General features: G+C 60.4%; 53 protein-coding genes (1 of these 53 running past the window's edge). 28 read left to right on the forward strand and 25 right to left on the reverse strand.

Features of this window, described 5'->3' with window-relative positions; translation table 11 throughout:
• Positions 1-199: 199 nt before the first annotated feature.
• The 5 genes from GH975_RS00005 to GH975_RS00025 form a co-directional block, all read right to left on the reverse strand.
• Positions 200-1,510, reverse strand: a complete 1,311-nt coding sequence (locus tag GH975_RS00005) for a branched-chain amino acid ABC transporter permease (protein ID WP_153712525.1) — start codon at positions 1,508-1,510, stop codon at positions 200-202.
• Entirely contained in the window at positions 1,507-2,520 is a 1,014-nt protein-coding gene (locus tag GH975_RS00010) for a branched-chain amino acid ABC transporter permease (RefSeq protein WP_153712526.1), read from the reverse strand. The genes GH975_RS00005 and GH975_RS00010 overlap by 4 nt, the downstream gene beginning before the upstream one ends.
• 1 nt (position 2,521) lies before the next feature.
• Positions 2,522-3,226 (reverse strand): ABC transporter ATP-binding protein, encoded by a 705-nt coding sequence (locus GH975_RS00015; RefSeq protein ID WP_153712527.1) that lies wholly within the window; start codon positions 3,224-3,226, stop codon positions 2,522-2,524.
• Positions 3,223-4,002: an ABC transporter ATP-binding protein gene (locus GH975_RS00020; RefSeq protein WP_153712528.1), complete on the reverse strand. Its 780-nt coding sequence runs from the start codon at positions 4,000-4,002 to the stop codon at positions 3,223-3,225. The genes GH975_RS00015 and GH975_RS00020 overlap by 4 nt, the downstream gene beginning before the upstream one ends.
• Before the next feature lie 68 nt (positions 4,003-4,070).
• Positions 4,071-5,246, reverse strand: coding sequence for an ABC transporter substrate-binding protein (locus GH975_RS00025; protein ID WP_153712529.1), 1,176 nt, complete (start codon positions 5,244-5,246; stop codon positions 4,071-4,073).
• Between the two features lie 150 nt (positions 5,247-5,396).
• Between GH975_RS00025 and GH975_RS00030 the strand changes: the two genes are divergently transcribed.
• The 3 genes from GH975_RS00030 to GH975_RS00040 all read left to right on the forward strand — a co-directional run bounded on the left by GH975_RS00030 (position 5,397) and on the right by GH975_RS00040 (position 8,922).
• Entirely contained in the window at positions 5,397-6,422 is a 1,026-nt protein-coding gene (locus GH975_RS00030) for an NAD-dependent epimerase/dehydratase family protein (protein WP_153712530.1), read from the forward strand.
• A gap of 92 nt (positions 6,423-6,514) precedes the next feature.
• Positions 6,515-7,450: a GlxA family transcriptional regulator gene (locus tag GH975_RS00035; RefSeq protein WP_153712531.1), complete on the forward strand. Its 936-nt coding sequence runs from the start codon at positions 6,515-6,517 to the stop codon at positions 7,448-7,450.
• Positions 7,451-7,467: 17 nt separating this feature from the next.
• Positions 7,468-8,922 carry an NAD-dependent succinate-semialdehyde dehydrogenase gene (locus GH975_RS00040; protein ID WP_153712532.1) on the forward strand — a complete coding sequence of 485 codons (1,455 nt, stop codon included), beginning with the start codon at positions 7,468-7,470 and terminating at the stop codon, positions 8,920-8,922.
• Here the strand turns inward: GH975_RS00040 and GH975_RS00045 are convergent.
• Positions 8,919-9,338, reverse strand: a complete 420-nt coding sequence (locus GH975_RS00045) for an MAPEG family protein (protein WP_153712533.1) — start codon at positions 9,336-9,338, stop codon at positions 8,919-8,921. The two genes, GH975_RS00040 and GH975_RS00045, sit on opposite strands and share 4 nt — an antisense overlap.
• 104 nt (positions 9,339-9,442) lie before the next feature.
• On the opposite strand from GH975_RS00045, the gene GH975_RS00050 reads away from it, so the two are divergent.
• Positions 9,443-11,926: a UDP-N-acetylglucosamine--peptide N-acetylglucosaminyltransferase SPINDLY family protein gene (locus GH975_RS00050; protein ID WP_153712534.1), complete on the forward strand. Its 2,484-nt coding sequence runs from the start codon at positions 9,443-9,445 to the stop codon at positions 11,924-11,926.
• Here GH975_RS00050 and GH975_RS00055 read toward each other — a convergent pair.
• Positions 11,915-13,204 (reverse strand): sensor histidine kinase, encoded by a 1,290-nt coding sequence (locus GH975_RS00055; RefSeq protein WP_153712535.1) that lies wholly within the window; start codon positions 13,202-13,204, stop codon positions 11,915-11,917. The genes GH975_RS00050 and GH975_RS00055 overlap by 12 nt on opposite strands.
• The gene (locus GH975_RS00060; protein ID WP_153712536.1) at positions 13,201-13,869 is read right to left on the reverse strand and encodes a response regulator transcription factor; all 669 of its coding nucleotides are present in this window, start codon (positions 13,867-13,869) and stop codon (positions 13,201-13,203) included. Before GH975_RS00060 ends, GH975_RS00055 begins: the two co-directional genes overlap by 4 nt.
• Positions 13,870-13,992: 123 nt before the next feature.
• Between GH975_RS00060 and GH975_RS00065 the strand changes: the two genes are divergently transcribed.
• Positions 13,993-14,307: a Spy/CpxP family protein refolding chaperone gene (locus GH975_RS00065; protein ID WP_153712537.1), complete on the forward strand. Its 315-nt coding sequence runs from the start codon at positions 13,993-13,995 to the stop codon at positions 14,305-14,307.
• 70 nt (positions 14,308-14,377) lie between these two features.
• Positions 14,378-16,411 (forward strand): prolyl oligopeptidase family serine peptidase, encoded by a 2,034-nt coding sequence (locus GH975_RS00070; protein ID WP_153712538.1) that lies wholly within the window; start codon positions 14,378-14,380, stop codon positions 16,409-16,411.
• On the opposite strand, the gene GH975_RS00075 is transcribed toward GH975_RS00070, so the two are convergent.
• Genes GH975_RS00075 through zwf form a run of 3 tightly spaced genes read right to left on the reverse strand, consistent with a single transcriptional unit; the run spans position 16,408 to position 19,030 of the window.
• Complete coding sequence (locus tag GH975_RS00075) at positions 16,408-16,815, reverse strand: hypothetical protein (protein ID WP_153712539.1); 408 nt, start codon at positions 16,813-16,815, stop codon at positions 16,408-16,410. The two genes, GH975_RS00070 and GH975_RS00075, sit on opposite strands and share 4 nt — an antisense overlap.
• A gap of 54 nt (positions 16,816-16,869) precedes the next feature.
• Positions 16,870-17,562 carry a 6-phosphogluconolactonase gene (gene pgl, locus GH975_RS00080; RefSeq protein ID WP_170272489.1) on the reverse strand — a complete coding sequence of 231 codons (693 nt, stop codon included), beginning with the start codon at positions 17,560-17,562 and terminating at the stop codon, positions 16,870-16,872.
• Positions 17,555-19,030, reverse strand: a complete 1,476-nt coding sequence (gene zwf, locus GH975_RS00085; protein ID WP_153712541.1) for a glucose-6-phosphate dehydrogenase — start codon at positions 19,028-19,030, stop codon at positions 17,555-17,557. Before zwf ends, pgl begins: the two co-directional genes overlap by 8 nt.
• A 123-nt stretch (positions 19,031-19,153) precedes the next feature.
• Here zwf and GH975_RS00090 point away from each other — a divergent pair, with 123 nt between their 5' ends.
• From GH975_RS00090 to gshA, 4 genes are all read left to right on the forward strand, one after another.
• Entirely contained in the window at positions 19,154-19,828 is a 675-nt protein-coding gene (locus GH975_RS00090) for an HAD-IA family hydrolase (RefSeq protein ID WP_153712542.1), read from the forward strand.
• Positions 19,818-20,207, forward strand: coding sequence for an RNA-binding S4 domain-containing protein (locus tag GH975_RS00095; protein WP_153712543.1), 390 nt, complete (start codon positions 19,818-19,820; stop codon positions 20,205-20,207). The genes GH975_RS00090 and GH975_RS00095 overlap by 11 nt, the downstream gene beginning before the upstream one ends.
• Complete coding sequence (gene hslO, locus GH975_RS00100; RefSeq protein ID WP_153712544.1) at positions 20,204-21,085, forward strand: Hsp33 family molecular chaperone HslO; 882 nt, start codon at positions 20,204-20,206, stop codon at positions 21,083-21,085. The genes GH975_RS00095 and hslO overlap by 4 nt, the downstream gene beginning before the upstream one ends.
• Before the next feature lie 116 nt (positions 21,086-21,201).
• Positions 21,202-22,752, forward strand: coding sequence for a glutamate--cysteine ligase (gene gshA / locus GH975_RS00105; RefSeq protein ID WP_153712545.1), 1,551 nt, complete (start codon positions 21,202-21,204; stop codon positions 22,750-22,752).
• On the opposite strand, the gene GH975_RS00110 is transcribed toward gshA, so the two are convergent.
• Positions 22,749-23,144 carry a flagellar basal body-associated FliL family protein gene (locus GH975_RS00110; RefSeq protein WP_246164730.1) on the reverse strand — a complete coding sequence of 132 codons (396 nt, stop codon included), beginning with the start codon at positions 23,142-23,144 and terminating at the stop codon, positions 22,749-22,751. The genes gshA and GH975_RS00110 overlap by 4 nt on opposite strands.
• 13 nt (positions 23,145-23,157) lie before the next feature.
• Between GH975_RS00110 and GH975_RS00115 the strand changes: the two genes are divergently transcribed.
• Entirely contained in the window at positions 23,158-23,661 is a 504-nt protein-coding gene (locus GH975_RS00115; protein WP_246164731.1) for a disulfide bond formation protein B, read from the forward strand.
• A complete protein-coding gene (locus GH975_RS00120; RefSeq protein WP_153712548.1) occupies positions 23,562-24,566 on the forward strand; it encodes a WD40 repeat domain-containing protein in 1,005 nt (334 codons plus the stop codon). Before GH975_RS00115 ends, GH975_RS00120 begins: the two co-directional genes overlap by 100 nt.
• Here the strand turns inward: GH975_RS00120 and GH975_RS00125 are convergent, their stop codons facing one another.
• Positions 24,567-25,250 carry an FKBP-type peptidyl-prolyl cis-trans isomerase gene (locus GH975_RS00125; protein ID WP_153712549.1) on the reverse strand — a complete coding sequence of 228 codons (684 nt, stop codon included), beginning with the start codon at positions 25,248-25,250 and terminating at the stop codon, positions 24,567-24,569.
• Between the two features lie 44 nt (positions 25,251-25,294).
• Positions 25,295-25,762, reverse strand: coding sequence for a TIGR02444 family protein (locus GH975_RS00130; RefSeq protein ID WP_153712550.1), 468 nt, complete (start codon positions 25,760-25,762; stop codon positions 25,295-25,297).
• Positions 25,763-25,795: 33 nt separating this feature from the next.
• Between GH975_RS00130 and GH975_RS00135 the strand changes: the two genes are divergently transcribed.
• Complete coding sequence (locus GH975_RS00135) at positions 25,796-27,643, forward strand: ABC-F family ATP-binding cassette domain-containing protein (RefSeq protein WP_153712551.1); 1,848 nt, start codon at positions 25,796-25,798, stop codon at positions 27,641-27,643.
• Here GH975_RS00135 and GH975_RS00140 read toward each other — a convergent pair.
• The 5 genes from GH975_RS00140 to GH975_RS00160 are packed head-to-tail and all read right to left on the reverse strand — an operon-like array spanning position 27,640 to position 33,810.
• Positions 27,640-28,245 carry a CDP-alcohol phosphatidyltransferase family protein gene (locus GH975_RS00140; protein WP_153712552.1) on the reverse strand — a complete coding sequence of 202 codons (606 nt, stop codon included), beginning with the start codon at positions 28,243-28,245 and terminating at the stop codon, positions 27,640-27,642. The two genes, GH975_RS00135 and GH975_RS00140, sit on opposite strands and share 4 nt — an antisense overlap.
• Positions 28,239-28,859 (reverse strand): ATP-binding cassette domain-containing protein, encoded by a 621-nt coding sequence (locus GH975_RS00145; protein ID WP_153712553.1) that lies wholly within the window; start codon positions 28,857-28,859, stop codon positions 28,239-28,241. The genes GH975_RS00140 and GH975_RS00145 overlap by 7 nt, the downstream gene beginning before the upstream one ends.
• Positions 28,852-30,489: an ABC transporter permease gene (locus GH975_RS00150; protein ID WP_153712554.1), complete on the reverse strand. Its 1,638-nt coding sequence runs from the start codon at positions 30,487-30,489 to the stop codon at positions 28,852-28,854. The genes GH975_RS00145 and GH975_RS00150 overlap by 8 nt, the downstream gene beginning before the upstream one ends.
• Positions 30,465-31,652: an ABC transporter substrate-binding protein gene (locus GH975_RS00155; RefSeq protein ID WP_153712555.1), complete on the reverse strand. Its 1,188-nt coding sequence runs from the start codon at positions 31,650-31,652 to the stop codon at positions 30,465-30,467. Before GH975_RS00155 ends, GH975_RS00150 begins: the two co-directional genes overlap by 25 nt.
• 22 nt (positions 31,653-31,674) lie before the next feature.
• Complete coding sequence (locus GH975_RS00160) at positions 31,675-33,810, reverse strand: FAD-dependent oxidoreductase (protein WP_153712556.1); 2,136 nt, start codon at positions 33,808-33,810, stop codon at positions 31,675-31,677.
• 93 nt (positions 33,811-33,903) lie between these two features.
• On the opposite strand from GH975_RS00160, the gene hemB reads away from it, so the two are divergent.
• The 12 genes from hemB to GH975_RS00220 all read left to right on the forward strand — a co-directional run bounded on the left by hemB (position 33,904) and on the right by GH975_RS00220 (position 47,768).
• Positions 33,904-34,911, forward strand: a complete 1,008-nt coding sequence (hemB, locus tag GH975_RS00165) for a porphobilinogen synthase (protein WP_153712557.1) — start codon at positions 33,904-33,906, stop codon at positions 34,909-34,911.
• 65 nt (positions 34,912-34,976) lie between these two features.
• Positions 34,977-35,303, forward strand: a complete 327-nt coding sequence (gene trxA / locus GH975_RS00170; protein ID WP_153712558.1) for a thioredoxin TrxA — start codon at positions 34,977-34,979, stop codon at positions 35,301-35,303.
• Between the two features lie 186 nt (positions 35,304-35,489).
• On the forward strand, positions 35,490-35,954 hold the full coding sequence (locus GH975_RS00175; protein WP_153712559.1) for a helix-turn-helix domain-containing protein: 465 nt from the start codon (positions 35,490-35,492) through the stop codon (positions 35,952-35,954).
• A 15-nt stretch (positions 35,955-35,969) separates the two neighbouring features.
• Positions 35,970-36,419, forward strand: coding sequence for a PIN domain-containing protein (locus GH975_RS00180; protein ID WP_153712560.1), 450 nt, complete (start codon positions 35,970-35,972; stop codon positions 36,417-36,419).
• A gap of 53 nt (positions 36,420-36,472) precedes the next feature.
• The gene (locus GH975_RS00185; protein WP_153712561.1) at positions 36,473-38,953 is read left to right on the forward strand and encodes a DUF1800 domain-containing protein; all 2,481 of its coding nucleotides are present in this window, start codon (positions 36,473-36,475) and stop codon (positions 38,951-38,953) included.
• A 2-nt stretch (positions 38,954-38,955) separates the two neighbouring features.
• Positions 38,956-40,116, forward strand: a complete 1,161-nt coding sequence (locus GH975_RS00190; RefSeq protein WP_153712562.1) for a DUF1501 domain-containing protein — start codon at positions 38,956-38,958, stop codon at positions 40,114-40,116.
• 89 nt (positions 40,117-40,205) lie between these two features.
• The gene (locus GH975_RS00195) at positions 40,206-41,276 is read left to right on the forward strand and encodes a YeeE/YedE family protein (protein ID WP_211365818.1); all 1,071 of its coding nucleotides are present in this window, start codon (positions 40,206-40,208) and stop codon (positions 41,274-41,276) included.
• A 17-nt stretch (positions 41,277-41,293) separates the two neighbouring features.
• Positions 41,294-42,373 carry a PQQ-dependent sugar dehydrogenase gene (locus GH975_RS00200; RefSeq protein WP_153712564.1) on the forward strand — a complete coding sequence of 360 codons (1,080 nt, stop codon included), beginning with the start codon at positions 41,294-41,296 and terminating at the stop codon, positions 42,371-42,373.
• Between the two features lie 77 nt (positions 42,374-42,450).
• Entirely contained in the window at positions 42,451-42,777 is a 327-nt protein-coding gene (locus GH975_RS00205; RefSeq protein WP_153712565.1) for a response regulator, read from the forward strand.
• A gap of 119 nt (positions 42,778-42,896) precedes the next feature.
• Entirely contained in the window at positions 42,897-44,159 is a 1,263-nt protein-coding gene (rho, locus tag GH975_RS00210) for a transcription termination factor Rho (RefSeq protein ID WP_153712566.1), read from the forward strand.
• 1 nt (position 44,160) lies between these two features.
• Positions 44,161-45,624, forward strand: coding sequence for a 4-hydroxy-3-polyprenylbenzoate decarboxylase (ubiD, locus tag GH975_RS00215; RefSeq protein ID WP_153712567.1), 1,464 nt, complete (start codon positions 44,161-44,163; stop codon positions 45,622-45,624).
• Between the two features lie 104 nt (positions 45,625-45,728).
• Complete coding sequence (locus GH975_RS00220; protein WP_153712568.1) at positions 45,729-47,768, forward strand: calcium-binding protein; 2,040 nt, start codon at positions 45,729-45,731, stop codon at positions 47,766-47,768.
• A 118-nt stretch (positions 47,769-47,886) separates the two neighbouring features.
• Here the strand turns inward: GH975_RS00220 and GH975_RS00225 are convergent, their stop codons facing one another.
• Genes GH975_RS00225 through hemC form a run of 4 tightly spaced genes read right to left on the reverse strand, consistent with a single transcriptional unit; the run spans position 47,887 to position 51,981 of the window.
• On the reverse strand, positions 47,887-49,188 hold the full coding sequence (locus tag GH975_RS00225; RefSeq protein WP_153712569.1) for a heme biosynthesis HemY N-terminal domain-containing protein: 1,302 nt from the start codon (positions 49,186-49,188) through the stop codon (positions 47,887-47,889).
• On the reverse strand, positions 49,188-50,372 hold the full coding sequence (locus GH975_RS00230; RefSeq protein WP_153712570.1) for a uroporphyrinogen-III C-methyltransferase: 1,185 nt from the start codon (positions 50,370-50,372) through the stop codon (positions 49,188-49,190). Before GH975_RS00230 ends, GH975_RS00225 begins: the two co-directional genes overlap by 1 nt.
• Positions 50,369-51,079 carry a uroporphyrinogen-III synthase gene (locus tag GH975_RS00235; RefSeq protein WP_153712571.1) on the reverse strand — a complete coding sequence of 237 codons (711 nt, stop codon included), beginning with the start codon at positions 51,077-51,079 and terminating at the stop codon, positions 50,369-50,371. Before GH975_RS00235 ends, GH975_RS00230 begins: the two co-directional genes overlap by 4 nt.
• Positions 51,076-51,981 carry a hydroxymethylbilane synthase gene (gene hemC, locus GH975_RS00240; RefSeq protein WP_153712572.1) on the reverse strand — a complete coding sequence of 302 codons (906 nt, stop codon included), beginning with the start codon at positions 51,979-51,981 and terminating at the stop codon, positions 51,076-51,078. The genes GH975_RS00235 and hemC overlap by 4 nt, the downstream gene beginning before the upstream one ends.
• Positions 51,982-52,106: 125 nt before the next feature.
• On the opposite strand from hemC, the gene argH reads away from it, so the two are divergent.
• The 3 genes from argH (at position 52,107) to GH975_RS00255 (ending at position 56,298) form a co-directional block, all read left to right on the forward strand.
• Positions 52,107-53,501, forward strand: coding sequence for an argininosuccinate lyase (gene argH, locus GH975_RS00245; protein WP_153712573.1), 1,395 nt, complete (start codon positions 52,107-52,109; stop codon positions 53,499-53,501).
• Positions 53,502-53,539: 38 nt separating this feature from the next.
• Positions 53,540-53,731 (forward strand): acetyltransferase, encoded by a 192-nt coding sequence (locus GH975_RS00250; RefSeq protein WP_153712574.1) that lies wholly within the window; start codon positions 53,540-53,542, stop codon positions 53,729-53,731.
• A 659-nt stretch (positions 53,732-54,390) separates the two neighbouring features.
• Entirely contained in the window at positions 54,391-56,298 is a 1,908-nt protein-coding gene (locus GH975_RS00255; protein ID WP_246164732.1) for a polysaccharide biosynthesis protein, read from the forward strand.
• Between the two features lie 29 nt (positions 56,299-56,327).
• Here GH975_RS00255 and GH975_RS00260 read toward each other — a convergent pair whose 3' ends face one another.
• Together GH975_RS00260 and GH975_RS00265 are read right to left on the reverse strand one after the other, a co-directional pair.
• Complete coding sequence (locus GH975_RS00260) at positions 56,328-56,879, reverse strand: sugar transferase (protein ID WP_153712575.1); 552 nt, start codon at positions 56,877-56,879, stop codon at positions 56,328-56,330.
• A gap of 229 nt (positions 56,880-57,108) precedes the next feature.
• On the reverse strand, positions 57,109-57,671 hold the 3' portion of the coding sequence (locus GH975_RS00265; RefSeq protein WP_153712576.1) for an IS3 family transposase. The gene runs 259 nt beyond the window's last position; the window shows 563 of its 822 coding nt (coding positions 260-822); its start codon lies beyond the right edge, outside the window; it ends in the stop codon at positions 57,109-57,111.

Raw genomic sequence — 57,671 nt, forward strand, 5'->3', positions numbered from 1 at the left:
CGGGTCATTTACAAGTCTTAATTTCAGTAAATTTCCCTGCCGTTTCCGGCACCCTTTCAAGACTTTCGTCTTGTTGGGGAGGCGCATAATACAGGGGAACATCGACAATGCAACGACCCATTTCAAGTATTTTCAATCGGCCATAAAAAAGGCCCATCGAGCACGCTCGACAGGCCTACTAGCGCACCTTTAAACGGCGCTAAGTCCGCTTGGCCTCGGGGATCAATCCCTTGGGTGCAAAACGTAGCGTCAACAGCAACACGATACCGACCGTCATCAAACGCATATGCGCGGCACTGTCGAGTAGGTGGGCGCGCACGGCACTGGACGGATCCAAGCCGGATGTCAGCGTATCGATCAACCACAGCCCGATCGGCTCGGCCTGAATCCAGAAGAACCAGATAAAGAAACCGCCCAGGACGGCCCCCCAGTTGTTGCCCGAGCCACCGATAATCACCATCACCCAAATCAAGAAGGTGTACCGCAGCGGGTTGTATGTGGTCGGCGTGAACTGACCATCAAGGGTCACCAGCATGGCGCCGGCCAAGCCAATCACCGCGCTGCCCAGTACGAACACGCGCAAGTGCTGCCAGGTGACGTCTTTGCCCATGGCGCCGGCCGCCGTTTCGTTATCACGAATCGCCCGCATCATTCGGCCCCAGGGTGAGCGCAGGGCTTTTTCCGACAGATACATGATCAGCGCCAACACCGCCACGAACAACAGCGTATAGAGGATCTTGACGAACAAGCCGGACGCGTCATCCACCGGCAAGCCCAGCGACAACGCCCACTCTTGGAACCAGCTGGCCTTTTGCAGGTCAACCTCGAAGGGCACCGGACGCGGCAAGCCGTTAACGTTCTTAACACCCCGGGTCAGCCAGTCTTCGTTCTTTAAGAAGAAGATCACGATCTCGGAAATGCCCAGCGTCGCAATCGCCAGGTAGTCCGAGCGCAAGCCCAAGGCCACCTTGCCAATGACCCAGGCTGCAGCCGCGGCGAACAGCGCACCCACCGGCCAGGCCAAGATAATCGGCAGACCCAAACCGCCCAGGTAGCCGCTGACACTGGGATCAACCGCTTCAATTGCGGCCACCGCAGGGTCCAAGACCGCCCGCGCCAGCAAATAGCCAATCGCCGCTGCCAAGGCCACCAAGCTGTAGCGCTTAGTACGGCGAAAGACCACCACACAGGCCACGACCGTGGCCACGCCGACTGCGACACCCGCCAAAATACCCCAACCGCCCGCGGCATAGGCCGCCGGCACCGGCGGCATCGAAACCAACACCGCCGCCAATCCACCGAGCGCGGCGAAGCCCATCACACCGACGTTAAACAGCCCGGCATAGCCCCACTGGATATTCACACCCAAGGCCATAATCGCGCTGATCAAACACAGGTTCAAAAGGGTAAAGGTCACCGACCAGCTTTGCAGCACGCCGACCGCGACCAGCATCAAGAACATCAGGCCGAACATCATCGGCGCGCGATAACGAGTAAATAGTGACTTCATAGTGTCTTCCCGCTGAACAGGCCGGTGGGTTTAATCAACAACACGATCACCAAAATGATGAACGACACCGCAATTTTGTAGTCGGTTGATAACAGCTGTAACAGCCCCTCCGGCTCCATGCTTTCGGGCACCAGATAACCGACCACTCGCTTGTAGGCGAAGGTGATCGCAATTTCCGACAGGGCGACCACGTAGCCACCGAAAATCGCTCCGAGCGGATTACCGACACCGCCGACAATGGCCGCGGCAAAAATCGGCAACAGCAACTGCATAAAGGTGAAGGGCTTAAAGGACTTGTCCAATCCGTATAGCGTGCCGGCAATGGTCGCCAGGGTCGCGGTCAGCAACCAGGCAATCAGGACCACGCGCTCGGGGCTGATACCGGACAGCAACGCCAGGTTTTCGTTGTCCGAAAACGCGCGCATGGATTTGCCCGTGCGTGTTTTGTTCAAGAACCAGAACACCGCACCGACCACCACGATCGCCGTGACGATGGTAATACCCTGGGTCATCTTGATCGCCAGGCCCTCATTCAAACCGGTCATCTGCTTGAACTCACGTGCCTTCATAATAAAGCGCGTACCATCAAAAAAGATCCGGTCAGCCGGGCCAATCGCAAAGCGCACGATACCGCCGATCACGAACATGGTGCCGATCGAGACAATCAAGAAGATCACGCTGGATGACTTTTGCTTGCGGTGATAGCGGTACACATAGCGGTCCATCAACAGCGCCAGCAGCATGCTCGACACAATACCAAACGGCAAAGCTAACAGCGCCGTCGGCAGGGGTTTAATGCTGACACCCCAACTTTGCAGAACCCAGGTGCCAAAAATAGTCATCATGGTGCCAAAGGCCATCATCTCGCCGTGGCCGAAGTTCGAGAACCGCAGCACGCTGTAGATCATGGTCACGCCAAGCGCACCCAGCGCCAGCTGGCTGCCATAGGTCAGCCCGGGCACGATCAAGAAGTTGGCCAAAATGACCAACGCGTTCAATAGTTCGGTCATGTCAGCCTCCCAGGAATGCTTTGCGGACTTCGGGGTTGGCCATCAATGCCTCCCCGGTATCGGTGAAACGGTTCGCTCCCTGAACCAGAACGTAACCTTTGTCGGCGATGTTGAGGGCCTGCTTGGCATTTTGCTCGACCATCAGGATGGCGATGCCTTGACGGGCAATCTCGATGATCCGATCAAACAGTTCGTCCATCACGATCGGCGACACACCGGCGGTGGGCTCGTCCAACAGCAACACTTTAGGGCGCGTCATTAAGGCACGGCCGACCGCGACCTGTTGGCGTTGACCACCGGACAGTTCGCCCGCGGGCTGGTGGCGCTTTTCTTTCAGGATCGGGAACAGGTCGAAGACCTGGGCCATGGTGCCGCTGATATCGTCTTCGCGGATAAAGGCGCCCATTTCGAGGTTTTCTTCGACCGTCATCGAGGTGAACACGTTGTGGGTCTGGGGCACAAAGCCCATGCCTTTGACGACGCGCTCTTCGGGCTTGAGGTGGGTGATGTCCTCGCCGTCGAACATGACGCTGCCTTGGCGCAAATTGAGCATGCCAAAGGTGGCTTTCATGGCAGTTGATTTACCGGCGCCGTTGGGCCCGACAATCACGGCGATTTCGCCCTTCTCAACCCCGATGGTGCAGTCGTGGAGAATATCGGCGCCGCCATAGCCGCCAGTCATGTTGTGACCTACTAGGAAGCTCATGCCTTGCTCTCTTTGTTCTTTAAGCCGGTGCCCAAATAGGACTCGATCACCGCCTCGTTATTTTTAACTTCGTCCGCCGTGCCCTGGGCCAATACCGCGCCCTCGGCCATACAGATGACCGGGTCACACAAGCGCGAAACAAAGTCCATGTCGTGCTCGATTAAACAAAAGGTGTAATTACGCTCTTGGTTGAGGCGCAAAATGGCGTCGCCAATTTTGCCCAGCAAGGTGCGGTTAACGCCCGCCCCGACTTCGTCCAAAAACACAATTTTAGCGTCGACCATCATGGTCCGGCCCAGCTCGATCAGCTTCTTCTGACCGCCGGACAGATTGCCTGCCAATTCGTCGGCGACGTGTTCAATTTCCAAGAAGCGAATCACTTCATCCGCTTTGGCACGCACGATCTCTTCGTGCTCACGCACCTTCGCAGGGCGCAGCCAGGTGTCCATTAAGCTTTCGCCAGGCTGGTTCGGGGGCACCATCATCAAATTTTCGCGCACCGTCAGGGTCGAGAACTCGTGGGCCAGCTGGAATGTACGCAACAGTCCTTTGCCGAATAGCTGGTGGGGCTGTAAGCCGGTGATGTCTTCACCGTCCAAATGGACCGTGCCCGAGGTCGGTGTATACAACCCGGCAATCACGTTAAACAGCGTTGTTTTGCCGGCGCCGTTAGGTCCAATCAAGCCGGTAATCGAGCCGGTCTTAATCTCCAAAGTCGCGCCGTTAACAGCTTGAATGCCGCCAAAGGATTTGTGCAGGTCGTGAACTTTAATCATGGGTTTCCGCCACTAATAAAAAAGCGGCCCGAACGCAAACGCATTCAGGCCGCCTTATACATCAAGGATTAACGGTAGCGAACGGTCGTGTTCTGCTGATCCTTAACCAAGACTTCACGGTAGCTACCGGCTGATTCGCCGCCGCCGATCATCTCTAGAGCCGTTGCACCGACATAGTCAATGTCACCGCCCGCTGCCAAGATTTCCAAACCACGCGCCAATTCGCCCGGCAGGATTTGCTCGCCTGGCGCGTTAGCGACTTCGAACATCTTAGCGCTGACCGCTTGGCTGTCGGTGGTGCCGGCTGCCTGCATGGCCAACAGCACCATCGCCGCCGCGTCGTATGACTCGGGCGAGTACGGGCCGTTTTTGAAGCCGTCCATTGCGGTCAGTTCATTGTAGATCGTAGCGCCGTTTGAATCGGTGCCCGGCACCGTACCAATCGAGCCATTCAAGTCGTCGCCAATGGCGGAGGTCAGGCTGTCGCCGATCATCGCGTCAGGCAAGAAGAACTGGTCGTACGCGCCGGCATCCAATGCACTTTGGATGATGCCCTTGCCGCCCTGGTCCAGGTAACCGACCACGACCAAGATGTCGCCGCCCGCTTGAGCCAATGCCGCGACTTCAGCGCCGTAGTCGCCTTTGCCGTCTTCGTGGGCTGCAACGATGGTGACCTTGCCGCCTTTGCCTTCAAAGTTTGACTGGATCGCGTCGGCCAAGCCTTTGCCGTAGTCGTTGTTAGTGTAGGTCATGGCGATTTCGTTGAAGCCTTGCTCCATCAATACTTCGCTGATGACTTGACCTTGACGGGCGTCAGACGGTGACGCGCGGTAGAACAAGTTATTGTCTTCCAACGTTGACAGCGCAGGTGACGTCGCTGACGGCGAGAAGATCAATGTGCCCGTGGGCATGGCAACGTTTTGCAGCATTGAGATGGTTGCGCCAGAGCACAAGCCGCCAATGATTGCGTCAACCTTGTCAGCGTTGACCAAACGGTCAGCCGCTGCAGCCGCCGCAGACGCGTCTACACAGGTTGAGTCGGCGCGAGTCGAGGTGACCTTGCCGCTAAAAAATTTGCCAGATTCGTTAACTTCTTTAATCGCAAGTTCCGCACCTGATGCCATGGCTGACGCCAAAGATTCCGCGGGACCGGTGAAGCCAAGGGCAACGCCCAATTTTACGTCTGCCATTGCAGGGGCAGCTAGAGTTGCCGCGGTGGCCAGTGCCAGTAGGGTTTTTTTCATTGTTTTCTCCGAAACATCAGATGTTCGACAATCAGTATTTGTCGACTATGAAAGGTACGCAGTTTTCCAAACAAAATGAAGTGGTGGCAATTGCTTTAGCGATGAATGCCCCGATCACGTATAGGTTAAGCGAATTTTCTGGGGAGTCGCATGCAAATTTCCGACGATCGTCCGGTATTGGTCACCGGCGCCACCGGCTACCTCGCAGGGTGGGTGATCCATGACCTGTTAAATGCTGGCGCGCGAGTGCATGCCACCGTGCGCGACCTGTCGCGTTCCAAACGGTTGCGGCCGCTGGAGGATATTGCCCGCGACAGCCCCGGCAGCCTGGAGTTTTTTCAAGCAGACCTGACCCGGCCCAATAGTTTTAAACGGCCGCTGCAGGGGTGCGCTCGGGTGATCCACATGGCCTCGCCCTTTACGCTGCATGCGGGCAACGCTCAACGTGACTTGCTGACGCCGGCGGTCGAGGGCACCCGCAACTTGCTGGACGCGGTCAACCAGAGCGCATCGGTTGAGCGTGTGGTGGTGACCAGCTCGGTCGCGGCCATGGCCGGTGACAATGCCGACATTCAGGGCCAACTGACGGCTAAGGATTGGAACCACAGCTCGTCGCTGACCCACCAACCTTACAGTTTTAGCAAAGCCGAAGCCGAGCGCTTGGCCTGGCGCATGGCCGACGCCCAGTCACGCTGGACCCTGGCCACAGTGCACCCGTCCTTGGTGGTCGGTCCCGCACTGGGGCAACCCTCGGCATCCGGTAGCTTTGAGCTGGTCGAACGCATGTGCTCGGGGCGACTGGCCCAAGGTATGCCGCCGCTGACGATTGGCACGGTAGATGTGCGCGATGTGGCGACCGCGCATGTTCAACTGGCGTTTAATGATTGGAGCGAACGGGTGATTGTGCACGGCCAAAGCCTGAGCATGGCCGACATGGCAGCGGAGCTGTTGGCGCTGGACCCAACGCTGGACCTGTCACCGCGGCAACTGCCCAAGTGGTTATTGTGGTTAGTCGGCCCAGCCTTCGAGCCGGAACTGACGCGACGTTTCATCAGCCGCAATTGCGGCCATGCGTTTGAGGCCGACAACCGCCGAGCGCGCAACGACCTGGGCATCGACTTTGCTGACACCCGAGCAGCGCTGCGTGCCATGGCGGGTCAAATGCTCGGGCAATAGCCTACAAATGCGACGCATAATGTCGCATTTGTGACGCCCTGCCGACAGCCGCCCACGCACACTACGGGCATGACACATAATCGGATCACCGGATGAAGCGCTTCGGCTTTTTATTGCTGCCACAATTTTCTCACCTGTCGTTCGCCTCGATGACCGAACCGATGCGCATCGCCAATCGGTTATCCGAGCACAAGCAGTTCGAATGGGTCCATTACTGCCTCAACGATGCCCCCACCGAAGCCAGCGACGGCCTGATGTTTCACCCGCACCGACCGATGTCCGAGACCGCCGATTTGGATGCGCTGTTTGTGGTCTCGGGTTTGGTCGCCGGCACCGACTTGGCCGACGCCGACTACCGCTGGCTGCGTGGGCTGGCGCGTGCGGGCAAGGTCATCGGGTCGACCTCGTCCGGCAGCTACGTACTGGCGAATGCTGGGGTGCTGCGCGGGCGCACCTGCACCGTGCATTGGTCGTTGCGAACGGGTTTCGCCGAGCGCTTCCCAAGCATCTTTTTAACCAACAACCTGTACGAATTTTCCGACAACCGCTGGACCTGTTCGGGAGGCGCGGCGGGACTGGACTTTGTGCTTGAAATCATTCGCCGCGAAGTGGGTCCGGAACTGGCAAAAAGCGTTGCCGAACAGTGTGTCCATCCGCAAATTCGTAGCGCCCAAGACCAGCAGCAAATGTCACCGGTAGCACGCTATAACATTCATAACGCACGCTTAGCCCAGGCCGTCAGTTTGATGGAAAGCAACATCGAGTCGCCGATGACCATCGACCAGATCGCGTCCAGGTCCAATGTCTCCAAGCGCCATCTGGAGCGCTTGTTTGACCAACACCTGGGACACCGTCCGGCGCGCTTTTACACGGCGCTCCGGCTAGGGCATGCACAAACACTATTGCGTCAAACGACCTTGCCGGTGACCGAAGTTGCGATACTCTCGGGTTTCAGCACCACCTCGTATTTCACTCGCCGCTACAAAGCCTTCTTTAGCAAATCGCCAAAGGATGACCGCGTCGAGTAACGACCCTAGGAGTTAGCATGCAGTTAAATGCCCCCGATCTGTTTCAACAACGTGCCTTTATTGGCGGCCAGTGGGTCGATGCCCCGCAGCGCATCGACGTTACTAACCCCGCGACCGGTGCCGTGCTTGGATCCGTGCCAGCCTTGGGCGCCGAGCACACGCGTCAGGCCATCGACGCAGCCCAGGCCGCCCTCGGCCCATGGAAAGCCACCACCGCCAAACACCGCGCCAACATTTTAAAACGCTGGTTTGAGCTGATTCACCAGCACCAAGACGATTTAGCACAGCTCATGACCTTGGAGCAGGGCAAGCCGCTTGCAGAGGCACGCGGCGAAGTCGCCTACGCCGCCAGCTTTGTCGAATGGTTTGCCGAGGAAGGCAAACGTGCCGGCGGCACCCTGGTGCCGGCGCACAAAACCGACGCGCGCATTGTCGTCCAGAAAACAGCGGTCGGCGTGGTCGCGGCGATCGCCCCCTGGAACTTCCCGTTGGCGATGATCACGCGCAAAGCCGCACCGGCCTTGGCAGCGGGTTGCACCTTTGTGGTCAAGCCATCGGAGCTGACGCCATTTTCAGCCCTGGCGCTGATGAAGCTGGCCCAGCAGGCCGGCGTCCCGGACGGAGTCCTTAGCTGCGTAACCGGGTATGCCGAGGCTATCGGCGCCGAGATGACCGCGAATAAAACCGTCCGCAAGCTGTCGTTCACCGGATCCACCCGGGTTGGCAAGCTACTGATGGCGCAGTCCAGCGAAACGGTTAAGCGGTTGTCGCTGGAATTGGGCGGCAACGCTCCCTTTATTGTTTTTGACGATGCCGACTTGGATGACGCTGTGGCCGGCGCCATGGCGTCGAAATACCGTAACGCCGGCCAGACCTGTGTCTGTGCCAACCGCTTTTACATACAGGCCGGTGTCTACGATGCCTTTGTCGATAAGCTGACCGCCGAGGTCGCTAAACTGACCGTCGGCAATGGGCTAGATGAGGGCATCACGCAGGGGCCGCTGATCAATCAGGCGGCGCTTGAAAAGGTTGAGCGCCATGTCGCCGATGCCGTCCAGCGTGGCGGCACCGTCGTTATCGGCGGCCAACGCGCACAAACCGGGCTTAGCGGACACTTTTACCAACCGACCCTGATCACCGGCGTCAGTGCCGATGCCTTGCTGTGCCGCGAGGAAACCTTTGGTCCGGTCGCCGGCCTGGTCAAATTCGACAGCGAGGCCGACGTCATCGCCAAGGCCAACGACAGCGACTTCGGCTTGGCGGCGTACTTTTACAGCCGCGACCTGGCCCGTGTGTGGCGCGTGGCCGAGGCCCTGGAAAGCGGCATCATTGGCATCAACGAGGGCTTAATCTCGACCGAGGCGGCGCCCTTTGGTGGCGTCAAACAGTCCGGCCTAGGCCGCGAAGGGTCCAGCGCCGGCATTGAAGAGTATTTCGAGCTGAAGTACCTGTTGATCGGTGGCCTCGGCTAAAAGCCACGGTGAACCAGCGCCACCACCAGCGCCAACATACCGGCGATGGTGGCGGCAAAGGTCAGGCGCATGCCACGCGCGCGGTTGCGAAAATCAGTCTCGCTTTCGCGCGGATTTTGAATGCCGTTGGCGTGAAACAACCGGCCAACCAGTAAAATCAGCACCGCAATCGATGCCAGCAGCGCATAGCCCAGGGCAAAGGTGATGGCCGGCGCGATCAAATTAATCGGCGTGTTTTCAATAAAATTGCGATGCGCCGAGACCGCCCGCTCCATGTCATCGCCTTTGATCCCGATGGCAATTTCGTTACGCCTGCGTTGGCCGATCACTTTCAGCAGCAACCGCCAATTCAGCATCACCAGCGCGCCCAGTCCGGCGACAAACAGCAGCGTCCCGACAACGTTCAAAACATCCATCCTAGCCTCCTTGGTCGGCGCACTATAACGCGCTTGCCTCAGGGTTTTGACGCACCACCGCTACGCTCCGATTCCTTGACTACACTGAAGGTGTGAAAACTGACTTGCAACTTCGACTCACGGACCAGGAACTGACCCTGTCCGACGGCACCGCCCTGCGACTGGCGCTGCCTGGCCCAACGCCGCGCCGTTCACGGGCGCCGTGGTTGTTTATCGGCCTGACATTGGCGCTCGCAGCCTACCTAGGCTGGTGGTCCCAGCAGCCCTGGCTGTTCATCCAAGGCCCGACTCTAATCAGTCAGCAAACGCCAGCCGGGTTGGCGCCGCTGCTGTGTCAACGCCTGACCGACGATTTGGGACCGCACCAAGGCGCGTCCGATCCTTGGCTGCCCGCACCGGCCGGTGGCGATTTCAAAGGCCGCTGTCTGGACGGTGCGTTGACACTGGAAACGCTGATGGCCAAGGGCCTGATATTCATGGGCGCGCCGGTGCCGGTGCTGGCGATGGATGCGATTGCCACCGAACACGAATGGACGCTGCGAGCGCGTCTGAATGGCCAGCAGCTCACCGCGAATGCTCCGTTGGCCCACGAACTGACCTTGCTGCCGAGTTTTCAACGCTTGGCGTTGGGGTCCGTCAACCCAGTATTCGCAGCCCAGTCACAAATTGCCGAAGGGGCGTATGACGCCGCGCTCGCCAGTCTGGCCGTGAGCCACGGCCCCGAAGCCGACCTGACGCGGGCACGCGCTTTGTATTTAGCCCAGCGCCGGGCCGAGGCGTGGCAGATGTACGAAGGCTACGATGCCGGCGAATACCAGGGCTTGGTGCGCATTGCGCTGGCCCGCATTGCGGCCGACGATGGCAACACCGAGTCGGCGTTAACCATGCTCGAATCCGCCCACAGCAGCGATCCGCAACTGCGGGTCGACGTCGCCCTGGGTCTGGGTCAAGTGGCGCTCGCCCAACAGTGGATTGACGCTGTGGAGGGACCGGCGCAATGGCCGCTGCGTGCGCAAATTGCCGCCGCCCTGGGCCAGCACGACGGCGTCATCGCCGCCCTTAGCCAGCTCCCCAGTCAGCAGCTCAGCAGCGCTCAGCGCACCACCTTAGCCGGCGCGTTGCGCATGCGTGCCCGCTACGAGCAGGCACGGGCACTGATCGCCGATGTCGATAGCCCCGGCGCCGACCTGGTTCGCGCCCAACTGCAGTTTGACCGCGGCGACGTCGATGCTGCATTGCGCGCAGCCGCCGCCATTGAATTACCCGCCGCACGCAACTGGGCCGCTCAGCAGTGGGCCTGGGACAACCAGCCGGCGAACGCGCTCGGGCTAATTCGTGGGGGCGATGACGCCAGCCATGCGCTGCGATTCGAGGCGCTGTTGGGGCTGGACAATGAAGCCGCCGAACAGGCCGCCGACGCCATGGGCGACGACGTCAGTCGCGCCTGGTCACACGGCCGCTTAGCGCTGGCGCGTGGCGACACCACCCAGGCGACCGCGATCCAGCAACGACTCGCGAGTCTGAGCCCGGACCACGCCAATCATCTGGGCGCACTGATCAACACCGCCCTGGGCTTTGATGAGGACGCCGCCATCAGTCTGCGCAATCTGCCCAAGACGGCACACTGGTCGCGCCACCGCTTTATCGCCGCGGCCCAGCTGGGCCAAGCCACCCGATCGCAATTGAGTGCCGGCGAACAACGCCTGGCGCGCGTCGTCACCGTCCAGGTTGAGTACGCCATGGCCCACGATGACGCGGCCGTCGCCGCGCAGCTCGCGCGCGCTCAGCTGCAAGCCCGCGACGACGCCCCAGGCATGGCACTGTGGCTGGCGCGCGCCTACCGCAGTCAAGGCCTCAACGAAGCGGCGCTGGACAGTTACAACCAGCTCGACTTGGCTCGCGGCGACGCCGAGCAGGCCGCACAACTGGCTCACGAATTGGGCGCATTTGACCGCGTCAGCAGCTGGCTGGCCCCGCATGCGACGCAGCTATCGAAGCCCGCGCAAGGGCAATTGTTGAATGCCTGGATTGAAACCCAACAAACCGATGCCGCCGAGGCCTGGATCCGCAGCGCCGTGGTGCGCGCACCTGATGACGCTCAGCTCTATGTTTACTGGGGCCAAGTGGCCGAGGGCTCGGGGGATTTAATCGGCGCCATCAGCAAGTACCGCCAAGCCGCGCGTCTGGCGCCGGATTTTGGCCCGGCGCATTTGGCCTGGGCGCTGGCGCTGGAGCAGCGCGGCGAGCGCAACGCGGCGTTCAAGCGCATGGCCCAAGCGAGCGGTGAATTGAGTGACGATCAATGGATCGCCAAAGCCGATTTTTATACCCGCGCCGAGTACCCGGACCTGGCGGCACAGGCCCTGGATCAGGCTGACATCGGCGTGCCGGCACTGCGCTTAAAGGTAGCTGCATTGCAGGCCGCCCAAGGCCTAAACCATGCCGCTCACGAAAGCTTCAGCGCGGCCATGAGCGACGCCGTCGAGGACCCTGCGCTGTGGCGGACCTGGGGTGATTCGCTGGCGGCCCTGGGCCAAACCACCGAGGCGTTGGACAAATATAAGGTCGCCGTGCGCCTAAGCCGTTAGCCGCAAGTTGGCGCTGAGGCCATCGCCGACGTTGGTCAGGGTCAGCTGGCCGCCGTGAACGCGCGCAATTCGGTGCACAATCGCCAGCCCCAAACCGCTGCTGCCGCTGGGGGTCACGCCCTGATAAAAGGGTTCCGCGGCCTGTCCAAGCAAGGTCGGGTCCATGCCGCCGGCTTGATCACGGACATCAAAGCCGTGGGCCGATTGAAGGATCTGGATGGACTGCCCCGGCTGACTTAACTGAATCGCATTACGGACCAAGTTATCCAGCCCAATACGCACCAGCGCAGGGTCCGCCGGACCGTTAAACGTCGGGCCCTGCACGCTCAACTCGATACCCTCGGCCTGGGCTTGCTCACGCCACTCGTCGATCCACTGGCCGATGCGCAGCGCCCAACCCTGGGACGTCGGTGCTAACACCCAAGCATCCGCGTCCAACCGCGACAACGTCAGCATCTGTTCTAACAGCGCATCCAGCGCGCTGATTTGTTGGTGCGCACGCGGCAGTATGTCGCCGGCTTTGTCCGGCGCCCGCTCGATCAAATCCAACACCAACTTTAATCGCGTCAGCGGGCTGCGGACTTCGTGGGAGATCATCCGCGTCAGTGCGCGCTGCGCTTCAAGCTGGTCGCGAATACGCCCGGCCATAGCGGTCAATTCACGCGCCAAGTTGCCGGCCTCATCAGCGCGTTCAGTGGTGCCACGCGGGGCCGGGGTGTCCAAATCACGCCCCAGCGCACCGGCCCAGCGGGTCAGGGCCACAATCGGCCGGCTTAAGTGGCGCGACAACCCGTAGGCCAGCACCGCCGCCACCAAGGCGCCGATCATGACGAACCAAAACAGGCGTTGTTCGGGCGGTTCCTGGGCGATTCGCGGCTGGCGCGTGACCAAAAACATTTTCAGCGGCTGATCGTCTAAGAACACCAAGGCCGGCCCTAAAAAAACGCGCCCGCCATCAATCCACATGCGCGGGGCCGAGGGTTCCGAGTCCTCGGCAATGTCGTCCAAGAACGGCCGACGCGGGCCAATCGGCTGGTTGTCCATCGAATAAAGATACGGCCGCAGGCGACGCGATTCGAGACTGTCCAGACCGGCCAAACCGTCGCGCGCCAACTGCGCGTTGACGACCTGAGCGACCCGCCCCAGCACCGCAGCACCGGCGGGATCAACGTCGCTGGATGGAATTTCACGCAGCACATGCGTCAGCATGCCAACGGTGGCGGCGACCACCACCAGCGCCAGCCAAAAGCCGGTAAAGATGCGCCAAAATAGGCTCATTCAGGCTCGACCCATTGGTAGCCACGGTTGCGCAGGGCAACGATTTTCGGCGCGCCCTGACCCTCGCCAAGTTTTTTACGCAGCCGCGATATGTGCACATCGATGGCACGATCATAGGGCCCCAACGGTTTGCCCAAGGCGCTCTCGCTGAGCTCGTCCTTGGACACCGGCTCGGGTGATTTGGCCAACAATAAATCCAGCAAATCGAACTCGGCCGCGGTGACATCGATTAAGTCACCGGACAACTTGGCCTCGCGCCGGGCATGGTTCAACACCATGGCCGAATCATGCACCGCAACCTGGGCATGGGCACGGCGCAGCACCGCACGGATGCGCGCGGTCAACTCACGCGTCTCGAACGGTTTTGGCAGGTAATCGTCCGCCCCCAACTCCAATCCCAGCACCCGGTCCATCGCCTCGCCACGGGCGGTCAGCATGATGACCGGTAAGTCCGGGTGGGCCTCGCGGATTTCACGCAACAAGTCAAAGCCGTTGCCGTCGGGCAGGCCGACGTCCAACAAGACCAGACTTTGCGGCTTTTTCAAACACTCACGCGCGGCTGCCAAACTGGGCGCCTGCTCAATTTCAAACCCTTCAAAAGCCAGAACCTGTGCCAACAAGTCAGCCAGATCCGGGTCGTCTTCAACCATCAGTAATCGATTCATAGTGTGCAGTCTGTCGCTAATTGGAGGCGCTGACATTGTTCTTTACAAAGCTTTACGGCGCGATACCCAAGTTCATGGTGGTACCGCGCATAGTGCACTCATCAACTACGAGGAGCACCACCCATGAAGAAAATTGCAATGATCTCTGCGTTAGTCGTCGCCACTGCCACCGCCGGTTTCGCCGTCGCTGATGGCCGCGGGGATCGCATGATGAAAGGCCTGGATTTAACCGATGCCCAGCAAACTCAAATGATGGAATTACGCGATCAACAGCGCGCCACCATGCAGGCGATGCACGCCGCATTTAGCGCCAACGTTCGGGCCATTTTGACACCCGAACAGCAAGTGACCTTTGATGAGCGGATGCAAAAGCGTCAGGCCAAAATGGAAAAGCGCGACGGCAAGGACGGCTACGGCATGAAGGGCGATCGTAGCTAATTCAACCACCACATGGGCGGAGCGTCACCCGGCGCTCCCGCCATTTTGCATACAGTGCTAGGCTTCGCCCATGCACATACCCCAGCACCCCAGTCGCCCCACCCACCGCACCTTTCACGGCCAACCACTGACCGATCCTTACCCGGACCTGCGGCCGCACAATTGGCGTGAAGCCCTCGACGACCCGGCCCTACTACCCGAGCCCATTACCCAGCTATTGGATGATGAAGCGCGCTACGCCGCGCAATTTACCCAGCTCGAGGCGGAAGCGGCCTTGGTCGACGAATTCAAATCGCGCATGGCGCCGGCCCCAATCGGGTTGGAGACGCCCCACGACCATTGGCATTATGGCTGGCACTACCAAGACGGCGCCGACTACCCCTGCTATACCCGCCGCCGCGACGGCAGCGACACCCGCGAAACCTATTTCGACGGCCCGGCCAAGGCCCGCGGCTTCGAATTTTGGGATCTGGGCTGTGTCGAGCACGCCTGGGACCATGAATGGATTGCCTACAGCGTCGACACCGATGGCAACGAGCGCTATCAGCTGCACGTCGCCCGTCCCGGCGGTGATGCCGAGTTTTCGATCGGCGATGCCCAGGCGCAAATGGTCTGGACCCACGATGGCGACCTGATTTATGTCTGGCTGGACGCCGAAAGCCGCCCACGCGAAGTGCGGCGTTGGAATTTTATCCGCGATGAAATCACGCTGATCTATGCCGAGCCCGACACCGGCTGGTTTTTGAGCCTGGCGGAAACCCAAGACGGACGCTTTGGTATTGTCAGCGCCCACCAGCACCAGGTCAGCGAAGTGCGCTTGCTGGACCTGGCGGGTGGCGAGTTATCCGGACCGATTTGTGACCGCGACCAGGGCCGTGAATACGAGGTCGAAACCCACCGCGACCGGCTGATTATCAAGTCCAACCACGAACGCGCTGATTTCGCCCTTTACCAGGCCGACGCGGCGCAGCCGCACGACTGGCAACCGCTGTACGCACCCGAGCATGGGCTGCTCGACGACTGGGCGGTGCTGGATGACTTTTTGATCGTGCTCGAAAGCCGTGATTTTGTGCCCGCGCTGCGCTGGCGCCGCCACCAGGACCGGACCTGGCAGAGCCTGTCACCGCCCGAGCCGATCTGTGATTTGGGATTAATCGGCGTACTCGAAAGCCATCAACAGTGGCAGCGACTGGGCTTTTCATCGCCACGCCACCCGGCCGAAACCTGGCAATTGGATTTGGACAGTGGCGCCGTTCGCACGCTCAAAACCGAAACCCTACCGTGCGGCCACAACCCCGACGATTACCGGGTTCGTCGGGAATGGGCCGTCAGTCCAGACGGCACACGGGTGCCGCTGACGGTGCTGGAAATGGCCAACCCACCCAGCCCGGCGCCAACGCTGCTGTATGGCTACGGGGCCTATGGCGTCAGCTTGGAACCGGCGTTTTCGCGCCACCGTTTAAGCCTAGTCGAGCGCGGCGTGTGTCATGTCACCGCCCACGTCCGCGGCGGCATGGAACTGGGTTATCACTGGTACGAGCAAGGCCGGGACGCCTACAAGACCAACACCTTTGATGATTTTGAGGCGGCGCTGGACTGGGTCTTGGAAAACCGCGGCCCGCGCGTGGTCATCCACGGCGGCAGTGCCGGCGGCATGTTAGTGGGCTGTGTGCTCAACCGGCGCGCCGAAGATTTAGCCGGGGTGGTCGCGGATGTACCCTTCGTCGATGTGTTGAACACCATGCTGGATCCCGACCTGCCTCTGACACCGCCGGAGTGGCCGGAATGGGGCAACCCAATCGAAGACGCCGAGGCGTTCAAACGGATCCAGTCATATTCGCCGTACGACAACGTGCGCCCGCGCGCTTATCCGCCGCTGTGGATTACCGCTGGGCTGACCGACCCGCGCGTGACATTTTGGGAGCCCCTTAAATGGTGCACGCGGCTGCGTGCCGCCCAAACCGGCAACGCGCCGATTGTGCTGGCCATGGAAGACGCCGGGCACGGCGGCGCCAGTGGACGTTTTGGCCATTTGGCCGACGTCGCCCAGTGCTACCGCTTTATTTTGGATCAGTTGACGCCCGGCTGGGCGCCACCGGATTAAGCACCGCTCAAATGGGCGCGCATGATGTGATCGGCGAGTTGGCGGGCGCGGTGGCGAGTGAAATCGTCCAGCGTCGGGTTGCGCGCCATGACTTTTAACGACTCCCAGTCGGCGCAGTCAAACAGCACCCGGATTTGGCTCAGCGGCAGATCTGGACGCGCGGCGGCATCGGCCAACACCGAGCGTTCGATCAGCGTGGTCAGATCGTCCTCGAGCCCGAGGCTGTGGATATCCCTGAGTATGCGTACCAGCTGAGTGCACAACGGCAAGGCGTGCACCGCCGCGTGAAAGCGCTGAATGACGGGTTGGTAATGCTCCGGCGCCAACCCCGTACACGCATAGTCGAGGGCTAAATCAGCAATCGCCCGAAGTTGTTCGCACAGCGGTTCAGTTTTAACCGGCATAGATGTCCCATAAAGCGGGTCATCCTGACCGATTATTCCCTGGTGCTTGGATTATCAGGGTGCGTAGTAAATCGCACAAGGCGCGGTCGCCCGCAGCGCGCCACGAATCGGCATGTCCGCGACCGGACCGTCTTTCAACGCCGCCTCCAATACCGCGCGTTTGCTGGCGCCACAGGTCAGCACCACGATGTAGCGCGAGTTAATCACACTCGCCAGCGATAGGCTCATGCGTGCGTAGGGTGCCGTGGTCGGATTGACCGCCACCACCACATCGTCCGTGGTCAAGGCCCGGCCAAGTTCTTCGGAGCACGGGAACAGACTGGCGGTGTGCGCGTCCTCACCCATACCCAGCAGCATCACATCGCACGGCCAAGGCAACGCAGCGTAATCTTGGTTGCGCTGAGCGACGCCGGCCTCGGGCGATGCGTGCGGCGTTTTCATCGGCACGAACTGGGCGTCGACGGCTTTATTTTGCAACAGCAATTCACGCACCAAGCGTTCATTCGAATCGGCGCTGAACTCGTCAACCCAGCGGTCGTCGACCAAACCGATGCGCACGTGGGCCCAGTCGATCGGCGTGTTGGCCAACAGCGGGAACAGAGTTTTCACCGTGCTGCCGCCGCTAACCGCCAAAAAGGCGATGCCACGCTGTTGGATGGCGCCGTGCAAGCGCGCGCAAATATCCGCGGCCAGGTCACGCATCAAGGTATCGCGTTGGTCGCGTACGACCCAGTTCACTTCACTCATGCCAGCTGTGTCCATTTCGTTCGGCCAAGGCAATCGCTGAGGTCGGGCCCCAGGTGCCGGCGCTGTAGTGTTTCGGGGCGCTTGTTTCGCTCTGCCAGGCCTGCATGATGTCATCGACCCAACGCCAAGCGACCTCGACTTCGTCACGGCGCACGAACAGCGTTTGGTTACCGCGGACCACGTCAAATAACAAACGCTCGTAGGCGTTGCGCGGCGGCTTGAAGTCTTCGGTCGACAGGTTCAGCTCGGCTTTTTGCAGCTTCATGCCGCCACCCAATCCGCGCACCTTGTACATCATCTGTAGCTGGATGCCTTCCTGGGGCTGCAGACGAATCACCAACTTGTTGGCCTGAACGTCGGCGTTTTCGGGGGCAAACAGGTCGTGCGGTACGTCGCGGAATTGGACCACGATTTCCGAGTACCGGTGCGGCATGCGCTTGCCCGTGCGCAGGTAAAACGGCACCCCGGCCCAGCGCCAGTTGTCGATCTCAGCGCGCAACGCGACAAAGGTTTCGGTTCGCGAACCGGGTTTGCAACCGGGCTCTTCGAGGTAACCGGGAACCGCCTTGCCATCGATCGCCCCGGCGCGGTATTGACCCCGCACGGTGCTGGATTCGATGTCACGGTCGCGAATCGGGCGCAGTGCGCGTAACACTTTGACCTTTTCATCACGCACCGCGTCCGGGTCCAAGCTGGCCGGTGGCTCCATCGCCACCAGGCTGACCAGTTGCAAAATGTGGTTTTGGACCATGTCGCGCATGGCGCCGGAATCGTCGTAGTAACCCCAGCGGCCCTCGACGCCGACGGTCTCGGACACCGTCACCTGGACGTGATCGACGCCGGCTGAATTCCAACGCGGCTCAAAAATACCGTTGGCAAAGCGCAGCGCCAGCAAGTTCTGAACCGTCTCCTTGCCCAAGTAGTGGTCAATACGGTAGATCGAGGCTTCTGGGAAGACCGCATCAACCGCGTCGTTAATCACGCGAGAGCTGGCCAAGTCGGTGCCGATCGGCTTTTCGATCACGACCCGGGCTTGGGCGCCGGCCAAGCCTGCGTGATCCAGGCCCGCACAGATCGCGCCGTACAAGCTCGGTGAGGTCGACAAATAGTGGATCAGCGGGCGTCCACTGCGATCACCCAGGCGCTCAGCCACGGCGACAAAGGCCTCGGGGTCATGCACGTCCAAAGGGGTATAATCCAGGGCCGCTGAAAAGCGCTCCCACACGGCGGCTTCGTACTCGCCTTCCGGGGCAAACTCTTGCAGCTTGGCGTGGATGATGGCGGTAAACTCGGCCGCACTTTGATCCGTGCGCGCCAACCCCAAAATTCGACAGCCGCCGGGCAGGTGACCGTCGCGGAACAAGCAATACAGCGCCGGGTACAGTTTGCGGCCGGCCAAATCGCCGGTGGCACCGAACAAAAGAATGTCTGAAGGCTGAGCAATCCACTCAGCAACACCTGATGGCATAGGGGTTTCCTCGTAATGTAGTAAACATCCTACATTTGTTTTAATGATCTCGCGAGTCCTTGGGTTTTAATCCATCCGCCCTGCCCTCACAATAGACCCACTTTTGGCGCACGGACCGACGGATTGATTGACTGGAACCGGATCGACACCCTGCTGTTGGACATGGACGGCACGCTGTTGGATCTGCACTTTGACGACCACTTTTGGTTGCAGTTCATGCCGACCTTTTTGCCCGAAGCGCACGCCTATTCGCCCGAGCGACTGGACATCGAATTTCACACCCCCATGCGCACTACTCGCGGCACGCTGGACTGGTATTGCGTCGACCACTGGACCGAGCACCTGTCGATGCCGGTGATGGACGCCATGGCCCGCCATCGCCACCTGATTCGCTGGCGCCCGGGGTCGACCGACTTTTTACGGCTGGCGCGCAAGGCCGGGCTGAAACTACTGATTGCGACCAATGCCCACCGCGCGGTCTGGCAACTGAAAGCCGATACCTTGGATTTGATTCACTTTGTCGACGGCGTGGTCAGCAGCCATGATTATGGCCAACCCAAAGAAGCCGAGCACTTTTGGCAGTCATTGGCGCGTGAGCAGAGCCTGGATTTAAGCCGCTGTGCATTTTTTGACGACTCCGAAGCGGTCTTGGACTCGGCCCACCGTCATGGCGTCGGCACCGTGGTCGGCATTGATCACCCCAATTCGTACCGCGACCCGCGCCAGTTCAATGCGCATGTACAGATTCGCGATTTTTCCGACCTCGCGCCCTCGCTGCGCCTCGCCCATGGCGGATAGCGTACGCCTGGACAAGTGGCTGTGGGCGGCGCGTTTTTTCAAAACCCGCGGCCTGGCTCGAGCCGCCATTGACGGCGGTCACGTCCACATCAACGGTCACCGCGCCAAACCTAGCAAAGCCGTTGAAGCCGGCATGACGTTAAGCGTTAGCAAGGGCCAGAGCGTGTTCGACCTGGTCGTTAATGCGGTCAGTGCCCAGCGCCGCGGCGCCCCGGAGGCCCAGCTGCTGTACACCGAAACCGAAGACAGCCAAGCCAAACGCAAAGAACAAGCCCTACGCCGAGCCGCTCAAAGTGCCGGCATCATGGCGCCATCATCGCGCCCCAGCAAAAAAGACCGCCGCGAAATCCATCGATTTCAGCGCCAGGAGGAACCATGAGTCCAGACCACGGACAACGTTTTATGTTTGACGGGCACCCCGTGCGCGGCCAGTTCGCGTGCCTTGACGAGACGCTGGCACAGGTCTTTGCGCGCCATCAATACCCCGCCCGGGTCGCCGAACAGTTAGGCCAGGCCTTGGTCGCCGCGTCTTTGCTGGCGGACACCTTAAAGCTGGACGGTTCGCTGGTGCTGCAGGCCAAGGGCACCGGCCCACTGCGCTTATTGATGGTGGAATGCGACGCCCAAGGCCGCCTGCGCGGTATTGCCAAGCACAACGACGATCCCGCACTGACCCAAGGCAGCGGCCTGCAGTCCCTATACGGCCAGGGTCACCTGAGCATTTCGCTGTTGCCCAATAGCGGCGAGCGCTACCAAGGCATCGTGCCGCTTGAAGGGGCTAACCTGTCGGAAGTGCTGGATGGGTATTTTGCCCAGTCCGAGCAGCTGCCAACGCGGCTGTGGCTGACGGCGGATGGCAAGCGCGCAGCCGGCATGTTGCTGCAACAGCTGCCGGTTAACGCCGGCGAGCAAGTCGACGCCGGTTACTGGGAGCACCTGACGGCGCTGGCGCACACGCTTAAACCGATCGAATTGAAAGAGCTGCCGGCCGAAATGATCCTGCACCGGCTGTACCACGAAGAAACCATTCAGCTGTTTGACGGCCATGACATCGAGTTTCACTGCCCCTGTTCGCGCGAGCGCAGTGCGCGCGCCCTGATTAGTCTGGGGATCGAGGACTTGACCGCATTGATGCAAGAACAGCCGACGGTGTCGGTGGATTGCGAGTTTTGTGGCGAAAAACACCAATATGACCAAACCGACCTGACCTGGCTGACCGCCGACAACAGCGCACCCGGCTCCGATCAGCTGCAATAACCGCTCAATGTCGCGATTACGAGCGCAATTCACCGAACATCGGTGCAAACTGCGTTGATTAACTGGACCCTGCGGGGTCGGCAATTGACTGTCGGCCCGGCCCAAGCGAAGACACGATGAAGATAACCGCCGAGCAATTTCAAAAATTAGCCCCCCGCGACAACCACTGGGTTGCCGGTATGCGCCGCGGCATTGAGCGCGAAGCCTTGCGGGTCACGCCGACTGGGGAGCTGGCGCAAACGCCGCACCCGGCGGCACTGGGCCAGGCGGTCACGCACGGGGCGATCACGACGGACTATTCGGAGTCGTTGCTCGAATTCATTACTCCGCTGTGTGAAACGCCCGAAGACGCCGAGCGCTTTTTGCAGGACGTTCAGCGCGAGACCCTGAAAGCCATGGGTGACGAGCTGTTGTGGGCCAATTCCATGCCCTGCCTGTTGCCGGAAAACGAAGCCGACATTCCGCTGGCCCAGTACGGCAATTCGGACATTGGCCGGCTGAAAACGATTTACCGCGAGGGCCTGGCCTGGCGTTACGGCCGGCGCATGCAGACCATCGCCGGGGTCCACTACAACTGGTCGTTGCCCGAAGCGGCATGGCAGGACATCACCGGCATCGCCGACGGCCAGGAAGCGCGCAACCGCGGTTACTTCTTAACCCTGCGCGGATTCCGGCGTCACTATTGGCTGCTGATGTGGTTATTCGGCGCCAGCCCGGCATTGGATCGCAGTTTTTTCGGCGACACTGATCGCAATGGCGCAACCCGCTTAACCAGTGGCGCCGCCAGTTTGCGCATGAGCGATCTGGGCTATCACAACAAGGCCCAACAGACCCTGGGCATTTGCTTCAACGCCCTGGACAGCTACGCCGACAGCCTCAGCCGCGCGGTCATGCAGCCGTGGGACGACTATCAAACATTGGGCGTGCGCGACGGCGATCATTGGCGACAGCTGAGCAACAAGCTGCTGCAAATTGAGAACGAATACTACTCGGTAGTCCGCCCCAAGCAGTTGCAAGAGCCGGGCGAACGCCCCGTCAAAGCCCTGCGTGATCGCGGTGTTAACTGGCTAGAAGTTCGCTGTATGGACGTCGATCCCTGGGCCGGCGCCGGCATTAGCACCAGCACCATGCGCTTCTTGGATTGCTTCTTGACCGCCTGTGCGCTGGGCCAAAACCCGCGCATCAGCGAAACCGAGTGCGAACAGCTGGAAGAAAACCAACAGCGCATCGCCAGCGCCGGGCGCACCCACGGCCAACGTATCTGGGTCGATGGCGCCGAGGTTAAGTTGACCGATGCGGCCGACTCGGTCTTAAAGCGCTGCCGCGCGGTGGCCGAGCAACTGGACCTACATGAAGGCGGCAGTGCCCACGTCGCCGCGGTCGAAGAGGCCATGGAGCACCTGAGCATGCCCAAGGGCCTGCCGTCGGCACGGGCCGAACGCAAGATTCAAAAAATGGGCTACCTCGAGTGGGTCCTGTCGCGTTCTGAAAAGCTGAAAAAGGATTTGCTGGCCGGCGAGACCAGCCCCGAACGGTTGGCCGAGTTGGCGCAACTGCGCGATGGCAGCATTCAAGCCGAAGCTGCGCTGCCACGTTCCGCCAGCGCCGCCGAATTCGATGCCTTTGTCCGCGACTACGTCAACCAGCCAACCGGGTTAAACGACTAACCTTCGGGGACGATGCCGGCGGGGAACAACACCGCACGCACGCACTCCGCGCAGCCCTCGTCGGCCAGCGCGGCATTGAACGACGCCAGCGCTTGCTGGGCCAATATTTGCCAACCTTCGGCGGTGACAAAGGTTTTACGGGTTTGCAAACTCAAGACGCGCTGAAAACGGTCGCGCAGCAGCGGCCGATGGATCATGGCCTGGGTGCGCGCGTCATCATTGGCGACTTCTAGCGACACCTCGGCGACCATGGCGACACCGATGGTGGTGCGGGTTTTTTCATAGCTGGCGTAAAATGGCGTACCCAGTCCAACATAGCTTTCGGTGGCGTCGAACACATCCTCGGCAAACGCGGGCATTATGAGCGACACTAGTAACAACAACACTGGCATATCGAGGTCTCCTGTGGCGCACAGCACCACCCATTTCATTCGGCAACCACGCGCACTGGGCGTGCTGGCTGCACTGGTCTGTTTCGGCTTATTGGCGAGCGCATTCTATATGGAATACGTGCTATACCTCGAGCCGTGCCCGCTGTGCATGGCCCAGCGCCTGGTCTTTGGCTTGTTCGGTCTGGTCGGCTTGGTCATGGCGTTCAACCCAACTCGAGTGCGCACCTTTGCCGTCCTGGGTGCGCTGATCGGGTTGTCAGGATTGGCCCTGGCGACGCGCCAGCTGTATTTGCAGTCGCTGCCGCCTGAATTGGTCCCGGCCTGCGCCCCCGGTCTGTACTTCATGATCGAACGCTTTCCGCTCCTAGAGGTGTTATCGGCCATGTTGACCGGAACAGGAGAGTGCGCGGACGTGCAGTGGACATTTTTATCGCTGTCGATCCCCGGCTGGACCGCGATCGCCTTCGCCTGCATGACCGCTGCCGCCGCCGCATTGCCATGGTACGCGCGCTCTTAGCCGCCGCACTGCTGGGTCTGGCGGGCTGCGAAGCCGGGCCGGATGAGCAGCTGGATTTGCTCGGTGAAAACATCTTTACCGGGGCCCTGTCCAAAGACGGTTCGCTGGCCGTAGTCGGCGCCGTCGAGGGTGGCATTTGGGTGCTTCAACAGGGCCGCAAACTGCACGAACTGAAACACTCGGACGGTGAAAGCGCCTTGGAATCCGCCAGCATTTCGCCCGACAGCCGCCGCATCGCCACCGCCAGCGGCAACCGCTGGCATGTGTGGAGCGCGCAAAGCGGCCGCGAACTCAATGCCGGCACCATGGACAGCTTGATTCGGGCGGTCGCAGTCGACAATTTCGGCCGCCTGTTAATCGGTACCTTAAACGGCGGTTATTGGCTGGACGGGGACAACGGGCTGCAGCTATCCGGCACCACCACCCGGGCGCTGGCATTGGACGGCAAACGCTTGATGCTGGGTAACGACGACGGCTTGGTCACGCTGTGGACGGTCGGGGCGCGGCGGCCATCGCACCAATGGCAACTCAGTGATCAGGTCGAGGTCGTCGCGCTGGAACAGGATCAAGGCTTTGCCGGCGCGCGCGATGCACCGTCACGGTTGCTGGCGATTGGCGAGGGTGCGGTTAATGCCGAATTGGCCCAGGAAAGCAGCTATTACCCACAACCCATCACGATTACCGCAGCGCGCATCGTCGCCGGTGGCATTTGGTTGGGAAATACCCAGCGCCGGGCGGCGTTTTGGGACTACTCGAATTTGACCGAACCCAGCCAGACCTGGCGGATGCCGGTGCGCAAAGGGTCTAATCCGGGCTCGGCCCGAATTGTTGCCTTTAGCCGCGACGGCCAGCGAGTCCGGGCCCTGACGGGCACCGGACACCTGGCGACGCTGGTGCGTCAGTAATTACTCAGAAACGATATCGAGCAATTCCATTTCGAACACCAAGGTTGCGAACGGCGGGATGCTGGGCGGTGCGCCCGCGGGGCCGTAGGCAATGTCAAAGGGCGCGACGATTTCGAGCTTGTCACCGACCTTCATTAACTGCAGCGCTTCGATCCAGGCTTGGATCAGCTGGTTGACCTGAAACTCAACCGGCTCACCGCGATCGACCGACGAATCAAATACCGTGCCGTCAATCAAACGGCCCGTGTAGTGGACTTTGACGCGGCTTTCAGCGGCGGGCATGGCGCCGTCACCCTGGGTGATGTAGCGGTATTGGAGGCCGCTCTCGGTCACGGTGACGCCGTCTTTGGCGGCATTCGCAGCTAAGTAGGCTTCGCCTTCAGCGCGCACTTCAGCCGAAGCGGCTTGAGCGGCCTGGGCCTGTTCGGCGGCAACACGCTGTTGAACCATTTGCATGACTTCACCGATTTGGTTGCGATCCAGCGCCCAGCTGGATTCGTCACCCGCGTCTTTAATACCGGCCAGAAACTGGTCGTAATCCAACACGCCGAAATCACCAAAAATGCGTTCGCCAACTACGATACCCAGCGAGTAGGCCAGCTTTTCGTCGTCAGTCGTCGGGGCCGCATGGGCGGCAGTCAGGGTCGCAGCAGACAAGGCGACCGCAGTCAAAAATTGTTTCATGAACATCCTATTGTCGTGGTTAAGCAAGCGGATACTAGCACCCGTCAGACCTCGGCGGCACCCAGTCGTTCCATCAGTTGACGGTAACGCCGCTGGGTCGCTTCACTCGGCGCCAGCGACGGAATGGCAGCGTCAATGGCGTGCAGACAATCCAGCGGCCGGCGGCCATTCAGCGGCTCGCCCGGCAGCGCTTCGAGCTGCGTTAACAGCAGCGCCTCGGTGTCAATTTCCAGCGGCCGCGTGCGCGTGCCCAGCTCGCGGGTTAACGGGTCCAGTTCCAGCAACCGGCGCGCGCCACGCAGACGCTCAATGGCCAGGTACAGGCCGCGCCGAAAGCGCCTGAATTCGGACAGCCCCTGGGCGTTGGGGGCATGGTCGGACTGGGCCAACCAGGCGCACCACAAAAGCTCACAGACGCTGGCGCCGTCCTGGTCTTGGAGTTCCAAACAGGCATCCGCGACCGCCGGCTTTTGATATTCCCGCACCGCCCATGACCACAAGCCTTCGCGCATTCGGTAAACTCCCAAAATCGAAAGGATACCTTAATGCTGCAACTGGATTCACTGACGCTGCGCGTCGGCACACGTGTGCTGATCGACCAACAAACTTTGCGCACGCCGCACCGCGCTCGGATCGGTCTGATTGGCCACAACGGCGCCGGCAAATCGTCGCTACTGCGGCTGATTCGTGGCGAACTGTCCGCCGACAGCGGTCACTTTGGCTTGGCCGGCAAACCGGTGATTGCATCGATGGCCCAGGAAACGCCGGCACTGGAGTGCTCGGCGCTGGATCACTTGCTGGACACCAACCGCGAATTTCGCGAGCTGGAAAAGCGCATGGCCGAGGCCCCGGACGATGCCAATTTGCACACGCGTTTTAACGACATCGAAGGGTGGAGCCAACCGGCCAAGGCGGCGGAACTGTTAGCCGGCTTGGGCTTTAGTCAGGACCGCCAGGCGCAGCCGGTGTCGGCCCTGTCCGGCGGCTGGCGCATGCGTTTGAACTTGGCCCGGGCTCTGTTTCAGGCCAGCGAGTTGTTGCTGCTGGACGAACCGACCAACCACCTGGACATCGACGCCATTACTTGGCTGGAAAAAGTGCTGGCGCGTTACCCCGGCACCCTGGTGCTGGTGGCCCACGACCGCGCCTTTTTGGACTCGGTGTGTTCGCACGTGTTGGCGCTGGATGACCAGCAGCTAAAACTGTACACCGGCGGCTACAGCGAATTTGAGCGCCAGCGCGCGGCCGAAATCGAGCGTCAAAGCGCGGAGCAAGCGAAAACCGATCGTAAGCGCGCGCACCTGCAAAGCTTTGTCGACCGCTTCAAGGCCAAAGCATCCAAGGCCAAGCAGGCCCAAAGCCGGGTCAAGGCGATGGAGAAATTGGTGGTGTCGGCGGCGGTGCGTTCGCGCTCGCCACTGAACTTCAACATTCCGTCGTCGGACAAACTGTCGACCCCGCTGGTCGCCGGCAGCGACCTGACGCTGGGGTATCCGGACGCGGACATCGTCCGTGGCGCGCATTTGTCGTTAAACCCGGGTGACCGGGTCGGACTGTTGGGGGTCAATGGGGCCGGCAAATCGACGCTGGTGAAAACCTTGGTCGGCAAACTGAAACCCAAGTCGGGCACGCTGCACCCCGGGCAAAACACCAAAATGGGCTATTTCGCCCAGGAACAGCTGGACACCTTGCGCGCCGACAGCGTGCCGTTGGCGGAGTTGGTGCGGATTGCGCCGAATGCCCGGGAGCTTGAGCTGCGTAACTTTTTGGGCGGCTGGGGCTTTGGCGCCGATCGCATCGATCAACCGATCACGGCCTTGTCGGGTGGCGAGCGGGCACGCTTGGCGTTGTCGCTGATTGCCTGGCAAAAGCCGAACCTGCTGATTTTGGACGAGCCGACCAACCACCTGGACTTGGACGCGCGCGCGGCGCTGGCCGAGGCGCTGGTCGAGTTTCCCGGCGCTTTGTTGTTGGTCAGCCACGACCGCCACCTGCTGGAAACCACCTGTGACCAACTGTGGTCACTGCGCGGCGGCACGCTGTCGGTATGGACCCACGCACTTGAGGACTGGGTCGACGACAGCCCGCGCCAAGGCAGCCCAAGCGCCACCAGCGACAACAGCCAAAAAGAGCAGCGCCGCAACCGCGCCGCCCAGCGGACCCAGTTAGCGCCGCTGCGCAAGGCACTCAAAAGTGCCGAAGGCGAGATGGAGAAATTGCAGGTCCAGCTAAAACGGATCGACCAGAGCCAGGCCGAACCGGGCTACTTCACCGACACGCCGCTGGCCCAGCAAACCGAAGACGGCCAGGCCCGGGCGCGCTTGCTGGACGCATTGGACGACGCCGAAATGGTTTGGCTGGAAGCCAGTGAAGCGCTTGAGGACGCCAGCTAGTCGCGCAGGCTACGCCAGCCACCAACAATGCGATTGACCGCCGTGACTATGCAAATCGTCGCAAAAATGCCGGCCAACAGCACGAAATGCTGGGGTAACAGGCACATCAGCACAAAGCAGGCGATGGTCTCGGTGCCCTCGGCCAAGCCGTTTAGGTAATACAGGCCTTTGTAGGCGAAATTCGGGTGCTGGATGCCGCGCGCCTCGGCGAATTTGGCAAAGGCCAGGAAGCTGGCCCCGGTGCCGACGAAGCTGGCGATCAAGACCGCCGCGGCCAGCGCATTGGCCGGGTCAGCCAGGGCAAAGCCGATCGGAAACAGGGCGTAAAACACAAAGTCCAAACAGATGTCCAAAAAGGCACCGGCGTCGGTCGGCGTTTGCATGCGCGCCAGCGCCCCGTCCACTCCGTCGGCAACTCGATTGGCCACTAACAATCCCAACGCCAAATCAAAGGCATTCATCGCCAGCGCCACCACACAAGCCAAGCCCAGCACAAACCCAGCCCAGGTAACCTGGTCGGCGCGCACGCCGCGGGCGTTTAATTGACGGGCCACCGCATTCAACGGCGCCACCAAATGCGGCACCAGGTGTTTGTCTAGCATGCGGCGTCCCCCAATTGAATGCGCTGGGCGCCCGGGGGTATGTCCTGGGCATCATGGGTCACCAACACCCGCGGCACCGCGTCGGTGTGCTGCCAAGTAAAGGCACGAATTTGATCGCGTAATTCAGCGTCCAGTTTGGCAAAGGGTTCATCCAACAGCACGGCCTGGGGCTGGCTGACCAAGGTCCGCAGCAAGCTGACGCGTGCGCGTTGGCCGCCGCTTAAGGTGGCCGGATCGCGATCGGCCATGCCGCCCAAGTCGGCCTGGTTGAGCAAGGCATCCATGGCCTGGGCATTGAGCGGCTCGCGGGCACCAAAGCGCAGGTTGTCGGCCACACTCATGTGCGGGAACAAACTGCCGTCCTGCAGCACCAGCCCCAGGCCGCGCTGTTCAGTCGGCACGCCGCTCAAATCGCGACCGTTTAGGTGCAGCTGGCCGCGGGCCTGGATGCCGGGCGCCAGCGTCCCCGTCAGCCAATCCAGCACGGTCGATTTACCGCTACCCGAGGGACCCAGCAGCGCCAGCACGCCGCCCGCTTCGACCCGAAACGAGACCCCTTCCAGCAGGCATTCGCCCGGCCCAAAGCCAATCGACAAATCCGTTACTTCAAGCATGTTTACGATTCCGAAACCAAATTCGAGGCAGCACCAAGGCCAGTCCAAAACACACCAGCGGCAGCGCCAATTGCAGCGTTGCCAAGGCGCCGATCATGCGCCGATCGACGCCGCCAAAGCTGGTCACCAATTCCGTGGTCAGGGTCGGGATACGGCCCCCGCTTAACAGCAAGGTCGGCAGGTATTGGGCAACGCTGACGGCCATCGCCACGGCGGCGGCGCTTAACAGCGGCCGCGCCATCAGCGGCAGCCGAATGCGCCACAACCGAGTCAGGTAGCCGTGGCCCAGCACCCGCGCCTGTTTATCAAAGGCCGGATCGAGCGCCCGCCAGGCATCCGCCAGCATCAAGATGACGTACGGCAGGCTATAGACCCAGTGGGCCCAAATCACGGTCGCCGCGCGCCCGTCCCAGCCAATCCACAGGCTGGCGCTTTGCCAACCCAACAACACACAGACCTGGGGCAACAGCAGCGGCACGGTCCAGATGCCGTCCAGACGTGGGACGTGGCGCAGACGTTCCAGTTCCAGCCAAATCACGGCCGCGGCGATCGCCAGCGCGGTCGACGCCAGCCCCAAAATCAACGTGTGCGAGAGCAACTCGCCCAGTTGGTTCCACCGATCCAGCCAAAAGCGCGTGGTCCAGGCGCCAGGCAGGCTGTCCGGAAAGCGCCAGCGCTGGGTCAACGACCACAGCGGCAAACTCGCGAGTGCCAGTGCGGCCACCGCAACCGTAGCCGCCAGTAGCGCGCGCGCCGGCCATAGCCACACCGCATAGGCGGCGCGCGCACCACTGACCCGGCGGCGCCGAGCCCAGATCCGCACCACCCAACCGAATGCCGCAAACAGCGCGAACCCCACCCCCATCACCGCCAGCAGTAGCCAGGCACCGGCACTGGCTTTGGCGCGTCCACCGGCTTGGTTAAACCACTCCAGCACCAGCGCCGCCAGCGTTGGCGGCTGGCCCGGGCCTAACAAAATCGCCATGTCGACCACGCTTAGGTTGTACGCCAACACCACCGCAATCGGCAGGCGCAGCTGGTGCAAAAGTTGCGGCAGCACCAAACGGGTCCAGCAGCGGATCGGGCTGTAGCCCAGTACGCGGCCCTGTTTGATCCAGCGATCCGGGTCCAAGCGCGGACACAGCGCAAGCGCGGTAAACAGTAAAAACGGGAATTCTTTGAGCGCAAGCCCCACCAGTAGACTGAGGCCATAGGCGTCGGGCACGGTCCACCAGGTCGGTGGACGCGGGCTGTCTAGCCACAGCCGAACCAACCAGCCGCTGGGGGCCAATACAAACACCAAACCGACCGCCAAGGCCGCATGCGGGACCGCCAACATCGGCGGCAACCAGGCCGCCACGGCCCGAAACCACGGCCGCCCCCAACCAATCACCAACGCCAGTAGCGCCAGCAAAAGGGCCAGTGCGGTCGCGCCCAGCCCGGTCCAAAGCGTCGACGTAATGGCCGCGCCCAAGCGCGGATCGCCTATCGCGGCCATCCACCCAGCCACCGGCGAGCCGGGAAAGGCCCCAGCCGCTGCGATCGCGGTGCCGGCTAATCCAAGCGCCAGCGGCAACCCAAAGGCCGCCGCCAGCGTCAACCAGACTAGCGCGCGTAGCGCTCGGCCCAAGCCGCCTCCAAAGCACCGGCCCAACTGGCGTGGGGTTCGGAGCGTGTGTTGGCTAACTGGGCAATCGGCAACGCCCACTGGCCGATATCAATCGCCGCAAAGGTGGCTTGCTCAGCGGCCGGTAATTTGGCCAGGTCCAATACGGTCGGGTCACCCCAAAAGGTTGGATCGGCCTTGCGAGCCTGGGCTTCGGGTGACAACAAGAAGTCCGCGACCACCATGGCGCCGGCCTTGGCCTTGGCGTTGAACGGGATCGACACGAAATGGGTGTTGCCAATGGTGCCGCCGTCAAAGATGTAGGTGCGCGCGCTGTCCGGCAGCTGGCCATTGCGCACCGCGGCGCTGGCTTCGTTGGGGTTGAAGCTGATGGCGATGTCGACCTCGCCGTCGTCCAACAGCTGACGGGTTTCCTCGCCACTGGCGGGCCAAACCTTGCCCTGGCCGCGCAGTAAGGGGTGCACCGCATCCAAGTATGACCATAAAGGCGCAGTGACGGCGTCAAAGTCGGCGTCGGCCACCGGGTTTAACAGCGCATCGGCATCCGTGGTGACTTCCGCCAGTACTTGTTTTAAGAAGGTGGTGCCGTGAAACGCAGGCGGCGCTGGGTAGCTAAAACGGCCGCCGTTTTCGACAAAGGTTTTCAGCGCGGCGGACGAGCGCGGCGGCTGTGGCGTCAACGCACTGTCGTGGATGAACACCAACTGGGCACCGCCCCAGGGCGATTCCAGTCCATCCACCGGGACACTGAAATCGTAGGCGATCGACGGTTTATCAGCGACCCATTGGGCATTGGGCAGGTTGCCCGCAAAGGCGCCCCAGGTCAGGCCGTTGGCTTTTAGATTGGCGAAGTTTTCGCCGTTGATCCACATCAGGTCGACATTGCCGTCGCGGTCACGCCCGACCGCTTTGGCGGACTCCAATTGGGTCACGATTTCGGCGATGTCACCGACTTTGACGTGCTCCAAGGTCACGCCGTACTCGGCTTGGACGCGCTCGCCGACCCACATCAGGTAGTCGTTAATCAAATCCGATCCGCCCCAGGCATTGAAAAAAACGCTTTGCCCACGGGCTTCGGCGGTGACCTCGGCCCAGCTGGCATCCGGTTCCAATGCGCTGGCATTCAGCGCCACCGCGGCAATCGCCGCCGCTATTAATGTTTTCATGTCGATTATTTCCTTAGTGGACCTAGTTTCGGCGCCAGGCATGGTATTTCGCAACCCATTGCAGCACTCGTGTTGGCACATGCGCGCGTTTCCACTCGCCCGCAGCGTATTTGTTGGCCTCGACCATCGAGGGGTAGGCATGGGTGGTGCCCAGAATCTTGTTCAGACCCAGCTTCCAGCGCTTGGCCAAAACGAATTCTTGTAACAACTCGCCGGCATGCGCGCCGACCAGGGTCACCCCCAAGATTTTGTCCTTGCCCGGGACCGTCAGCACCTTCACAAAGCCGTAGTCCGTGCCGTCGGCGATCGCCCGGTCCAAATCATCGATGCCGTACTGGGTTTTCTCGTAGGCAATGCCCTGGGCGATAGCCTCGTCCTCGGACAACCCGACCCGGGCAACCTCGGGATCCGTAAAGGTCGCCCACGACAGCGCGGACCAGTCGACCTTGAATAGTTTAAAGGTCCCAAACAGGGCGTTGACCGCGGCATACCAGGCCATGTGTGCGGCGGCGTGGGTAAATTGATAAGGCCCGACCACATCGCCGACTGCGAACACGTTGGGGTACTTAACCTGCAAGTATTCGTTGGCCTCCAGGGTGCCATTGGCGCGCACCGGCAAATCCAGCGCCGCCAAGGCGTCGCTCTCGGAATTGGCACGCCGGCCGACCGCGACCAACACCGCATCAAATTCGATGCGAAGCTCGCGGCCGTCTTTTTCGGCAATCAATACACGCTGGTCGCCGTCCATTTCAAAACGCAATGGTTTGGTCGAGGTGTGGGTAATAACGCCCTCGGCGGCGAATCGTTCGGCCACCAAAGCGGCCACGTCGGCGTCTTCGCGCGGCATGATGCGCGGCGCCAAGTCGACCTGGGTGACCGCGGAGCCCAAGCGGTGAAAGGCCTGGGTTAACTCACACCCGATCGGCCCACCGCCCAACACCAACAAACGTTTGGGCTGTTCGCGCAGATCCCAAATGTTGTCGCTGGTGTAATAGCCGACGCTGTCCAATCCCGGGATCGGCGGCACAAAGGGCCGCGCGCCGGTGGCGATGACCAAATTGCGCGCGGTAATGCGCCGGCCGTTGACCTCGACGGTCCAGGGGTCGATGACCCGGGCTTCGCCGATGACCACGTTGACACCCAATTCGGTGTAGCGCTCGACACTGTCGTGGGGCTCGATCTTAGCGATCACCTCGTGCACGCGATCCATGACCGCGGCGAAATCAATCTGTGGGTGCTGGGCTTGGATGCCGAACTTATCGGCCTCGCGAATGCTCTGCGCGACGCGTGCGCTTTTGATCAGCGCCTTGGATGGCACACAGCCGGTGTTCAAACAGTCGCCGCCCATGGCGTAGCGCTCGATCAGCGTGACCTGGGCTTTGACCGCAGCGGCGATATAGGCGCTGACCAAGCCGCCGGAGCCTGCGCCAATCACGATCATGTCTTGGTCAAACGATTTTGGCGCGCTTAAGCCTTGGTAAACCTTGCGTGCAGACAGCATAGCCAAGCCCTTTTTAGCAATGATCGGAAACACGCCCAACAGCGCGAATGACAACAACAGCCCGGGCGACAGCAGCCCAGCCAAGGACTCAATGCCGGCCAGCTGGGTGCCAGCGTTCACGAACACCGCGGTGCCCGGCAACATGCCCAGCTGACTGACCCAGTAAAAGGTCGGCGCCTTGATCGGCGTCAGCCCCATCACCAGGTTGATCACGAAAAAGGGAAAGACCGGCACCAGGCGCAGCCCAAACAGGTAAAAGGCGCCGTCCTTTTCAACCCCGTCGTTGATCGCCCGTAGGTTCGAACCAAACCGGCGCAGCACCGCATCACGCAACAGCGTTCGGCTGATTAAAAAGGCCAAGGTGGCGCCCACGGAGCTTGCGAAACTGACCAGCAGCAGCCCCCATCCGAGCCCAAATAGGGCGCCGCCTGCCAGGGTCAAAATCACCGCGCCGGGCAGCGACAACGCGGCCACGGCGACATAGATCAGGCCGAACACCAATGCGCTGAGGATCGGGCGGGCGGCGACCAAGGCATCCAACACGGCCTGTTGCGACTTTAAGTTGGCGAGGGTTAGGGTGTGACCCACATCGAAGGCAAAAAACGCAACCACCACCGCAACGATGGCTAAAACGATGAAACTGTGTGAACGACTCATGGGGATCCTTATACTGTCCACCTATTATGAGGCAGCCGCGGCGAATTAGTTCCGCCGTCGTTACCGCACAGAAACTAGACAAAGGTGCCAGTCATGCAGACCCAACCCAGCCGCCAATTTCCAAAAACTCGCCTGCGCCGCGTGCGCCGGACCGAATTTTTGCGTGCCATGGTGCGCGAGTCATCACTGACCCCCGCTGATTTGATTCTGCCGTTTTTTGTCCAGCCAGGCCGGCAATTGGCATCCCCAATCCCCAGTATGCCCGGTGTCAGCCGGCTAAGCATCGACCTGGCTGTGGAGCAGGCGAAACAAGCGCGCGACCTGGGTATCAGTGCACTGGCGGTGTTCCCCGTGACGCCCAGCGAGGTTAAGTCACTGGACGCCGCTGAGGCCTGGAACCCCGACGGCTTGGCCCAGCAGACCATGCGCGCGATCAAAGACGCGGTGCCGGACATTGGCATCATGTCGGACGCGGCGCTGGACCCGTTCACGACCCACGGTCAGGACGGCATCATTGATGACGCCGGCTACGTGTTGAACGATCAAACGGTTGAGGCCTTGGTGCGCCAGTCACTGTCGCACGCCGACGCCGGTGCCGACATCATCGGGCCGTCGGACATGATGGACGGCCGCATTGGCGCGATTCGCGATGGCTTGGAAAACGCGGGGTTCATTCACACCTGCATTATGTCGTACGCGGCCAAGTACGCGTCGTCGTACTACGGGCCGTTTCGCGATGCGGTCGGCAGCGCCGGCAATTTGGGCAAGGCCGATAAAAAGACCTACCAAATGGATCCGGCCAATGTCGACGAGGCGGTCCAAGAAGCGGCCATGGATTTGGCTGAGGGTGCGGACTTTTTGATGGTCAAACCCGGGCTGCCGTATTTAGACGTCATCGCCCGGTTAAAGGCTGATTTGAAGGCGCCCGTCACCGCCTACCATGTCAGCGGCGAGTACGCGATGTTGGAAGCCGCCGCCGCCAACGGCTGGCTGGACCGGGACAAGGTCATGTTGGAAACCTTGATGTCGTTTAAACGCGCCGGTGCCGACGCAATTTTGACCTATCACGCGCTGGATGCGGCGCGTCTGTTGCAAGGGTAGGTTGAGGTTTGGGCCCGCTGCCCCGATCATTACCCCTGACTCGCTAACTAACTCAAGGAACCGACATGAGCGACCTGATCAAACATATTTCCGACGACAGCTTTGACGCCGACGTCCTGACCTCATCCGTGCCCGTGCTGGTCGACTTTTGGGCCGAATGGTGTGGTCCGTGCAAAATGATTGCACCGGTTTTGGAAGAGCTGGCGGGCGAATACGAAGGCCGCGTTCAGATCACCAAACTGGACGTTGACCAAAACCGCGCCAGCGCTGAAAAATACGGCGTTCGCGGCATCCCGACGCTGATGTTGTTCGAGGGTGGCGAAGCCAAGGCGACCAAGGTCGGCGCCCTAAACAAATCCCAGTTGGCGGCCTTCCTCGAAGAGCAGCTGTAACACTGGCATGACCCGGGTGGCGCCGTTGGTGCTGCTTGGGTTAATCGCCCCCCACCCCCCTCATCACAGCCCCTCAATCAGTTTCGAATATTTCGACTGGTTCGAGTATTTCGAATAAATACGGTTATACTGCCCTCATGTTCAGCCACTTTTTTGCTGATATCCCCCTTAAGAGGCAGTGACGGTATGGCACAACGTTCGAACGACTTTTTTATTGACCGAATGCCCACCCAGTTAGAAGTGAGCAACGCAGAGCAATTGCGCACGATTATGGCGAGCCTAGTTAGCGATCAGCAACCGGCGCGGCTTCAAGTCGCCCTCGAGAAAGACCAAACCGCAGAAATCACTTTGATGCCCGCCATCGCAAACACCTTTCTTCAGGTGCTACGGCTAATTTCCCGCGGTAAGAGCTTTAAACTGATGCCGGTTGATGCCGAGCTGACCACGCAGCAGGCTGCGGATCATCTAAACGTGTCACGTCCGTTTTTGGTCAAGCTACTCGAATCTGGACAAATCGCCTTTACCAGAACCGGCCGCCACCGTCGGGTGCGCGCTGATGATTTATTTGCCTTTAAAGTACGCCGCGATCAGCAACGCGCGAACGCGTTATCAGACATGGCGCAGCTGGATGCGGACAACGGGTACATCTGACAATGACGTGAACAAATTCTTGATGAGTTCCAACGTTTTTTTAAAAAGCAGTACCACGATGCGAACACTGCCGAACGCCACCGCATCGCCATGGAGACCGCGTTTCCAGAGGCATCCGTTGCCGACTACACCCCGCTTATCAGCTTGATTGAGTTGCCGGACGTAAATGATCATCACGTAGTTGCCTGCGCCATCAAAACAAAAGCATCCGTTATTGTGACGGAGAACCTTAAAGACTTTCCGATCCACGTATTGGCACCCTATGACCTATTCGCTATCGGGATCGACGACTTTATTGCTGACACGATAGATCTGGCGCCAATAGATGCTGTTACTGCCATCCGATTGATGCGGGCACGCTTTAGAAACCCAAAACTAACGTCAAATGAATTAATGGTTCGCATCGAAAAAATCGGACTGACACAAACTGCCAGCTTGCTCGAACGCTACGCCGACTTTTTGTAGCCACTTCGGTTATTTGATAGTTTTGGAACCCCTTCTTAAACGGGCTTAAAACCATGCGCTACCTCGGACTCATCATCGTCATCGCCCTGTCCGGCTGTAATACCGTGGTTGAGCGCTCGAATAGCCCAGCACCCGCCCTAACCGCCGACGATTGGCTGGCCGGCAGTGACATGCCGCGTATGCAAGACCGCGCCATGAGTGCCGCCGATGTCGCCAGTTTTTTGCGTCGAACCGGCTTTGAACCCAGCCCCGATGAGATCCGGCCCTATGTCGGCCAACCCCGCTCCGCGCTGATCCGCGCCACCTTGGATAACCTGACGACACGACCCGTCGACGGCGCGCCGGCCTGGGCACTGACGGAACCGCGGTACTGGGGCAACGAATCGCGCACCCGGGTCGAAAACGATCGCTTTCGCAGCGCGCGCGATGCCGAGGTCGGCATGATGCGCCAATGGTGGGTCCAGCAAATGATCCAATCGCCGTCACCGATGGCCGAACGCATGGTGATGTTTTGGGACAACACCTTTGTGGTCGGGTACAGCGGCCTGAATAACCGTAGCCACGCACTGTGGGGCCATCACCAGTTGCTGCGCACCCACGCGGTCGGCGACTATCGCCAATTGCTGGCCGGGATCGTGCGCGATCCGGCGGTGTTGCGTTACCTAGACAACACCAGCAACACCAAAGAGGCGCCGAATGAAAACCTGGCCCGGGAATTGTTTGAGCTATACAGCTTGGGTGAGGGCAATTACAGCGAGCGCGACATTAAGCAGGCTGCGCTTGCGCTGACGGGGTGGGGCGAAACCGACCGCGGCGGCACGCGTTTTCAACTTAAACCCTGGGCGATGGCGGGCGGTTCCAAGGCCATTTTGGGCCAACGCGGCCATTTCGACGGCGATGACCTGCCGGCGCTGATACTGGACACCCCGGCCGCGGCGCGCTATGTGGTCACCGGCCTGTACCACGAATTCATCAGCAGCCAAGCGGCCCCAGCCGGCGCCATCGACGACTTTGCCCGCGCCTTTCGCGACACCGGCTATCAAATCGATCAGTTGCTGCAGGTGATGCTGGAGTCCGCGTATTTTTGGGACCCCAGCCACCAGGGCATGGGCGTTAAAAGCCCAGCCGAGTTCGTCGTCGGAACCGTACGGGCGACCCAGACCGACGACGTCGCGCTGGTCAAATTGGTCGCGGCAATCCAAGCACAGGGTCAAAACCTACTAGATCCCCCGGACGTCAGTGGCTATGACGGCGGCATTGATTGGTTGGCACCGGAGTATTTGATCGAGCGCCAGCGTTTTGCGGAATTTTACCAAACTGAATGGCACAGCCCCGGATCCACACCGAGCGCCCCGCAAATGATGGGCACGGACAGCCTGCGTATCATGCTGGGCGGCGAGGCCTACCAAGGGCCACCCGAATTTTGGGTGACCATTAATCACGACGGCGGCACCTGGTACAGCGACGAATACTCGGTCGCGCACGCCCGGGACACTGAACGGCTGGGCCGTTACCAGGACAAAAGCAATATCGAGTGGGCGCCCTATCATGTGCCGATCCCCGACTCGTTAACCGGCATCACGCGCATCGGCGTGCGGTTTATTCGCGATGCCGCCGGCAACGGCGGTGATCGCAACCTGTTTGTGGCCGGCGTTGATTACCAAGGCCGCCAGCGTGCGGCGTCGCAGGGCACCCAAAGCCCAGGCTGCCGCGGCGATTCGAGCGGGGCTAAACGCAACCCGGGCTACCTGTATTGCTCCGGTGAATTGAGCTTCGAGTGGGCCGAAACGGGCACATCGCTTGCGCCGGACATTGCACCGATTGATGGCGCACTGAATACGCGCGAATGGGTGCTGGGCTGGATGAACGACGAAAATGATCGCTGGCGCTCGATCAACTTTATGTTCGATGGCTTGGAATTTGAGGGCCGTGAATGGGCATTTTTTGGCTTCGAGTACTCGATCAGCGAGCGCGGCGAGCGCCAGCTGCAAATAACAGGCCGTGACTGTATCCCCGAGTGCTTCGAGCGCTGGCCGACCAAAGCCTGGCGCGACAAGGCCGGCGTCCCCAGCGTCAGCGTGCCGCTACGCGGACTGCACCAATGGTCGATGGAGCACTACGACGGCCTCAGCAAAGCCGACCGGGCCTTGGTTAAAGCACTGATTGGTTTAGCGCCGCAGGCCGAGCAGTTACTGAAACGCCCGCGCGAGGATCGCTATCCCGAGCGCACCACCTTTTGGTTGGCTGAACTGGCGACCTTTGCCGAATACGCTAACGACCGGCGCTGGAAAACCGGCGACGCCGTCGCCTTGGTCGAGTTGTCGCCAAAACGTGACGGGGACAACCAAATGGGCATGGGCAACATGATGGCCGCGGCGGCGACCCGCTACCGACCCGCCAGTGGCGTCAAAACCGCCGACCAGTGGCAGGCCAGCGCGGCCCAGTTAGGACCGATCGATTGGGCGCTGGCGACACCGACTGCGGTCGACGAGTACGCCCAGTTACTGGTCAATTCCGCGTACTTTTTGAGGTGATTATGAATCGACGTCGATTATTGCAGCTGATGGGTGCGGCCAGTTCGGGCCTTGTCAGTCCGAGCTTATTGGCCTCACCCCAGGCCCACAAAACCCTGGTATTGCTGCACCTTAAGGGCGCCAATGACGGGCTCAATACGCTGGTGCCCTATGAATCCGATGACTACCGGCGCATTCGGCCGACCATTGGGCTGGGGCGCGATGACATCATCGACATCGGCCAGTCGTCACAGGGCGCGCTGGGGCTGCATCAATCCCTCGACAAGCTGGTGCCCGCGCTGTCCGATGACCTGGCGATCGTCCAAGGCTTGGGCTACCCCAATCAAAATCGCTCGCATTTTAAATCGATCCAGCTGTGGGAAAGCGGCAGTGATGGCCACCGTGTCAACCGATCCGGCTGGGTCACCCAGTCGATTGAACAGGTATTCCCCAGCGCCGGCATTCACGGCGTCAGCCTGCAAGGTGATTTGGGCCTATTTGCCGACGGCAACGGGACCTATTTGTCGATGGCCCGGTTGAATCAAATGAAGAATTTAAGCGCAGTCGATGCCGGCGACACCAGCAACCCGCTATTAAAGTTGGTCAATCAGCGCAATGCGGATTTAACCCGTGCCTCGGCCGAGCTAGAACGCAAGCTGGAAAAATCGCGCTACTTCAGTCCGCCGCGAAAGATGCCCTGGGGCGAGCTGTCGGCGCAGTTGACGGATGTGCTCAAAATCATCGACGCCGAAGCCGGCATTCCCGTGCTGCATGTCCAGCTTGATGGCTTTGATACCCACGAGGGCCAGCGCAGGCGCCAACGCCGGCTGTTGCAGGAACTGGCGGAGTGCCTCAGTGCATTTCGGCAGAACCTGATGGCCATGGGGCGCTGGGACGACACCTTGATTTCGACCTATTCAGAATTTGGTCGGCGCAGTGGCGAAAACGGATCCGAAGGCACCGATCATGGCACCGCGAACGTCCATTTCATGCTCGGCGGGCGTGTCACGCCCGGGCTGCATGGCACGCACCCCGACCTGGGTGACTTGGTCGACGGCGACATGCAACACACGCTGGACTATCGCGCCCTGTACGATCAAATCGCCGCGCATTGGTGGGGCTTGCCCGAGTCACGGTGGGCTGCGTTTAGCGACCCGAAAGTCCGCGGACTGATTCGAGTGTAAGGGCACAGCACCCTCCCAATTTGCCCTAGGTCAAACCCAGCCCAGCCTCGTATCCAGGCCGCGCGGATCCGGTTATCCTAGGGCGCATGATGGAATGGATAGAAAGCCTCCCCACCGGTCAGGTGTCGGTGTTAATCGGCGCCCTAACCGACCTCGCGTTCGGCGCCTTAGCCCAGCAAAGTCGCTTTTGTTTGCGCGCCGCGTGCGTTGAATTCTGGCGAGGCGACGCCGGCCCAAAATTCGCCATTTGGCTGCTCGCCTTTGCCTCCGCACTGATCGCCACCCAGCTGTTGATCCTTAACGGCACGCTCGAAACCACCAGCATCCGCCAACTGACCACAACCGGCAGCCTGTCCGGGGCGATCATCGGCGGCTCACTGTTTGGTTGGGGCATGGTCATGGCGCGCGGCTGTGCCAGTCGGCTATTGGTGCTATCGGGCACCGGTAACCAACGCGCGCTGGTCGCCGGGTTGGTGGTGACACTGGTCTCGCAGGCGACCTTGCGTGGCGGCCTATCGCCGCTGCGGGAATGGGCCGGCGGCTTATGGCTGGTTGACGCCAGTGCGCGCAACTTGGCCGATCGCTTGCCGACCTGGCTGCCGCTGATTGCGGGGATCGCATTGTTGGCCGGCGGGATTTACCTGGCACGGGTCCACGCCAACCGGCTGTGGCCCAGCCTGGCCGCGGTCGGGGTTGGCCTGTGCATCGCGCTGGGGTGGGGGCTGACGGCCTGGCATGCCAGCTGGTCGTTCGACATTATCGCGGTCAAGAGCGTCAGCTTCACCGGACCGTCCGCGGACACCCTGATGGGCTTTATCAACCTGCCGCAGCTGCCGCTGTCGTTTGATATCGGCATTGTCGTCGGCGTGTTTGCCGGGGCCATGTTAGCCGCCGTCGCCAGCGGCCAATTCAAACTCCAGTCCTTCACCGAGCAAACCGGCTTGAGCCGCTACCTGATCGGCGCCGGACTGATGGGATTCGGTGGCATGTTGGCGGGCGGCTGTGCGGTCGGCGCAGGCGTTACCGGCGGCGCCGTGATGGCGCTGACGGCTTGGGTGGCACTGCTGTTCATGTGGCTGAACGCCGGCATTGCGGACTGGGTATTGGAGCGCGCGCCGCGGCCACTTGAGGTCGCCGGCCCCGCCCCCACTGCTGACTAAACAGCCGAGGGATCCCCATGTTAAAGCGATCGCTGAATTTTCTGTTGCTGAGTGTGGCCAGCGCCGCGGCCAATACCGCGGAGACGGCCGCCGTGCCGCAAATCGTCGCAGGTGGCCTTGATCACCCCTGGTCGATTGCCTTCGAATCCGACCGCAGCGCGCTGGTCACCGAACGCAACGGCCAGGTCCTACGAATTGACCTGAACACCGGCACCGCCGTGCCCATAACCGGCACCCCAGCCCAGGTCGAACGCGGTCAGGGCGGCTATTTCGACATCGCCTTGGCACCGGACTACGCCGACAGCGGTGTCGCCTATTTGGCCTTAAACGGCGGCTCGCAACTGGGCATGGGGCTGGAATTGTGGCGCGGCGTGATCAGCGACCATCAGTGGACCCAATCGACACAGCTATACGCCATGGCCAAAAGCTTCGGCGGCCGTCACTTTGGCGGGCGCCTGCAAATTCACGCGGGCTATTTATACCTATCGACCGGCGACCGCGGCGACCGGCCGCGCGCTCAAGACCCCAATGACAGCGCCGGCAGCATCCTGCGCTTTGACCTGAACGGCGCACCCGCCGGCGTCATACCCGGCCATCCGGCGCTGTATTCCATGGGCCACCGCAACGTCCAAGGGCTAACACTGATGGGCGACGAATTATGGGCCCACGAACACGGGCCCCAGGGCGGCGACGAATTAAACCGCATCGCCGGCGGCCAAAACCATGGCTGGCCGCGGGTCACCTTTGGTAAAAACTATGGCATCGGCACCGACATTGGTGAGGCCACCGAATTGCCCGGGTTCGTCAGCCCAAATTACCAGTGGACGCCCTCGATCGCCCCGTCCGGCATGGCCTACAGCGACAACGACGCCTACCCGGCGTGGCGCGGTAGCTTGCTGATTGGATCGCTGAAGTTTCAAAGCCTGGTGCAACTGGCACCGTCCCCCGAGGGTTGGCGCGAGACGCGTTGGTACGCCGGCGAATTGGGCCGCATACGCGACGTCAAAGCGTCGCCGGACGGGACCTTGTGGCTATTGACCGACAGTCAAGACGGCGCGCTCATTCGACTGAACAAAGTCAATCCGCCGCCGAATTAAACCCCAATTTTTGAAAACTGGATCACGGAACTCACGGATAGTCGGCGTAAATTAAGGCTCCAGCACGGAGGTTTCGCATGTCCGCATTTCAGAGCCTTTTCCCGCGGCCCATCACCCACAAGATTTTATGTGTCGGTTTGAACGACGCCCAGGCCGACAGCCTGCACGGCGCCAATCCGGGGTCCACCTTGTTGCACGCGGCCGACGCCTTCGAAGCCATTGACCTGTGCATGAGCACCCGCTTTCAAATGATGGTGGTCAACGAGGACATGGATGACATGTCCGGGGCCGAGCTGTTATTGACGCTGGACGATGCGCCCTACCACCCACGCGTACTGGCCTATTTGGTCGATCGAACCCATGCAATCGGGGTCGCCGGCGAGCTTCCCGTGCCAACGGACTAGCCCAAAACCTAGACACCCCCGAAAAACCCACCTATAGTCTTCCTATCGAGTCAATTCCATTCGACTCGCAAACCCCCTTCTTTTTCTTCTGGCGTCCTGCACGCGGTCCAAATCAATCTATGAATCTGTCTGAACTGAAACTCAAGTCCGTCCCTGAACTGCTCGAAGTTGCCAGCAGCATGGGGCTCGAAAACCTCGCCCGCTCTCGCAAACAAGACGTTATCTTCAACATCCTGAAAAAACACGCCAAATCCGGCGAAGACATTTTCGGTGATGGCGTATTGGAAGTGCTGTCCGACGGTTTTGGTTTCCTGCGCTCGGCCAACTCCAACTTCATGGCCGGCCCGGATGACATCTACGTGTCACCCTCACAGATTCGCCGATTTAACCTGCGCAAGGGCGACAGCATTTCCGGCAAGATCCGCGCCCCCAAAGACAACGAACGCTATTTTGCGCTGCTCAAAGTTGACGAGATCAACTTTGACCGCCCGGAAAACGCTAAAAACAAAGTCTTGTTTGAAAACCTGACGCCGCTGTTCCCGCAAGAACGCCTGGTGATGGAAATCGGCAACGGTTCAACCGAAGATTTGACCGCCCGCGTCATCGACCTGACCAGCCCCATGGGCAAAGGCCAGCGCGCACTAATCGTGTCGCCGCCCAAGGCCGGTAAGACCTTGATGCTGCAAAACGTCGCCCACAGCATCGCCAAGAACAACCCCGAAGCGCACATGATTGTGCTGCTGATTGACGAGCGCCCGGAAGAAGTCACCGAAATGAAGCGCACCGTGCGCGGCGAAGTGGTGGCATCGACTTTTGACGAGCCGCCGGCGCGCCACGTCCAGGTCGCCGAAATGGTGATCGAAAAAGCCAAGCGTTTGACCGAACACAAAAAAGACGTGGTGATCTTGCTCGACTCGATCACCCGTTTGGCACGTGCCTACAACACCGTCCAGCCCTCTTCAGGCAAGGTATTGACCGGTGGTGTCGACGCCAACGCATTGGAAAAGCCGAAACGCTTTTTCGGTGCCGCGCGTAACATCGAAGAAGGCGGCAGCCTCACCATCATCGCCACGGCGCTGGTTGAAACCGGTTCGAAAATGGACGAAGTCATCTTTGAAGAATTCAAAGGCACCGGTAACTCGGAAGTTCACCTGGACCGCCGCGCCGCTGAAAAGCGCGTGTTCCCGGCCCTGAACATCCGCAAATCCGGCACCCGCCGCGAAGACTTGTTGACCACCGAAGAAGAGCTGCAGCGCATGTGGATTTTGCGCAAGTTGCTGGACCCGATGGAAGACACCCAAGCCATTGAGTTCTTGGTCGACAAGATGAAGAACTTCAAAACCAACGAAGAATTCTTCCAGAGCATGAAACGCGTAAAATAATATGAAATACAAGGATCTGAGGGACTTCATCGCGCAACTGGAAGCGCAGGGGGAACTTAAGCGGATATCGCATCCGGTTGATCCGAACCTTCAAATGACGGAAATCGCCGACCGCGTCCTGCGTGCCGGTGGTCCTGCGTTGCTGTTTGAAAACCCCATTGGCTATGACATGCCGGTGCTGGCGAACCTGTTTGGTACGCCGCGACGTGTTGCGATGGGCATGGGCCAGGAAGACGTCAGCGCGCTGCGCGATTTGGGCGAATTGCTCGCCTTTTTAAAAGAGCCCAAGCCGCCGAAAGGCTTTAAAGAGCTGATGGCCAACCTGCCGACCTGGCGCAAAGTGTTGGACATGGGCCCCAAAACCCTGAAAAAAGCCCCCTGCCAAGACGTCATACTCGAAGGCGATGCAGTCGACTTATCCAAAATACCGGTTCAGACCTGCTGGCCCGGCGACGCCGGCCCCTTGGTGACCTGGCCGTTGGTGATCACGCAAAACGCCGACAAACGCGTCAATTTAGGCATTTATCGGCAACAGGTGATCGGCAAAAACAAGCTGATCATGCGCTGGTTGTCGCACCGCGGCGGCGCCTTGGATTTCCAAGCCTTTCAAAAGGAAAACCCCGGCCAGCCCTTCCCGGTCGCGGTCGCGCTGGGCGCCGATCCGGGCACCATTTTAGGTGCCGTCACGCCAGTGCCGGACACCTTGAGTGAATATGCGTTCGCGGGTTTATTGCGCGGATCACGCACCGAGCTCGTCAACTGCATTGGCTCGGACCTGCAGGTCCCAGCCAGCGCCGAAATCGTCCTAGAGGGCCACATTCACCCCGGTGAAATGGCACCCGAAGGCCCGTTTGGCGATCACACCGGTTATTACAACGAAGTCGACGAATTTCCGGTGTTCACGGTGGACCGCATCACCCACCGCAAAGACCCGATCTATCACTCGACCTACACCGGACGGCCGCCGGATGAACCGGCGATTTTGGGCGTCGCGCTGAACGAAGTGTTCGTGCCGCTGTTGATCAAGCAGTTCCCGGAAATCGTCGACTTTTATCTGCCGCCGGAAGGCTGTAGCTACCGCTTGGCGGTGGTCACCATCAAGAAACAATACCCAGGTCATGCCAAGCGCGTGATGATGGGGGTGTGGTCGTTCCTACGCCAATTCATGTACACCAAGTTCGTCATTGTGGTCGACGACGACATCAATGCGCGCGACTGGAAGGACGTCATTTGGGCGATCACTACGCGCTCGGACGCCAGCCGCGACTTGACCATTGTCGACAACACGCCAATCGACTACCTGGATTTCGCATCCCCGGTGGCTGGCTTAGGCGGCAAATTGGGCATCGATGCGACCAACAAGTGGCCGGGTGAAACCGAACGCGAATGGGGCACGCCGATTGTCATGGATGACGCCACCAAGGGCGCGGTCGATGATATGTGGGGGCAATTGGGGCTGGATTAACGCCCTAAGCCGTCATCAAAGTGTCACGCAATTGTCACCGGTCGATAACATCTAACCGGGATCCTTCGCGTCAGGGACAACCCTGACTAACCGAGGAATCAACGATGTTGCACCGTCATACCGCCATTGCCCTTGCGCTGGCCCTTGTTACGCATAACGCAATCGCCGGCGCCCACGCCGGCCTATCCACGATTGGCACCACCACCGCGGTGATGAGCGAAGCCAGCACCGCCGACGACGCCAGCGAACGCCTGGATGGCCAAAGCGGCGACCAAGACTACCCCTACCTAAGCGCGATCAAGGCCCTGGCCACGGTCGGCGAAGTCGATCAAGCCACCGGGCTTGCACTGACCGGCTATCCGGATGGTCAGGCTGCGTGGTTATTAGATGACGACACCGTGCGCGTGGTTTACCAATCCGAGTCGTACGCCACCATGTCCAACGAGACTTACGGCTGGCCGATGAAAAACGGCACCCGGTTCACCGGCTCGCACATCCATGCGATTGATTATGACCGCGCCGGGTTGTCGACCTTTTTGACCAACGGCAACAGCGCCGCCGGGCTGGTCAAGGGCTCATCACACCTATTCGACACCGTTTACAACGCCTTTGGCGTGGCGGTGACGGCTGATGGCGTTTGGGGCAATCAGGCCCTGGCCGACGGCACCCGGGTTAACTTCAATGCTGAACACGCCTTGACTGAAGGCGACTTCTTTTTCCAGTCCTTTTGCGGCGCGTTTTACGAGCCTGCGTATAAATACGGCGCCGGCTTGGGCTTTGCCGACGACCTTTGGCTGACGGCGGAAGAATGGAACATCCAGCGCATGTTCGAGGGCACAGGAGTCGACGCCCACGACACCATGGGATTGGCCAGCGTCGTCGTCGATTTGGCCACAAAAACTGCCTACACGGTGCCGGCGTTGGGCCAGTCCGGGTACGAAAAGATCCTGCCGATCAACCCCAAGCACCCCGACTATGTGGTGTTGGTGATGGCCGGGTATAACCACGGCATTGAACCAACCCCGCTGCGGATCTATGTCGGTAAAAAGGGTCTGGATGCCCAGGGCAACCCGGTTGGGGCGGGCGCCAATGCGCGCGATCAGTTTTTGGCCCGCAACGGTCTGTTGTACGGCAAGCTGTATGGCATGGCCGTGGCCAACGCTGACTATGCGGGACTCGGCATCCGCAATATCAACACGGATGACAAGATGTTGGACGACTATTTGACCGACGCCAGTGCGCCGGACCGTTTCAACGCCAAGTTCTTTGCCACGTCCTACCAGTGGCAAGGCTGGGATGCGCCGGTCAGCGTGCGCGATACCGAGGCCTTCAAGTGGCAAGCCGCCAGCGAACAACCCGCCGGCTATACATTTTTCGTCGGTGACTCGAAAACCGAGCACCCCGCCGTTGACCCCAATATTGCCAACCAGCGTTACGTCCAAAACATGACCAACAAGGGCGGCATGATTGGCGTCGAGTTGACCGACTTTGTCGCAGCCGTCGCCGATGGCGATTTGCCGCAGGCATTGTCAGCCAAGGTCACGCGTATTTTGGCCGCCCACGACGGCGCGCTATCGCTAGACGTCGCCGACAAGGGCATTAAGCATGGCAACCAGGGCACCCACGCCACGGCCAAAGACGGCACCGCACAAATGGTCGCCCCGGACGGGCTGCAGTGGGTGCGCACGGCGGATGCGGACGTGCTAATTGTCGACGAGGATTCGGGTAACGAATTTGGCGAGCGTAAATACGCCTTGGTGCTGGACGCGGATAAGTTCGAGCTGGCGCAGCCGAAGGGTTATTTTCTAGCCATGGCGGGTGGCAAGCAAAGCCCGCGGGCTCAGGCCGGCGTCGCGGCTATTCCCGGTGCGTTTAAATCCGCGACCTCATCGGAGTTCTCGGGCACCTGGAACGTCTCGGCGCTGTTGGCACGCAAAGCCAATGGCACGTTCTACACGGCTGACGAGCTAAAAGGCACCGGCGAAGCCCGCATCAATGCGTCGATTGGCCTGAATGACTCGCAGTTCATCGGGGTGTTACAGCACAAGGGTGAATCCGCAGGCCAAGTCGGCGCAGTCAAAGCCGATCAAGGCGGTCAATTACTCATGTTTGGTTTGAACTTGCCGGCTTCAGCGCTGAACTAGTTGAGCGGTTTGTGAAATGTGAAGGGCGCCGAAAGGCGCCCTTTTTTATGCTGGCCAAGACTACAAAAAAAGATAGTCGGCCGTAGTGTTGTGTAGTTTTGCCCCTTTTTCGGCTGAACTAGACCGCGCTGGGCTCGGGCTCAACCGCCGGTTCGGCGTCCACCTTGACCACCACAGCCGTCGACACGGGCCAATCACGCACCAAATGCGTCAGCGACGTAAGCGCCTGGGCGGTCATCTCGTGACGGCCTTGATCGCGGTACAGGTTGGCCAAGGCCTCGTAGGTCTCCGGTCGCGGCTGAGCCTCGGCGCTGGCTTCCAAGGCGCTTTCAGCGGCGGTCAGGTCGCCCTGGGCCATGGCCAATCGGCCCAGCGCCAATTGCGCGGGCCCGGCACCGTCAGTAATGCCTTTTAGGCGTTTGTCCAAAAACTGACGACGCACAGCCACATCACCCAATTCCAGCGAGCCGTAGCGGTCAAACCAGGCTTGGCCGGGAACTTTTTTGATCAGTCCTTCCAAGGTCGTGCGCGCGGCATCGGTGGCGCCGGCGGCGATCAAGCCGTTGATGTAGGGGTCGACCAAGCGTTCATGGGTGCGCAGGCGTTTGGGCACCGTGTCCCAGGTAATTTTCAGCGCCAAGGGCACCTCGGAGGGCTTGGACACCGACTCGGCATCCTCGCCGGCCTGGATCAGCGAATCGGCAAAGGCTTGGATTTCCAGCGCTTCGATATCGGTTTCCGGCAACGCGCCGGTTTTGCGCGCCAGCGGCAATAACTTAACCAGCTCATCGGTGCGGCCGAGTTGTTGATTGACCTGGCATGACAGCGTGATCAATTCGGGGTCTTTGGGCTTGTGCCGGCGCAGCGCCGACAGGGTGTGGGCACAGGCCTCCAGTTGACCGTTGTCGAACTGCATTCGCGCTTCGGCCAAGCCGACCGCCAATTCACTGCCGGGCACGGCTTCCAGCGCCTTGACCAGCAAGGCATCGCGCTGTTCGCCGCGGCCCAGGGCGTTGGCGGCTTCGGCGGCGGACAGGTAGTTAATAAAGGCCAGTTCTGAGCGCGGCGCGGCCGCGGTCAGGTGCTTTAGCGCCGCTTCGTAGCGGCCCATGCGCAATTCCATGAAGCCCTTTTGGGTCGCACCGCGGGCGCTACGACCGCGCAGGCGGCTCCACATCCGGCCCAGCCCGCCGGGGCTGTTCAGCACATAGCCGACCAAGCGCGTCGCCAGGTATCCCAGCACCATGGCGACGACGAGTCCGGCCAGGCCGACCCACAGGCTCATCTCGACGCTGGTGGTGCCATAGGACAACAGCACGTAGCCCGGGTCGTTTTGAATCAACTGACCCAGCCAAGTGCCGCCCAGCAAGCAGGCGGCCAGCAACACCAAGAACAGAACGACCTTAATAAAGGCGCCCATTATTCACCCCCTACGAGGGCATCGACCCGGGCTTGTTGGACCGCACGCAAGGCGTTCAACGACCCGCCCATGCTAGGCAAGTCCGGCGCAATATTGATACTTCCCAGTGGCGCCAGCGTTTCTAATAACGCGGTGGTTTGGGTGTCACTGGCGAGGAAATAACGGCCGACCCAGTCTTGGGCGCGGGTCAAACTGGCTTGCCAAGTACCGGCATCGCCGTCCAACAGCGCCAGCTGGCTTTGTTCCATCATCAAACGCAGGTTTTGACGCACGTAGGCCGCTTCGGTCGGCGCCAGCATCGGCTGGACCGGATTATCGCGGCGGCGCACGGTGACGAAGCTGGCGAGGGTTTTGATGGCGCCGTCGATGGCGTCGGTGGATTCCACCACCGGCGCGGTGTCGACTTCGGCGGGCGACATGCGCAGGTTATCGACCTGCTCGGCGGCGGCCGACAGTTTCAGGTACAACCCGGTCCGATCCAAACCAGGCACGGCCCGCAGGGCGGCGATTTCAGCGGCCAAGGCTTTGCGCACGGGGAATAACGAGGCGTCATCGGCACTCGCCAAGGCCTGATCGGCGCTTAGCAATAACGACAAGCCAGTGGCGACATCGCGCCCGGCCTGAACACGCTGGATCGCGATCCGCATCAGGTACTCGACTTCTGCCAGCAGGTATTCCTGGGCTCGATTGCCTTCGATCAATTCGATCCGGGTGCGAGTGTCGGCCAAATCGCCGACCATGGATGACAGCTGTTCGGTGACGTTTTGACTGGTGGTGCTGGCGCCCTCGGCGGCGGCAAAGACCTGTTGCTGGCTGGCATCGATACGGGCCAAATCGACTTGCAGCGCGCTGATGTCGGCACCGGGTGAACCCAGGCCATCGACACGGGCTTGCAAGCTGGCCAGTTGGGCAGCCAAGTCGGATTGCGCAGACTGGGCCGCGCCGCTTTGCTGGCCAGCCATCCAACCGCCGGCACCGACACCCAGTAAGGCCACCAGCGACACGGCAATAGCGATCAACGACAGTCCGCGACCGGGCTGCTTGGGTGTGTCCGCGGGCGCGGGCGCAGGCTCGACGTCCTCAATAGCGGGCTCGATCGGCGTTTCCATGACCGCCTCGACGGTTTCTTCAACCGCATCATCGACGGCATCCAGTGGCGTGTCGGTCTTATCGTCGTGGCTCACAGCGACTCCTTAGTCAGTTGCGCCAGCACGCTGGCATTGTCGGCGCCGGGCAGCACCCGCACCGACGAATAATGAAGTGACCGCGCGTGATCCGCCACGCGCGCGCTGGGGACCCAGCAATTCCGGATCGCCCCCGCCGGCAATGCCCAGTCGCGCATGGCGTCCAGGGCATCGACCGAGGTCACCCAGGCAATATCCGCAGGCTCCAGTAAAGCCTCCGCGAGCGTGGGCGGCAATGGGACCCTAGCGCGACGGTAAGTATCCAAACGGGTGACGGCGATGCCGCGATCGGCCAGCTCAGCGTCGATCAGCCCGCGCCCGCCGGCGCCGGTGACCAGCAACACCCGGCGGCTATCCGCCAACCAGGGGTGAGCCAGCACACCCTCGCTGGTGCTGGGTTGTGCGACCTGGGTCGCAATGTCGGCCGCGCGCGTTATCGCGCCACTGCCCTCGCCAACCGCCAACACGCGCAGGCCCTCGGGCCACTGCGGCCAATACTCGTCCAGCACCGATACCAGCGCCGACGCCGCGGGCTTCGAGGTCACCACGACCATATCGAACTCATCAATATTCATGATCGCCTGGTGGCCAAACGCCAGCGGCTGGATGTCCAGCGCCGGGGCGCAAATGGCGGTGTGACCTAGGCGCGTGACGGCGTCCGCCAGTTGACTCAACTCCGCGTCGGGGCGAGTCAGCAATACCCTCATACCAGATAATCACCGGCGCCATCGGCCAACAATTGTTCGGCCAATGACACGCCCATGTCGGCGCCTTGGTCGGCCGGACCCTGGGTTTCGACTTCAATTAACTCCGATCCATCCGGGGCACCGACGCGCGCGGTGATGCGCAAATCATCACCCACCCGCACGGCGTGCACGGCCAACGGCACTTGGCAGCCGCCGTCCAGGCGTGTCGATACCGCCCGTTCGGCGGCGATACGTTGGGCGGTCGAGACATCCAACAGGCACTGGATGCGGGCGATGGTGGCGTCGTCACCCAAACGGGTTTCCAAGCCCAACACGCCCTGCCCCACCGCGGGCAAACACAAATCGGGGTCAATGGCGTGGCCAATGCGATCGGCCATGCCCATGCGCTCTAACCCGGCGACGGCCAAAATCAGGGCGTCGTATTGGCCTTCGTCGAGTTTGCGCAGGCGCGTTTGCAAATTGCCGCGCACCACGGCGAAGTTCAGGTCAGGTCGGGCATGTTTTAGCTGGCTGACCCGGCGCAGGCTGGCACTGCCAACGGTGGCGCCGGCCGGCAAGTCGTCAAAGTGGGCGGCGGTGTTGCTGACAAACGCATCGCGCGGGTCCTCGCCGGCCATGACGCCGGTCAACCCCAGCCCATCGGGAAAGTGCACCGGCACGTCTTTAAGCGAGTGCACGGCCAAGTCGGCGCGGCCGTCCATCAAGGCTTTTTCCAACTCTTTAACGAACAAGCCCTTGCCACCGGACGTGTACAAAGGGCCCTCAAGCTTTTGATCGCCCTCGGTGGTCATCGGCAATAATTCGACGATCAAATCTGGGTGGGCGGCACGCAATAGAGCCTGGACGTGTTCGGCCTGCCACAAGGCCAGGGGAGATTCGCGGGTCGCAATGGTCAGGGTCATGGTGTGGTTCCAAATACAGTCGCCCTAGATTAGTGGACAACGGCGGACAGGCCAACCGGCGTGCAACACTGTGACCGGCGGGCGGTTTGGCTATACTGTCGCCCGCAACAACACGGAGCACCGAAATGAGCACCCAAAAACCCAACAACGATGCCCTCTGGGGCGGCCGATTCAGCGAAGCCACAGACGCATTCGTGCAAGAGTTCACCGCATCGGTCCAATTTGACCAGCGCATGGCCGGCGAGGACATCCGCGGTTCGCGTGCACATGCTCGTATGCTCGGCGTTCAGGGCGTGTTGACCGCCGACGAAGTCAACCAAATCGACGAGGGTTTGAAGCAAATCGAAGCGGAAATCCAAGCGGGCGAGTTTGAGTGGTCGATTGCACGCGAAGACGTGCACATGAACATCGAAGCGCGGTTGACGGACTTGATCGGTGACGTTGGCAAAAAATTACACACCGGGCGCAGCCGTAACGACCAGGTCGCGACCGATATCCGGTTATGGCTACGCAGCCAGATCGATGCGATCAAAGGCCAAATTCAGCGCCTGCAAAGTGGCATTTTGACGCTGGCGGACGAACACGCGGATTTAATCATGCCCGGGTTCACGCATTTGCAAACCGCGCAGCCGGTGACGTTCGGCCACCATTTGCTGGCGTGGTACGAAATGTTGGACCGCGATTACCAGCGTTTTGACGACGCCCAGTCGCGGATGAACCGATGCCCGCTGGGTGCGGCGGCATTGGCCGGCACGACCTTTCCGATCGACCGGCACTTCACCGCGCGTGAATTGGGCTTTGATGCGCCGACGCGCAACAGCTTAGACAGCGTCAGCGACCGTGACTTTGCGATGGAATTTTTAAGCGCCGCCAGCATCACCTCGATTCACCTGACGCGGATGAGCGAAGAGCTGATTATTTGGGCCAGCGCCCAGTTCAACTTTATTGACCTGCCGGACCGTTTTTGCACCGGCTCATCGATCATGCCGCAGAAAAAGAACCCGGATGTGCCGGAACTCGTGCGCGGTAAATCCGGCCGCGTCGTGGGTCATTTAATGTCGCTACTGATGCTGATGAAATCGCAGCCACTGGCGTACAACAAAGACAACCAGGAAGACAAAGAGCCGCTGTTTGACACCGTGGATACGCTGATGGGGTGCCTGATGTCGTTTGCCGACATGGTGCCGGCGATCGTGCCGAATGCGGACGCCATGCGCGAGGCGACCCTAAAGGGCTTTGCCACGGCGACCGATTTGGCGGATTACCTGGTCCGTAAGGGGCTGCCATTCCGTGACGCCCACGACGTGGTCGGCGCAGCAGTCGGCGCCGGTGTCGCCAACGGGCGTGACTTGGCCGAGTTTTCATTGGCCGAATTGCAGGCCTTTGATGCGCGCATTGAAGCGGACGTGTTTGACGTGCTGACACTGGAAGGTAGCGTCAATGCGCGCGATCACTTTGGCGGCACGGCACCGAACCAAGTCCGGCGCCAGGTGGCGGAAGCGCGGGCGCGGTTGGGCTAGGCTGAGACACAGCCTAATAAATTGACGGGGAGCAGAAGATGAGCGACGAGAACCAATCCGAAAACGATGGGGAAGTATTTTACGGCGTAAAGCGAGTGCAGCGCCCGAAAGTCAAAGCCACCCGCGTTCTCGACTTATCCGGCGAAAATGGTCGGCGAATAGTCATTACCAAAGCTAATGAAATTTTAAAATTGCATGAGAAGACATTCGCAAAGTTGGCAGATATGTAATGGCCCTGCTGATTGAATTCGCTCGTGTGGTAGAGCTCAACACTAGAATTCTTGAATCCGGCCCCGGATTAAAAGGCCCCGTCGACATTGGTAAGCTCGAAGGAGCGCTCGGACGCATTGAACATGCAATCTGATACCAGGAACTCGACGATGCGGTTAGCGACCTGACCACGAAGAAAATTACTGAATTAGAGTTCGCGGATTTACTTTACGCACAGTTCCACGCCGACAGCCTTAAGACCTTGTGACCTGAGTAAAAGCACCCGCCAGGTACCCCGCCATTTTCTGGCAATAACTCGCCACCTGGCCCCACCCACGTTCGGCCAATACCCAGCGCTGTTTGCGTTTGTCGCCCGGGTCAGTATGCCGCTGGGTAAGTCGCCGGCACGGCTGAATTGTGCGCGGGTGTATGACTTGGAGATCGAGCGGTTGACGCAAGCGCTGGAGTTTTTGCGGATGAGTATTGAGTGAAAGTGTGGGCCATTCGGCAACTCGATACCCGGGCTGCTAATTCACACGAATTTACCGGTAAACTGGCGAGATTGCTGAACTGACGAATTGCGCGACCTGCGCGATCGCGATAACATACCCGTATCAAATAGAGATTAAGATGCGATGGCGCCGATAGCCCAGATAAAGACGCAGGAAACCACGACCCCGTGCTGAACTTTGGCGCCCAATTCCTAGCACTGTCGCGCAACCAAAAGCGCCTGGTGATGTTACTGGCGGACTTATTGTTTTTGCCGTTGGCGCTGTGGTCGGCGTATGCACTGCGTTTTGCCAACCCCTTTGATTGGCAATACCTCACCCCCGCGCTGCCGCTGTTTGCAGTGGTGCCCTTTGCCGGCATTGCGGTGTTCATGAAACTGGGCCTGTACCGTGCTGTTGTTCGATTCATGGGCACACGGGCGATTTGGTCGGTGCTGTATGGCGCGGTCATCATGTCGCTGGGGCTGTATGCGGCGGCCATGTTGATGGGTATTCACCCATTCCCCCGTTCGATACCCATCAACTTTGGATTGTTGCTGCTGGTTTATGTCGGCGGTAGCCGCCTACTAGTGCGGCACTATTACCACCATATGGTCGGGCGCTTTGCCGATCGTACGCCGGTCGCCATCTACGGGGCCGGCGGGGCCGGTGTTCAACTGGCATTGGCGCTGGAGCAAGGCGTTGAATACAGCCCGGTGGTGTTTATTGATGATTCACCGCAGCTGCGACATGCGAATGTCGCCGGTCGCAAGGTATTTGGCCCGGACGCGCTGGGTACGCTGATCAAGACGAAAGGCATTGAGCAGGTCTTGCTGGCCGTTCCAAATGCGGGCGTGGCCGAGCGCCGGCGCATTTTGCAGCGCCTATCGGATTACCCAGTCAAGGTTCAGACCATCCCGTCCATGCCCGACATTATTTCGGGACGATCGGTCGATGCGTTGATGGACGTTCAACCGGAAGAGCTATTGAACCGCGAATCCGTAACGCCAATGCCAGAACTGTATCGGGCTAGCATTACCGGCAAGGTCGTGATGGTGACCGGGGCCGGCGGTTCGATCGGCTCGGAAATATGTCGCCAGGCAGCCCGTAACGGTGCCAGCCGCTTGATATTGGTCGAGGTCAGTGAGTACGCACTGTACCGGTTGGAGCGGGAACTTAGTGGCGACGGGTTTGGGGAGCTATTGGTCCCGCTATTGGGCAACGTGTGCGATGGCGATCGACTCAACGCAATCATGGCGCAATTCAAGGTTCAAACGGTGTATCACGCCGCCGCGTACAAACACGTCCCGATTGTTGAGAACAACATCCAAGAGGGCCTGCGTAATAACGCACTGGGCACACGAACGGTGGCGTTGGCGGCCATTGCCAATGACGTCGAACGGTTTGTATTGATATCGACGGACAAAGCCGTGCGCCCGACCAACGTTATGGGTGCAACCAAACGGTTGGCCGAATTATTGGTGCAAGACTTGGCCGCGCGCAGCGAGACCACCCGATTCGGCATGGTCCGGTTCGGCAACGTACTAGGATCATCCGGGTCCGTGGTACCGGTGTTCCAAAAGCAAATTCGCGAGGGCGGTCCGATTACCGTGACCCATGAAGACATCACCCGCTATTTCATGACGATTCCCGAGGCGGCATCGTTGGTCATTCAGGCCGGGGCAATGGCCCAGGGTGGCGATGTGTTTGTGCTGGATATGGGCAAGTCGGTCAAGATTGTTGATTTGGCGCGGCGGATGATTCACTTGGCGGGATTAACGGTGCGCGACGCGGACACGCCAGACGGGGATGTCGCGATTGATTTTACGGGACTGCGGCCCGGTGAGAAGTTATTCGAAGAGTTGTTAATCGGCGAGAACGTAACCGGAACCGACCACCCCAAGATCATGCGTGCGAATGAACACAGCCTAACGGCCGTGCAGGTTGAGGCGTTATTGCATACGGCAGAGAAGTTGATGGCCGTTCGGGATAGTGAGGGGCTTCGAAGCCTGTTGCAGGAATCGGTAGACGGGTTTGTGCCCAATTCACCCAATATGGATTGGGTGGTTGGGGAACCTGTGGGGCGGACGATTCAGTAGGGTTTGGTCGATCGAACAGGCGCTATAGCTTAGCCCGGAACGCGATCACCGCTGCCCTTCCCGGATACCGTCATCAGGATGTATTTGAAGTAATTTCCAACACTCATGGTGCGAATCATCGCCGCATCTGTCCGGGCCAACAGCTTTGGCGTCGACATGTCGATTTCGTTGACCTGCGCCAACCCAGTGATGCCCGGACGAACCGCATATACGCCTTCGGCCTGGCGGGCTGAGGTTAATTCGTTTTGATTGAAGAGACCGGGACGAGGGCCAACTAGGCTCATCTCGCCCTTCAGTACATTCCATAGTTGGGGCAGCTCATCGAGTTTGGTTCGCCGGAGGAAATGACCGAACGGTGTAATCGAACGGCTACTGGACAGGTGGGAAGCCACTGACGCTGTGTTAACGGCCATGGTCCGGAATTTAACCAAGGTGAACGGTTTTTGGTCCCGGCCAACGCGCACTTGCCGAAAAATCGGCGACCCGGTGTCAAAAAGGCCAGCGAGGTATAAGAGCAATAGAATAGGCGATCCGGCGACCAAGCCCCCGAGCGCCAATAAAAAATCTAATGTGCGTAGCATGTCGGTCCTATCGTGGGTGTTTGGAACTTAAAAGCCATCGTGTTCAAACTCTTTCGCAAACTCGCAGTAGGGCCCCACCAACCCAAAATAGGTATGTAGTCCCCCCATTTCTAACCGGACCTTTGCCTAAAGCCTAGGCTGCGGTTAGCAACCACCTTGGGGGAACTCCGGGATGCCGGACCACGCCGAATCAAGCCATTCGTGTAATGACCCACCGGTTTCTGCACATCTAAGCGGCTAATTCGAATGCCTGTTGTGGCGTTTTCATGTTCAAAGCTTGGTGTGGTCTTTGGGTGTTATACCAAGTTACCCATTGCCCGATTGTGGTCTGTGCCTCCTCGAAGTTTTTGAAGTTATGGAGCCAAATGCACTGCTCCTTTATGGTCCTGAATAATCGTTCGATCATGCCATTTTGCTGCGGCGTATGCGGCGTGATGAACTCTTGCTTGATGCCGTAGCTACGGACCGTGACGGTGAACCGGCGAGAGGTGAAAACCAAACCGTTATCGGACCGTAGCGTTAGTGGCTGAACCGTTCTGGCTAGGCTACCAAAACGATTCACTAACGCATCTTCTAGCGTCGCCTCAGCGGTCTTCGCGTTGCCTCTGCGGCTAAGACGCCAACCCAGTATTTCGCGTGTGTGGCAGTCAATGACCGCTGACAGCGTCATCCAACGGTCGTGTTGGCCGCACCACACTCGAGTTAAGTCGGTAGCCCAGCGCTCGTTGGGGCGCTGAGCAACCGACGGCATCGCTTGCGCACGAGGCCGGAAGCCAATTTGACGCTTACGAC

Source organism: Litorivicinus lipolyticus (genome assembly GCF_009650135.1).
Lineage (GTDB): Bacteria > Pseudomonadota > Gammaproteobacteria > Pseudomonadales > Litorivicinaceae > Litorivicinus > Litorivicinus lipolyticus.

What these genes read in the sequence shown, in the direction of transcription:
- GH975_RS00190 (WP_153712562.1), top strand. Translation starts at nt 38,956, where the DNA reads ATGAATCGACGTCGATTATTGCAGCTGATGGGTGCGGCCAGTTCGGGC.
- GH975_RS00250 (WP_153712574.1), top strand. Translation starts at nt 53,540, where the DNA reads ATGAGCGACGAGAACCAATCCGAAAACGATGGGGAAGTATTTTACGGC.
- GH975_RS00260 (WP_153712575.1), bottom strand. Translation starts at nt 56,879, where the DNA reads ATGCTACGCACATTAGATTTTTTATTGGCGCTCGGGGGCTTGGTCGCC.
- trxA (WP_153712558.1), top strand. Translation starts at nt 34,977, where the DNA reads ATGAGCGACCTGATCAAACATATTTCCGACGACAGCTTTGACGCCGAC.
- ubiD (WP_153712567.1), top strand. Translation starts at nt 44,161, where the DNA reads ATGAAATACAAGGATCTGAGGGACTTCATCGCGCAACTGGAAGCGCAG.
- GH975_RS00095 (WP_153712543.1), top strand. Translation starts at nt 19,818, where the DNA reads ATGGCGGATAGCGTACGCCTGGACAAGTGGCTGTGGGCGGCGCGTTTT.
- GH975_RS00020 (WP_153712528.1), bottom strand. Translation starts at nt 4,002, where the DNA reads ATGATTAAAGTTCACGACCTGCACAAATCCTTTGGCGGCATTCAAGCT.
- rho (WP_153712566.1), top strand. Translation starts at nt 42,897, where the DNA reads ATGAATCTGTCTGAACTGAAACTCAAGTCCGTCCCTGAACTGCTCGAA.
- GH975_RS00025 (WP_153712529.1), bottom strand. Translation starts at nt 5,246, where the DNA reads ATGAAAAAAACCCTACTGGCACTGGCCACCGCGGCAACTCTAGCTGCC.
- GH975_RS00205 (WP_153712565.1), top strand. Translation starts at nt 42,451, where the DNA reads ATGTCCGCATTTCAGAGCCTTTTCCCGCGGCCCATCACCCACAAGATT.
- GH975_RS00035 (WP_153712531.1), top strand. Translation starts at nt 6,515, where the DNA reads ATGAAGCGCTTCGGCTTTTTATTGCTGCCACAATTTTCTCACCTGTCG.
- GH975_RS00155 (WP_153712555.1), bottom strand. Translation starts at nt 31,652, where the DNA reads ATGAAAACATTAATAGCGGCGGCGATTGCCGCGGTGGCGCTGAATGCC.
- GH975_RS00015 (WP_153712527.1), bottom strand. Translation starts at nt 3,226, where the DNA reads ATGAGCTTCCTAGTAGGTCACAACATGACTGGCGGCTATGGCGGCGCC.
- GH975_RS00065 (WP_153712537.1), top strand. Translation starts at nt 13,993, where the DNA reads ATGAAGAAAATTGCAATGATCTCTGCGTTAGTCGTCGCCACTGCCACC.
- GH975_RS00185 (WP_153712561.1), top strand. Translation starts at nt 36,473, where the DNA reads ATGCGCTACCTCGGACTCATCATCGTCATCGCCCTGTCCGGCTGTAAT.
- GH975_RS00235 (WP_153712571.1), bottom strand. Translation starts at nt 51,079, where the DNA reads ATGAGGGTATTGCTGACTCGCCCCGACGCGGAGTTGAGTCAACTGGCG.
- GH975_RS00005 (WP_153712525.1), bottom strand. Translation starts at nt 1,510, where the DNA reads ATGAAGTCACTATTTACTCGTTATCGCGCGCCGATGATGTTCGGCCTG.
- GH975_RS00110 (WP_246164730.1), bottom strand. Translation starts at nt 23,144, where the DNA reads ATGCCAGTGTTGTTGTTACTAGTGTCGCTCATAATGCCCGCGTTTGCC.
- GH975_RS00145 (WP_153712553.1), bottom strand. Translation starts at nt 28,859, where the DNA reads ATGCTTGAAGTAACGGATTTGTCGATTGGCTTTGGGCCGGGCGAATGC.
- GH975_RS00160 (WP_153712556.1), bottom strand. Translation starts at nt 33,810, where the DNA reads ATGAGTCGTTCACACAGTTTCATCGTTTTAGCCATCGTTGCGGTGGTG.
- GH975_RS00070 (WP_153712538.1), top strand. Translation starts at nt 14,378, where the DNA reads ATGCACATACCCCAGCACCCCAGTCGCCCCACCCACCGCACCTTTCAC.
- hemB (WP_153712557.1), top strand. Translation starts at nt 33,904, where the DNA reads ATGCAGACCCAACCCAGCCGCCAATTTCCAAAAACTCGCCTGCGCCGC.
- GH975_RS00055 (WP_153712535.1), bottom strand. Translation starts at nt 13,204, where the DNA reads ATGAGCCTATTTTGGCGCATCTTTACCGGCTTTTGGCTGGCGCTGGTG.
- pgl (WP_170272489.1), bottom strand. Translation starts at nt 17,562, where the DNA reads ATGAGTGAAGTGAACTGGGTCGTACGCGACCAACGCGATACCTTGATG.
- GH975_RS00135 (WP_153712551.1), top strand. Translation starts at nt 25,796, where the DNA reads ATGCTGCAACTGGATTCACTGACGCTGCGCGTCGGCACACGTGTGCTG.
- argH (WP_153712573.1), top strand. Translation starts at nt 52,107, where the DNA reads ATGAGCACCCAAAAACCCAACAACGATGCCCTCTGGGGCGGCCGATTC.
- hslO (WP_153712544.1), top strand. Translation starts at nt 20,204, where the DNA reads ATGAGTCCAGACCACGGACAACGTTTTATGTTTGACGGGCACCCCGTG.
- GH975_RS00040 (WP_153712532.1), top strand. Translation starts at nt 7,468, where the DNA reads ATGCAGTTAAATGCCCCCGATCTGTTTCAACAACGTGCCTTTATTGGC.
- gshA (WP_153712545.1), top strand. Translation starts at nt 21,202, where the DNA reads ATGAAGATAACCGCCGAGCAATTTCAAAAATTAGCCCCCCGCGACAAC.
- GH975_RS00130 (WP_153712550.1), bottom strand. Translation starts at nt 25,762, where the DNA reads ATGCGCGAAGGCTTGTGGTCATGGGCGGTGCGGGAATATCAAAAGCCG.
- GH975_RS00045 (WP_153712533.1), bottom strand. Translation starts at nt 9,338, where the DNA reads ATGGATGTTTTGAACGTTGTCGGGACGCTGCTGTTTGTCGCCGGACTG.
- zwf (WP_153712541.1), bottom strand. Translation starts at nt 19,030, where the DNA reads ATGCCATCAGGTGTTGCTGAGTGGATTGCTCAGCCTTCAGACATTCTT.
- GH975_RS00140 (WP_153712552.1), bottom strand. Translation starts at nt 28,245, where the DNA reads ATGCTAGACAAACACCTGGTGCCGCATTTGGTGGCGCCGTTGAATGCG.
- GH975_RS00125 (WP_153712549.1), bottom strand. Translation starts at nt 25,250, where the DNA reads ATGAAACAATTTTTGACTGCGGTCGCCTTGTCTGCTGCGACCCTGACT.
- GH975_RS00175 (WP_153712559.1), top strand. Translation starts at nt 35,490, where the DNA reads ATGGCACAACGTTCGAACGACTTTTTTATTGACCGAATGCCCACCCAG.
- GH975_RS00225 (WP_153712569.1), bottom strand. Translation starts at nt 49,188, where the DNA reads ATGGGCGCCTTTATTAAGGTCGTTCTGTTCTTGGTGTTGCTGGCCGCC.
- GH975_RS00060 (WP_153712536.1), bottom strand. Translation starts at nt 13,869, where the DNA reads ATGAATCGATTACTGATGGTTGAAGACGACCCGGATCTGGCTGACTTG.
- GH975_RS00220 (WP_153712568.1), top strand. Translation starts at nt 45,729, where the DNA reads ATGTTGCACCGTCATACCGCCATTGCCCTTGCGCTGGCCCTTGTTACG.
- GH975_RS00195 (WP_211365818.1), top strand. Translation starts at nt 40,206, where the DNA reads ATGGAATGGATAGAAAGCCTCCCCACCGGTCAGGTGTCGGTGTTAATC.
- hemC (WP_153712572.1), bottom strand. Translation starts at nt 51,981, where the DNA reads ATGACCCTGACCATTGCGACCCGCGAATCTCCCCTGGCCTTGTGGCAG.
- GH975_RS00075 (WP_153712539.1), bottom strand. Translation starts at nt 16,815, where the DNA reads ATGCCGGTTAAAACTGAACCGCTGTGCGAACAACTTCGGGCGATTGCT.
- GH975_RS00200 (WP_153712564.1), top strand. Translation starts at nt 41,294, where the DNA reads ATGTTAAAGCGATCGCTGAATTTTCTGTTGCTGAGTGTGGCCAGCGCC.
- GH975_RS00010 (WP_153712526.1), bottom strand. Translation starts at nt 2,520, where the DNA reads ATGACCGAACTATTGAACGCGTTGGTCATTTTGGCCAACTTCTTGATC.
- GH975_RS00030 (WP_153712530.1), top strand. Translation starts at nt 5,397, where the DNA reads ATGCAAATTTCCGACGATCGTCCGGTATTGGTCACCGGCGCCACCGGC.